41 protein-coding genes and 1 pseudogene are annotated in these 41093 nt (G+C 72.6%); 25 read left to right on the forward strand and 17 right to left on the reverse strand.

Annotation, left to right across the window (positions count from 1 at the left end; all coding sequences use genetic code 11):
• Positions 1–66: 66 nt before the first annotated feature.
• Positions 67–1431 carry an amidase family protein gene (locus MY520_RS05350; protein ID WP_436690828.1) on the reverse strand — a complete coding sequence of 455 codons (1365 nt, stop codon included), beginning with the start codon at positions 1429–1431 and terminating at the stop codon, positions 67–69.
• An 89-nt stretch (positions 1432–1520) separates the two neighbouring features.
• On the opposite strand from MY520_RS05350, the gene MY520_RS05355 reads away from it, so the two are divergent.
• A complete protein-coding gene (locus tag MY520_RS05355; RefSeq protein ID WP_436690830.1) occupies positions 1521–2279 on the forward strand; it encodes a FadR/GntR family transcriptional regulator in 759 nt (252 codons plus the stop codon).
• A 91-nt stretch (positions 2280–2370) separates the two neighbouring features.
• On the opposite strand, the gene MY520_RS05360 is transcribed toward MY520_RS05355, so the two are convergent.
• The 3 genes from MY520_RS05360 to MY520_RS05370 form a co-directional block, all read right to left on the reverse strand.
• A complete protein-coding gene (locus tag MY520_RS05360) occupies positions 2371–3141 on the reverse strand; it encodes a crotonase/enoyl-CoA hydratase family protein (RefSeq protein ID WP_436690832.1) in 771 nt (256 codons plus the stop codon).
• A gap of 70 nt (positions 3142–3211) precedes the next feature.
• The gene (locus MY520_RS05365) at positions 3212–3979 is read right to left on the reverse strand and encodes an SDR family NAD(P)-dependent oxidoreductase (protein ID WP_436690834.1); all 768 of its coding nucleotides are present in this window, start codon (positions 3977–3979) and stop codon (positions 3212–3214) included.
• A 2-nt stretch (positions 3980–3981) separates the two neighbouring features.
• A complete protein-coding gene (locus tag MY520_RS05370; RefSeq protein ID WP_436690836.1) occupies positions 3982–5166 on the reverse strand; it encodes a thiolase family protein in 1185 nt (394 codons plus the stop codon).
• Positions 5167–5309: 143 nt separating this feature from the next.
• On the opposite strand from MY520_RS05370, the gene MY520_RS05375 reads away from it, so the two are divergent.
• From MY520_RS05375 to MY520_RS05385, 3 genes are read left to right on the forward strand one after another with little or no spacing between them, the layout of a single operon-like run.
• Positions 5310–6443 carry an acyl-CoA dehydrogenase family protein gene (locus tag MY520_RS05375; protein ID WP_436690838.1) on the forward strand — a complete coding sequence of 378 codons (1134 nt, stop codon included), beginning with the start codon at positions 5310–5312 and terminating at the stop codon, positions 6441–6443.
• Between the two features lie 33 nt (positions 6444–6476).
• Positions 6477–7523, forward strand: coding sequence for an LLM class flavin-dependent oxidoreductase (locus MY520_RS05380; protein WP_436690840.1), 1047 nt, complete (start codon positions 6477–6479; stop codon positions 7521–7523).
• A gap of 28 nt (positions 7524–7551) precedes the next feature.
• Positions 7552–8379 (forward strand): mycofactocin-coupled SDR family oxidoreductase, encoded by an 828-nt coding sequence (locus MY520_RS05385; protein ID WP_436690842.1) that lies wholly within the window; start codon positions 7552–7554, stop codon positions 8377–8379.
• Between the two features lie 42 nt (positions 8380–8421).
• Here MY520_RS05385 and MY520_RS05390 read toward each other — a convergent pair whose 3' ends face one another.
• From MY520_RS05390 to MY520_RS05400, 3 genes are all read right to left on the reverse strand, one after another.
• On the reverse strand, positions 8422–10065 hold the full coding sequence (locus MY520_RS05390) for a flavin-containing monooxygenase (protein WP_436690844.1): 1644 nt from the start codon (positions 10063–10065) through the stop codon (positions 8422–8424).
• Positions 10066–10250: 185 nt separating this feature from the next.
• Entirely contained in the window at positions 10251–11912 is a 1662-nt protein-coding gene (locus MY520_RS05395; RefSeq protein ID WP_436690846.1) for a flavin-containing monooxygenase, read from the reverse strand.
• Positions 11913–11986: 74 nt separating this feature from the next.
• Complete coding sequence (locus MY520_RS05400; protein WP_436690848.1) at positions 11987–12928, reverse strand: alpha/beta hydrolase; 942 nt, start codon at positions 12926–12928, stop codon at positions 11987–11989.
• A gap of 352 nt (positions 12929–13280) precedes the next feature.
• Between MY520_RS05400 and MY520_RS05405 the strand changes: the two genes are divergently transcribed.
• The 17 genes from MY520_RS05405 to MY520_RS05485 all read left to right on the forward strand — a co-directional run bounded on the left by MY520_RS05405 (position 13281) and on the right by MY520_RS05485 (position 30754).
• On the forward strand, positions 13281–14402 hold the full coding sequence (locus MY520_RS05405) for an NDMA-dependent alcohol dehydrogenase (RefSeq protein ID WP_436690850.1): 1122 nt from the start codon (positions 13281–13283) through the stop codon (positions 14400–14402).
• 11 nt (positions 14403–14413) lie between these two features.
• A complete protein-coding gene (locus tag MY520_RS05410) occupies positions 14414–14857 on the forward strand; it encodes a nuclear transport factor 2 family protein (RefSeq protein WP_436690852.1) in 444 nt (147 codons plus the stop codon).
• A gap of 66 nt (positions 14858–14923) precedes the next feature.
• Entirely contained in the window at positions 14924–16384 is a 1461-nt protein-coding gene (locus MY520_RS05415; protein ID WP_436690855.1) for an aldehyde dehydrogenase, read from the forward strand.
• Positions 16385–16637: 253 nt separating this feature from the next.
• A complete protein-coding gene (locus tag MY520_RS05420) occupies positions 16638–17846 on the forward strand; it encodes an ABC transporter substrate-binding protein (RefSeq protein WP_436690858.1) in 1209 nt (402 codons plus the stop codon).
• A 64-nt stretch (positions 17847–17910) separates the two neighbouring features.
• Positions 17911–18801 carry a branched-chain amino acid ABC transporter permease gene (locus MY520_RS05425; protein WP_436690860.1) on the forward strand — a complete coding sequence of 297 codons (891 nt, stop codon included), beginning with the start codon at positions 17911–17913 and terminating at the stop codon, positions 18799–18801.
• On the forward strand, positions 18798–19751 hold the full coding sequence (locus tag MY520_RS05430) for a branched-chain amino acid ABC transporter permease (RefSeq protein ID WP_436690862.1): 954 nt from the start codon (positions 18798–18800) through the stop codon (positions 19749–19751). The genes MY520_RS05425 and MY520_RS05430 overlap by 4 nt, the downstream gene beginning before the upstream one ends.
• Complete coding sequence (locus MY520_RS05435; protein ID WP_436690864.1) at positions 19748–20554, forward strand: ABC transporter ATP-binding protein; 807 nt, start codon at positions 19748–19750, stop codon at positions 20552–20554. The genes MY520_RS05430 and MY520_RS05435 overlap by 4 nt, the downstream gene beginning before the upstream one ends.
• Positions 20538–21254 carry an ABC transporter ATP-binding protein gene (locus MY520_RS05440; RefSeq protein WP_436690866.1) on the forward strand — a complete coding sequence of 239 codons (717 nt, stop codon included), beginning with the start codon at positions 20538–20540 and terminating at the stop codon, positions 21252–21254. Before MY520_RS05435 ends, MY520_RS05440 begins: the two co-directional genes overlap by 17 nt.
• Positions 21255–21286: 32 nt before the next feature.
• Complete coding sequence (locus tag MY520_RS05445) at positions 21287–23005, forward strand: AMP-binding protein (RefSeq protein WP_436690868.1); 1719 nt, start codon at positions 21287–21289, stop codon at positions 23003–23005.
• Positions 23006–23016: 11 nt separating this feature from the next.
• Complete coding sequence (locus MY520_RS05450) at positions 23017–24183, forward strand: acyl-CoA dehydrogenase family protein (RefSeq protein WP_436690870.1); 1167 nt, start codon at positions 23017–23019, stop codon at positions 24181–24183.
• Between the two features lie 2 nt (positions 24184–24185).
• Complete coding sequence (locus tag MY520_RS05455) at positions 24186–25118, forward strand: HpcH/HpaI aldolase/citrate lyase family protein (protein ID WP_436690872.1); 933 nt, start codon at positions 24186–24188, stop codon at positions 25116–25118.
• A gap of 2 nt (positions 25119–25120) precedes the next feature.
• The gene (locus MY520_RS05460; RefSeq protein WP_436690873.1) at positions 25121–25651 is read left to right on the forward strand and encodes a MaoC family dehydratase; all 531 of its coding nucleotides are present in this window, start codon (positions 25121–25123) and stop codon (positions 25649–25651) included.
• Positions 25648–27120: an aldehyde dehydrogenase family protein gene (locus MY520_RS05465; protein ID WP_436690875.1), complete on the forward strand. Its 1473-nt coding sequence runs from the start codon at positions 25648–25650 to the stop codon at positions 27118–27120. The genes MY520_RS05460 and MY520_RS05465 overlap by 4 nt, the downstream gene beginning before the upstream one ends.
• A 17-nt stretch (positions 27121–27137) precedes the next feature.
• Positions 27138–28367, forward strand: coding sequence for a CaiB/BaiF CoA transferase family protein (locus tag MY520_RS05470; RefSeq protein WP_436690877.1), 1230 nt, complete (start codon positions 27138–27140; stop codon positions 28365–28367).
• Entirely contained in the window at positions 28364–29143 is a 780-nt protein-coding gene (locus MY520_RS05475) for an SDR family NAD(P)-dependent oxidoreductase (protein WP_436690878.1), read from the forward strand. The genes MY520_RS05470 and MY520_RS05475 overlap by 4 nt, the downstream gene beginning before the upstream one ends.
• The gene (locus MY520_RS05480) at positions 29140–29976 is read left to right on the forward strand and encodes an amidohydrolase family protein (RefSeq protein ID WP_436690880.1); all 837 of its coding nucleotides are present in this window, start codon (positions 29140–29142) and stop codon (positions 29974–29976) included. The genes MY520_RS05475 and MY520_RS05480 overlap by 4 nt, the downstream gene beginning before the upstream one ends.
• Positions 29969–30754: an enoyl-CoA hydratase/isomerase family protein gene (locus MY520_RS05485; RefSeq protein ID WP_436690882.1), complete on the forward strand. Its 786-nt coding sequence runs from the start codon at positions 29969–29971 to the stop codon at positions 30752–30754. The genes MY520_RS05480 and MY520_RS05485 overlap by 8 nt, the downstream gene beginning before the upstream one ends.
• 30 nt (positions 30755–30784) lie before the next feature.
• Here the strand turns inward: MY520_RS05485 and MY520_RS05490 are convergent, their stop codons facing one another.
• Positions 30785–31306: a pyridoxamine 5'-phosphate oxidase family protein gene (locus tag MY520_RS05490; protein ID WP_436690884.1), complete on the reverse strand. Its 522-nt coding sequence runs from the start codon at positions 31304–31306 to the stop codon at positions 30785–30787.
• A 95-nt stretch (positions 31307–31401) separates the two neighbouring features.
• Here MY520_RS05490 and MY520_RS05495 point away from each other — a divergent pair, with 95 nt between their 5' ends.
• From MY520_RS05495 to MY520_RS05510, 4 genes are read left to right on the forward strand one after another with little or no spacing between them, the layout of a single operon-like run.
• Complete coding sequence (locus MY520_RS05495) at positions 31402–32946, forward strand: AMP-binding protein (RefSeq protein WP_436690886.1); 1545 nt, start codon at positions 31402–31404, stop codon at positions 32944–32946.
• Positions 32946–33740, forward strand: a complete 795-nt coding sequence (locus MY520_RS05500) for an enoyl-CoA hydratase/isomerase family protein (RefSeq protein WP_436690888.1) — start codon at positions 32946–32948, stop codon at positions 33738–33740. Before MY520_RS05495 ends, MY520_RS05500 begins: the two co-directional genes overlap by 1 nt.
• Positions 33730–34149: a nuclear transport factor 2 family protein gene (locus tag MY520_RS05505; protein ID WP_436690890.1), complete on the forward strand. Its 420-nt coding sequence runs from the start codon at positions 33730–33732 to the stop codon at positions 34147–34149. The genes MY520_RS05500 and MY520_RS05505 overlap by 11 nt, the downstream gene beginning before the upstream one ends.
• Positions 34150–34197: 48 nt before the next feature.
• Complete coding sequence (locus tag MY520_RS05510) at positions 34198–35055, forward strand: mycofactocin-coupled SDR family oxidoreductase (RefSeq protein ID WP_436690892.1); 858 nt, start codon at positions 34198–34200, stop codon at positions 35053–35055.
• A gap of 39 nt (positions 35056–35094) precedes the next feature.
• On the opposite strand, the gene MY520_RS05515 is transcribed toward MY520_RS05510, so the two are convergent.
• From MY520_RS05515 to MY520_RS05555, 9 genes and pseudogenes are all read right to left on the reverse strand, one after another.
• Positions 35095–35403, reverse strand: a complete 309-nt coding sequence (locus tag MY520_RS05515) for an EthD family reductase (RefSeq protein WP_436690893.1) — start codon at positions 35401–35403, stop codon at positions 35095–35097.
• 38 nt (positions 35404–35441) lie between these two features.
• Positions 35442–36038: a nuclear transport factor 2 family protein gene (locus MY520_RS05520; RefSeq protein WP_436690895.1), complete on the reverse strand. Its 597-nt coding sequence runs from the start codon at positions 36036–36038 to the stop codon at positions 35442–35444.
• Complete coding sequence (locus MY520_RS05525; RefSeq protein ID WP_436690897.1) at positions 36035–36457, reverse strand: acyl-CoA thioesterase; 423 nt, start codon at positions 36455–36457, stop codon at positions 36035–36037. The genes MY520_RS05520 and MY520_RS05525 overlap by 4 nt, the downstream gene beginning before the upstream one ends.
• Positions 36454–36885 carry a MaoC family dehydratase gene (locus tag MY520_RS05530; protein WP_436690899.1) on the reverse strand — a complete coding sequence of 144 codons (432 nt, stop codon included), beginning with the start codon at positions 36883–36885 and terminating at the stop codon, positions 36454–36456. The genes MY520_RS05525 and MY520_RS05530 overlap by 4 nt, the downstream gene beginning before the upstream one ends.
• Complete coding sequence (locus MY520_RS05535) at positions 36882–37340, reverse strand: hypothetical protein (protein WP_436690901.1); 459 nt, start codon at positions 37338–37340, stop codon at positions 36882–36884. Before MY520_RS05535 ends, MY520_RS05530 begins: the two co-directional genes overlap by 4 nt.
• Positions 37341–38894, reverse strand: coding sequence for an AMP-binding protein (locus MY520_RS05540; RefSeq protein ID WP_436690903.1), 1554 nt, complete (start codon positions 38892–38894; stop codon positions 37341–37343). It lies immediately after the preceding gene.
• Between the two features lie 28 nt (positions 38895–38922).
• Complete coding sequence (locus MY520_RS05545) at positions 38923–39333, reverse strand: nuclear transport factor 2 family protein (RefSeq protein ID WP_436690905.1); 411 nt, start codon at positions 39331–39333, stop codon at positions 38923–38925.
• Positions 39334–39480: 147 nt separating this feature from the next.
• The gene (locus MY520_RS05550; protein WP_436690906.1) at positions 39481–40743 is read right to left on the reverse strand and encodes a cytochrome P450; all 1263 of its coding nucleotides are present in this window, start codon (positions 40741–40743) and stop codon (positions 39481–39483) included.
• A 149-nt stretch (positions 40744–40892) separates the two neighbouring features.
• Positions 40893–41093: pseudogene (locus MY520_RS05555) on the reverse strand (HNH endonuclease); the annotation flags it as partial.

Raw genomic sequence — 41093 nt, forward strand, 5'->3', positions numbered from 1 at the left:
GCCTCCTGGAACTCCGTGGTTCCGCCGCCTGCCCGGGGTCGGAGGAGCCGGTCCCGGGCGGCTGCCTCAACGGCCGGGTGCCCCGGCCAGGACCGCCTCGACGCGCCCGGCCGTCGCCAGCAGCGCCGCGTCGTCCCCCGGCAGCGCCTCGAGGGAGACGCCGATCGGCAGGCCGCCGGCGGTGGCCCCGGCCGGCAGCGAGATCGACGGCATGCCCGCGGTCGACCCCGGGCCGGTGTTGCGGATGGTCGTCAGGAAGACGGGGACCTGCCGGCCGTTGAGCTCGGTGGTCTCGTCGTCCCCGACCGGCGGCGCCGGTAGCGGCACCGTCGGGTAGACCAGCGCGTCCAGCCGTCCGCCGTCCGGGGCGCGCAGCGCGTCGGCGTAGGCGGCGCGCAGCCGGTCGCGGACGGCGAGCTGCTGCCGGTAGACCTCCTCGGTGATCCCGCCCGCCGCGGCGACCTCGAGCGCGGCACGGACGTCGGGGGAGGCGACCTGCGCCAGGACGTCGGCGAGGGTCAGCCGGTTCTCCGGTCCGGGCAGGGTGGCGAGGTAGGCGGGCAGCTCGCGGGCGATCTCGAAGAAGACGATCGGGAAGCCGCACTCGGCGTCCAGCTCGTGGGCGTCGGCCACGCGGACGTCGACCAGGTCGACGCCGGCGTCGGCGAGCCGGTCGAGCGAGCGCTGGGCGACAGCGGCGACCTCGGGGTGCAGGTCGTCGTAGAACCCGATCCGGGGGACGCCGAGCCGCAGGGCCCGGTCATGGCTGCCGGCGGCCGCCTGCCCGGTGACCAGTTCGTCGACGACGGCGACGTCGGCGACGCCGGTGGCCAGCACGCCGGCGGTGTCGCGGGTGCTCGAGATCGGCACCGTGCGCCCGGTGCCCCAGCGACCGACGGTCGGGCGCCAGCCGACCACTCCGCAGTGCGCGGCCGGCACCCGCACCGAGCCCCCGGTGTCGGTGCCCAGGGCGATCGGGACCACCCCCGTGGCGACGGCGACCGCCGAGCCGCCGGAGGAGCCGCCCGCCGACCGGGCGGGGTCGTGCGGGTTGCGGACCGGCCCGAAGGCGGCGTTGTTGCTGGTGATGCCCAGCGCCAGCTCGTGCAGGTTGGTCTTGCCGACGACGGCGACCCCGGCGGCGCGCAACCGCCCGACCGCGTGCTGGTCGCGGCCGGGCCGGGAGTTCCGGAGCGCGGGGGTCCCGCCGCTGGTGGGGAGGTCGGCGGTGTCGAGGTTGTCCTTCACCGCGAGCGGGACGCCGGCCAGCGGCCCCGCCCCGCCGGCCGGGCTGTCGGCGAGGCTGGTGAACGCGCCGAGCTCGGCGATCGCCCGGGCCCGCTCGAGCGCGGCCGCTCCGACCTCTCCGGGCGACGAGCCGTCGATGCGCTTCCGGACCGGGGTGATCCCCGTGGCCTGCAGGAACGTCATGTCCTCGCCTCTCGTCGGGCCGGAGTACCAGTCTCATCAATATCAGCGATTTTCCGGCCGGGAGCGGAACCGGCCACTACCCTGGGGCCATGACGGCGAGCATGCGTTCCCGCGCAGACGGGTCGGTTCCGCGGCCCATCAAGCGCGGCGCCAAGGTCGCCGAGGCCCTGGCCCAGGAGATCGTGCACGAGATCGTCTCCCGCAAGCTGGCGCCGGGCACCCTGTTGTCGTCCGAGGCGCAGATGCTCGAGGACTACGGCGTGGGCCGGGGGTCCCTGCGGGAGGCGCTGCGCATCCTCGAGGTGCACGGTCTGATCACGATGAAGCCCGGGCGCAACGGCGGTCCGATGGTCATCGAGGTCGGCACGCGTGACTACGGCCGTATGTCGACCCTGTTCTTCCACCTCGGCGGGATGACGTTCCAGCAGCTCATCGATGCCCGCCTGGTGCTCGAGCCGCTGATGGCCCGGATGGCCGCGGAGCGCCGGGGGCAGGAACTCGACGGGCAGCTCGCCGACCCGGAGACCACCCGCGTCGAGGACGACGCCACCTACTTCGACGCCACCAAGGACTTCCACCGCGGCGTCGCCTCCATGTCGGGCAACCCGGTGCTCAACCTGCTCTGCGTCTCGCTCGAGGACATCTTCCGCGACCAGGTCAGCGGCGCCCTCTCGCCCAAGGAGGAGCGCAAGCACGTGCTCGAGGTGCACACCGCGATCGCCGCGGCCGTCGCCGAGGGTGACGCCGAGCAGGCCGAGCGGCTGATGCGGGAGCACATGCAGCAGTACGCGGACTGGGTGAACGAGCGGCACCCGGACCTGATGCGCCAGGTCATCAACTGGCGCTGACGGACTTTCGACGCCGAAAGTCCGGGCTCGGTCCCGACTTTCCGCGCCGAAAGTCCGGGCTCGGTCCGGACTTTCCGCGCGGAAAGTCCACTCACCGACCGCGCCAGACCGGCTCCCGCTTCTCGGTGAACGCGCGGGCGCCCTCCTCGGCGTCCTCGGAGGCGCGCACCGGCGCGTAGATCTCCCACTGCCGGGCGAAGGCCTCGGCCGCGGGCCACTCGCTGCCCTCGGTGAGGATCCGCTTGGTGCCCTGGACGGCCAGCGGACCGTTGCCCGCGATCTGCCGCGCCAGCGCCAGCGCGGCCGGCAGCGCCTCGCCGGTGGGCACCAGCCGGTTGACCACCCCGGCGGCGTGGGCGTCCTGCGCGGGGATCCGGTCGCCGGTCAGCGCCCACTCGGTCGCCTTCGGCAGCCCCGCCTTGCGCGGCAGCCGGAGCAGCCCCCCGCCACCGGCGAGCAGGCCGCGCCGGACCTCGGGCAGCCCGAAGAACGCCCCCTCGCCGGCCACGATCAGGTCGCAGGCGAGCGCGATCTCGAACCCGCCGGCCAGCGCGAACCCCTCGACGGCGGCGATCAGCGGCTTCGCCGGCGGCCGCTCGACCAGCCCGGCGAAGCCGCGGCCGGGCACGTGCGGCTTCTCCCCGGCGAGGAAGGCCTTGAGGTCCATCCCCGCGCTGAACGTGCCTCCGGCACCGGTCACCACCCCGACGAACAGGCTGTCGTCGGAGTCGAGCTGGTCCATCGCCGCGCCGATGCCCTCGGCGGCGGCCTTGTTGATCGCGTTCTTCGCCTGCGGCCGGTTGACGGTGACGACGAGGACGGCGCCGTCCCGCTCGACGAGGACCTCCGGCTGCTCGCTCACGTCGTCACCCTGGCGCTCCGCGCCACGGTCGCTCCGCTCCTCGCTCGCCGGCGCTCGCTGCGATGCCCGCTCACTTGGGCTGCATCCGGATCGCGCCGTCCAGCCGGATCGTCTCGCCGTTGACCATCGGGTTGTCGATGATCGCCAGGGCCATCCGGGCGAACTCGTCGGGCCGGCCCAGCCGCCGCGGGTGCGGCGTCATCTGGCCGAGGGAGTCGCGGACGTTCTGCGGGAGCCGGGCCAGGATCGGGGTGTCGAAGGTGCCGGGCGCGATCGTGGCGACCCGGATCTGCCGGCTGGACAGGTCCCGGGCGGCGACCAGGGTGAGCCCGACGATGCCGGCCTTGGACGACGCGTAGGGGAGCTGGCCGATCTGCCCCTCCCAGGCGGCGACCGACGCGGTGAGCACGCAGACGCCGCGCTCCTCGCCGTCCACCGGGTCGTGCGCCGCCATCCGCGCCGCGGCCTGGCTGAGCACGTTGAACGTGCCGATCAGGTTGACCCGGACGATCGACTCGTAGAACTCCAGCGAGCCGGGGTTGCCCTCCTTGTCGACCACCCGCATCGCCCCGCCCCGGCCGGCGCAGTGCACGAGCGTGCGCAGCGGGGCCAGCTCGTCGGCGGCGGCCACCGCGGCGGCCACGGCGTCGGGCTCGGTGACGTCGGCGGCGACGAAGCGGGTCTTCCCGCCCAGCTCGGCGGCGACGTCGGCACCGGCGGAGGTGGGCAGGTCGACCAGGACGGTCGGTACCCCCTTCTCGACCAGACGGCGGGCGGTGGCCAGCCCGAGGCCGGAGGCCCCGCCGGTGACGACCGCGGACCCTGCTGTGACGTCCATGTTCAGCCCTTCGCGGAGAGGTTCTCGATCACCATGGCGTTGGCCATGCCGCCGGCCTCGCACATGGTCTGCAGGCCGTAGCGCTGCCCGGTGTCCTCGAGGAAGCCGAGCATCGTGGTGGCCAGCCGGACGCCGGAGGCGCCGAGCGGGTGGCCGAGGGCGATGGCGCCCCCGCGCGGGTTGAGCCGGGCGTCGTCCACCCCGAACTCGGCCTGCCAGGCCAGTGGGACCGAGGCGAAGGCCTCGTTCACCTCGACCGCCGCCATGTCGTCGATGGAGAACCCGGAGCGGGCCAGCAGCTTGTGGGTGGCCGGGATCGGCCCGGTGAGCATCAGCAGCGGGTCGTCACCGGTGACGGCGGTGGCCGCGACGCGGGCGCGCGGGGTCAGCCCCAGCGCGGCGGCCCGCTCCTCGCTCATGACCAGCAGCGCGGCCGCGCCGTCGGTGAGCTGGGAGGAGTTGCCAGCGGTGATCTTCCACTCGAGCTCGGGGAAGCGGACGGCGTTCGGGCTGCCGGCGAAGGCGGGCCTGAGCCCGGCGAGCTTCTCCGGGGTGGTGCCCGCGCGGATCGTCTCGTCGGCGGTCACCGTCCCGTCGGGGGTGGTGATCGGGGCCAGCTCGCGCTCGAACGCGCCCACCGCCTCGGCCGCGCGGGCGTGCGACCGGGCGGCGTAGGAGTCGAGCTGCTCGCGGGTCAGCCCCCACTTCTCCGCGACCAGCTCCGCGGAGATGCCCTGCGGCACCAGGCCGGGGGAGTAGCGGGCGAGGACCTGCGGGCCGTGCGGGTCGGCGGCGCCACGGGCCGAGCCCATCGGCACCCGGCTCATCGACTCCACCCCGGCGGCGACGACCACGTCGTAGGCGCCGGCGACGATCCCCTGGACGGCGAAGTCGAGGGCCTGCTGCCCCGAGCCGCACTTGCGCTCGATCGTCACCGAGGGCACCGTCTCCGGCCAGCCCGCGGCCAGCACCGCCTGCCGGCCGGGGGTGGCCGACTGCTCCCCGTTCTGGCCGACGCAGCCGACCAGCACGTCGTCGACGACGGCGGGGTCGAGGTCGTTGCGGCCGGCGAGGGCCTGCAGCACCTGGGCGAGGAGGTCGACCGGGTGGACGCCGGACAGGGCGCCCCCGGCCTTGCCGCGGCCCATGGGACTGCGGACGGCGTCGACGATCACGGCGGAGGGCATCAGGGGGCCGTCCTCTCGGCTGGCGAGTGTGGGCGTTGACACAATAACCATGAACACCAATAACATGGATAGGGCAGACGGCCCGGTCTCCGTGCCGGTCGATCCCCGAGCGACGGCGCCGGGGCGCACCCGGGAGGACCCCCATGACCTTCGAGCTGCCCGACGCCCACCGCGACCTGCTGCAGCAGGCCCGCGAGGTGGCCGGCAAGGTGCGCTGGCGGGCCACGGAGGCCGACGCCGCCACCGACGTCGACCCGGTGATGCGCGAGGCGCTGCAGGAGAGCGGACTGGCCGCGATCACCGTGCCCGCGGCGCACGGTGGCGCCACCGAGCAGGTCGACTCCCTGGCGGTGACCGTCGTCCGCGAGGCCTTCGGGGGTGTGTCGGCGCACCTGGACTCGCTGTTCGCGATGCAGGGCATCGGCAGCTATGCCCTGTCGGTCGCGGCCGCTCCGCGGGTGCAGCAGGAGTGGCTGCCGCGGGTGGTCGCGCTCGAGGCGATCGCCGCCCTGTGCCTCACCGAGCCCGCCGTCGGCTCCGACCTGCGCTCGATCACCACCACGGTCGTGGAGCGGGAGGGCGAGCTGGTGCTCGACGGGCACAAGTCGTTCATCACCAACGCGCCGGCGGCGGCCTTCTTCACCGTCCTGGCCAAGGAGGAGAGCGGCTTCTCGCTGGTGTTCGTGCCGGCCGACACCCCGGGCGTGCACGTGCAGTCCGGTCCCGACCTGATCGCGCCGCACATCATCGGCGACGTCCGCTTCGACGGCGTCCGCGTGCCGCTCGACTCGCGGGTCGGGCAGCCCGGGCAGGCCTTCCCCCTGGTGCTGCAGACCCTCGCCACCTTCCGGGTGTCCGTGGCCGGCTCCGCGGTGGGCGTCGCCCAGGCGGCGCTGGACGAGGCGGTCGCGCACACCATCTCCCGCGAGCAGTTCGGCAGCACGCTGGCCCGGCTCGGCCCCATCCCGCAGATGCTCGGCACCTGCTGGACGGAGATCGAGCAGGCCCGGCTGCTGACCTACTCCGCCGCCACCCGCGCCGCCGCCGACCCGCTCGGGGCGCTGCACTGGTCGTCGATGGCGAAGGTCGCGGCCACCGAGACCGCCGGCCGGGTCACCGACCGCTGCGTGCAGATGATGGGCCGCTTCGGCGTCGTCACCGGCTCCACGATCGAACGGCTGTACCGCAACGCCCGGCCCATGCGCATCTACGAGGGCGGCAACGAGGTGCTGCTCGGCCAGCTCGCCAAGACCCTGACCCGTCCGGCCCGCGGCTGATCCGCGGCTCCCCACCCGACAGAGAGGACCGCCATGGTCGCCGTCGGCATGCTGCTCTCCGACGTCCCCAGCTCGGTCAGCCCCGCCCAGCAGTTCGACGACGTGCGCCGCATCGTCGACGCCGCGCAGCGCAACGGGATGACCTACATCGCGATCGGCCAGCACTTCCTCTACGGGGAGCTGCGCTGGCTGCAGCCGGTGCCCCTGCTGGCGCGGCTGGCCGCCGACTGCGACCCGCAGACCCGGCTGGCCACCCAGATCATGATCGCGCCGCTGTACCACCCGGTGCTGCTGGCCGAGGAGCTGGCGACCCTCGACGTGGTCACCGAGGGCCGGCTGGTCTTCGGCGCCGGCATCGGGTACCGGCCCGAGGAGTTCGAGTACCTGGGGATCCCGTTCAAGGAACGGGCCGCCCGCACCGACGAGATCCTCGAGCTGCTGGTGAAGCTGTGGACGCAGGACGAGGTCACCCACTCCGGCCGCTTCTGGCAGCTCGAGGGCGTCCGCCCGCACCTCAAGCCGGTGCAGTCGCCGCACCCGCCGATCTGGGTCGGCGCGCAGAGCGTCGCCGGCGCCCGCCGGGCCGGCCGGCTCGGCGACGCCTTCCCGGTCACCCCGGAGGCCACCTTCGACGAGATCGAGGAGCGCTTCGCCGCCGTGCGGGAGGGGTTCGCCGCCCGGGGCAAGCCGTTCGGCCCGCAGCCGGTGCGCCGCAACGTGCTGGTCGCCGGCTCCCGGGAGGAGGCGATCGTCGAGTACGCCCGGGTCTCCAAGGGGAAGTACCTGAGCTACGCCCAGAAGGGCATGAGTCATGCCGGCAGCGCGGCCGACCTCGACGCCGACTTCATCGCCTCGGTCACCCAGCACGCCGTGCTCGGCACGGACGAGGAGGTCATCGCGCAGCTGACCGAGCTGTGCACCCGGTTCCCGGTCGACCCGCTGCTGCTGCGCCCGCAGTGGCCGTCGATGAGCGCCGCGGAGACCATCGCCGCGATCGAGCGGCTGGGCAAGGGGGTGGTCCCGGCGATCCGGGCCCTGCCCACCCCGCAACCCGAGCCCGTGCCCACCGGCGCGGTCTGAGCGCACGAGCGATCCGACAGGAGGAGACATGGGACGTTTCGAGGGCAAGGTCGCCTTCGTCACCGGAGGAGCCCGCGGTCAGGGCCGGTCGCACGCCGTGCGGCTGGCCGCCGAGGGCGCCGACGTCGCGGTCATCGACGTCACCCGCCAGTTCGACTCGGTGCAGTACGCGATGTCGACGCCGGAGGACCTGGCCGAGACCGAGAAGCTGGTGCGCGACCACGGCCGGGAGTTCCTCGGCATCACCGGCGACGTGCGCGACGAGGAACAGGTGAGCGCCGCCGTCGCCCAGGTCGAGGAGCGGTTCGGCGGCATCGACCTGGTGTGCGCCAACGCCGGCATCCTGCCCTCGACCGGCCCGCACGCCCAGCGCATGAGCGCCTGGCACGACACCATCGCCACCAACCTCTCCGGCGTCTTCTTCACCCTGCGCGCGGTGACCCCCGGCATGGTCGAGCGCGGGCGCGGCGGGGCCATCTGCATCACCGGGTCGACGTCGAGCTTCCGCGGCGTCGCCTACAAGCTGGAGATGCTCAACCCCGGCCACATGGCCTACGGCGCGGCCAAGTCCGGCGTGCTGGCCCTGATGCGCAACTACGCCATGGCCCTGGGCAAGTACGGGATCCGGGTCAACACCGTCGTCCCGGCCGGCGTGGACACCCCGATGATCAACAACGAGTTCTTCACCAAGGACCTGCAGGCCGACGCCCCACCCGGCTGGATGGCGAACGTGATGGAGCACGGGCTGGTGCAGCCCGGCGACATCTCCGACGCCGTCCTCTTCCTCCTGTCCGACCAGGCGAAGTTCGTCACCGGCACCGCGCTGCCGGTCGACATGGGGACGCTGCTGATCTGAGCGGCGGGTGGGGTGGGGTCCGGCCCCACCCCACCCGCCCGCTCAGCCGGCGAGGACGAACCCCTCGTAGTCCTTGGCGGCCACCTCGTCGCAGCGCTCCCGGTACGGGCCGACGCCACCGATGTAGGGCATGAACACCCGGGGCTTGCCCTCGACGTTGGAGCCCATGTACCAGGAGTTGGCGGTCGGGAACAGCGTCGAGTTGCCGACCTCGGCGTTGTGCTCGACCCAGCTCTCCTCGGCCTCGGGGGTGGCCTCGATGGTGCGTAGGTCGTGCTCCTGCACGTACTGGATGGCGTCAGAGACCCACTCCACGTGCTGCTCTATCGACACCATCATGTTCGACAGCACCGACGGGCTCTGCGGGCCGGTGATGATGAACATGTTGGGGAAGTTCGCGACCGCGATGCCCAGGTAACTGCGCGGTCCCTCGTCCCAGTGCTCCTTGAGCTGCAGGCCGGCGCGGCCCCGGATGTCCATCGACGTCAGGGCGCCGGTCTGCGCGTCGAAGCCGGTGGCCAGCACGAGCGCGTCGAACCGGAACTCCTGCTCGGTGGTCCGGACGCCGTCGCGCGTGATCTCGACCAGCGGGGTCTTCCGCAGGTCGACCAGGTGCACGTTGTCCCGGTTGTAGGTCTCGTAGTAGTCGGTGTGCACGCAGATCCGCTTGGTGCCGATCGGGTAGTCCTTGGGACACAGCGCCTCGGCGGTCTCGGGGTCCTTGACGATCTCCCGGATACGTTCCCGGACGAACTCCGCCGCGGTGTCGTTGGCCTCCTTGTCCGTGAGCATGTCGGTGTAGGCGGCCATCAGGTCGACCAGCGTGTTGTCCTTGTCGTGCCACGCCTTCTCGTACCGGCGGCGGCGGGCCTCGGGGTCGTCCTCCAGCGCGCCCTTCTCGGCCGGCGGGTGCGGGATGCCGAGCATCGAGGTCCTCGCGTCCTGCCGGAACTCCGGGTAGTGCGCCTTCATCTCCTCCTGGTAGCCGGGCGGGAACTCGTGGTTGTGCGCCGGGACGGCGAAGTTCGGTGTCCGCTGGAAGACGGTGAGGTCCGCGGCCTGGGCGGCGATCACTGGGATGCTCTGGATGGCCGAGGAGCCGGTGCCGATGATCCCCACCCGCTGCCCGGAGAAGTCCACGCCCTCCCGGGGCCAGCGGGCGGTGTGGTACCAGGGCCCGGAGAAGCTCTCCAGGCCCGGGATCTCCGGCGTCTTGTAGATCGACAGGCAGCCGGAGGCGTGCACGACGAACTTCGCCGACAGCACCTCACCGCGGTCGGTGCGCACCGTCCAGCGCTCCGCCTCGTCGTCCCAGACGGTCGACTCGACGCGGGTCTCGAACTGGATGTCCCGCCGCAGGTCGTAGCGGTCGGCCACGTGGTTGGCGTAGCGGAGGATCTCCGGCTGGGTCGGGTACTTCTCCGACCACTGCCACTCCTGCTCCAGGTCCGGGTCGAACGAGTAGGAGTACTCCATGCTCCGCACGTCGCAGCGGGCGCCGGGGTAGCGGTTCCAGTGCCACGTCCCGCCCACGCCGTCGGCGAGCTCGAACACCTGGACGGTCAGCCCCTGCTGGCGCAGCCGGTGCAGCATGTACATGCCGGAGAAGCCGGCACCGATCACGACCGCGTCGACGGTGCGTACAGCGGCACCGGTGGGCGAGGTCTCGGGGAGCGTCTGCGTCACGGGGAAGTCCTCCTCGGCGTGGTGGTCCCGGCGGGGGGAGAGCCGGCCACCGGGACCGAGGGTGAGCGAGCGGGGTGGTGCGCGGGCCGTGTGGCCCAGGTCACACAAGCTAGGAGGCAGGTCGGACGGGGGTCAAGACGCCGGGGTGGGGCGCCGCCGCGACGGCGCCCCACCCCGGCGGCCGCTCAGCCGGCGCCGACCGGCACCCGCGGGCCGGTGAGGACGAAGCCCTCGTAGCCCTTCGCGGCGACGTCGTCGCACTTCTGCCGGTAGTTGCCCACGCCGCCGATGTAGGGCATGAACACCCGCGGCTTGCCGGGCACGTTCGACCCCATGTACCAGGAGTCGGCGGTCGGGTAGAGCGTCATGTGCCCCACCTCGTCGACGTGCGCCGTCCAGGCGTCCTCGGCCTCCACGGTGGCCTCCATCGTCGCTATGCCCTTCTCCCGCATCGAGGCGATGGCGTCGGTGACCCACTCCACGTGCTGCTCGATCGAGGTGATCATGTTGGAGAGGACCGACGGGCTGCCCGGACCGGTGATGGTGAACAGGTTCGGGAACCCCGCGACCTGGATGCCCAGGTAGGTGCGCGGGCCGGCGTGCCACTTGTCGGCCAGCGCCACGTCGCCGCGACCGCGGATGTCGATCGCGGTCAGGGCGCCGGTCATCGCGTCGAACCCGGTGGCGAACACCAGGTCGTCGAACTCGAACTCCTCCTGGGTGGTGCGCAGCCCCCGGTGCGTGATCTCCACGATCGGCGTCTTCCGCACGTTGACCAGCCGCACGTGCGGCAGGTTGTACGTCTCGTAGTAGTTCGTCCCGAGGCAGGGCCGCTTGGTGCCGATCGGGTGGTCGTGCGGCTGGAGCGCCGCGGCGGTCTCCGGGTCCTGGACGATCTCGGCGATCCGGTCGCGCACGAACTGGGCGGCGGTGTCGTTGGCCGCCTTGTTCGTGATCATGTCGTTGTAGCTGACCATCAGGTCGACCAGGTTGTTGTCCTCGTCGTACCAGATGTCGTGGTACTTGGCCTCGCGCTCCTCCTCGGAGACCTCCAGGGCCGACTTCTCGGGCGTCGGGACGGCGATGCCGAACCCGGACTCCCGGGCGGCTTGGCGCACCTCGGCGTAGCGCGCCTTGACCGAGCGCTGGTGCTCGGGGTCGATCGCGTGGTTGCGCGCCGGGAGCACGAAGTTCGGCGTCCGCTGGAAGACCGTCAGCTGGCCGGCCTGCTCGGCGATGAGCGGGATGGCCTGGACGCCGGAGGAGCCGGTGCCGATGACGCCGACCCGCCGGCCGGTGAAGTCCACGCCCTCCTTCGGCCAGTGCCCGGTGTGGAACCAGCGGCCCCGGAAGAGGTCGAGCCCCGGCACCTCGGGCACCTTGGACGCCGACAGGCAGCCGGTCGCCATGATCACGAACTGGGCGGAGAGCTGGTCGCCCTGGTCGGTGCGCACGTGCCAGCGCTCGACGTCCTCGTCGAAGACGGCCTCGGTCACCTTCGTGTTGAGCGAGATGTCGCGGCGCAGGTCGAAGCGGTCGGCGACGTGGTTGATGTAGCGGAGCAGCTCGTCCTGCGGCGGGTACTTCTCCGTCCACTCCCACTCCTGCTCCAGCTCGGAGTCGAAGGAGAAGCTGTAGTCCATGCTCTTCACGTCGACGCGGGCGCCGGGGTAGCGGTTCCAGAACCACGTGCCGCCGACGCCGTCGCCCTTCTCGAAGACCCGGACCCGCAGGCCCTGGCCGCGCAGCTTGTGCAGCAGGTAGAGGCCGGACAGCCCCGCGCCGACGACGACGACGTCGACCTCGGGGAGGCCCGTCGGCGACGGCCGTTGTTGCGTCTCTGTCATGTGCTCTGGTTCCTCTCGGGGAGACCCCGTCGCGCGGCCCGGGCGGGCCTCGCGACGGGGGAGTGGGCGCGGGATCAGGCGGGCTGGGCGGTGAGCTGCCGGTCGACGGCCTCGGCGACGTACGCGATCCCGGTGGCGCTCCCGGGGAGGACGTTGACCATCGTGAAGAACCCGTGCATCTGCCCCTCGAGGACGCGGGTCTGCACGGGGACGCCGGCCGCGGCGAGGGCGTCGGCGTACTCCTCGCCCTCCTGGCGCAGCACGTCGTGCTCGGCGAGCAGCACGACCGCCGGCGGCAGACCGGAGAGGTCGGCGGCCTTCGAGGGGCAGGCGTCCGGGTTCTGCCGCATGGCGTGCTCGGGGGCGTAGAGGTCCCAGAACCACACCATCGACTCGCGGCTGAGCAGCAGCTGGTTGGCCGGGTCGCGGTAGGACTCGTTGTCGAGGTCGCAGTTGGTCACGGGGTAGACCAGCAGCTGCAGCGCCAGCTCGGGCCCGGCCGCGTCCCGCGCCTTCAGCGCCATGATCGCCGCGAGGTTCCCGCCGGCGCTGTCCCCGGCGACGACGAGCGGCACCCGCGCGCCGGCGATCTCCTGGAGGTGGGCGTCGACCCACTGCAGGGCCGCCCAGGAGTCGTCGGCGGCCGCGGGGTAGGGGTTCTCCGGCGCCATGCGGTAGTCGACGAGGACGACCGCGCACCCGGTGCGGTCGGCGAGCGTGCGGCCCAGCGTCTCGAACTCCGGCAGCGCGCCGATGACCCAGCCGCCGCCGTGGTAGTACACGATCACGCCGCGGGGCCGCTCGGTCGGTACGAGGACGTGCAGCGGGATCGCGTACCCGTCGGCCGCGGGCGCGCTGGTCATCTCGGCCCGGTGCATCTCGGGACCGGGGCCGTACATCTCGCCGAGCGCCGCGGTGAGCCCGCGCGCCTCCTCCGGGGTCATCTCGTGCAAGGGCTTGGTGCCGCTCTCGGCGAGCTGGGTGAGCAACGCCGTCGTCGCCTCGTCCAACGCCATGGGTCCGCCTTCCGCCGGGACGCCGAGCGGCTCCGCGGCCGCATCGGCTGTGATGTGGACCACAAACTAGGCGCACCATGCGCCTCTTACAAGGGGCCTCCGACACCGCTCCAGAGCGCGGGCGGGGTGGGGTGCCCCGCAGCCTGCACCCGCTCCGGCGCCCCGACAAGCCCCTCGGCCGGCGTCCGGGCACGTCGCAGAAACATGCGCAGGGACTCTGGATCCCTGCGCAGGATTGTGGCTAGGGTCACTCCTGTCCGGGCTCGCCGGCCGCCTCTCTCCTCCTCGCCGGCGCCCCGACCACGTCCCGGGCGCCTCGCCGCGCCCGTCCACCCGATACGAGGAGCCGCACGTGAAGACCGTGGGAGCACTGCTGTGGGAGCCGGGGACCAACTCCGGCTGGAGCGTCGAGGAGATCGAGCTGGACCCGCCGAAGCGGCGGGAGGTCATGGTCAAGCTGACCTCGTCGGGCATCTGTCACAGCGACGACCACCTGGACACCGGCGACATCCCGCTGCCCTGGGCCCCGATCCTCGGCGGCCACGAGGGCGCCGGGGTGGTCACCGAGGTCGGGCCCGAGGTGTCGGACCTGCAGGAGGGCGACCACGTCGTCCTGTCGTTCCTGCCCTCCTGCGGCAAGTGCCGCATGTGCGTCGCCGGCAAGGCCAACATGTGCGAGCTCGGCTCCGGGGTCCTGGCGGGCTTCGCCCCCGACGGCACGCACCGCATCCACGCCCGCGGCAAGGGCGTCGGCGCGATGAGCTACCTGGGCACCTTCGCCCCCTATGTCACCGTCCCCGTCGACGCGGTGGTCAAGATCGACCCCGAGATCCCGCTGATGCCGGCGTCCCTCATCGGCTGCGGCGTCCCGACCGGCTGGGGCTCGTCGGTCTACGCCGCCGACATGCAGCTGGGCGACACCGTCGTCGTCTTCGGCACCGGCGGCGTGGGCATGAACGCCGTCCAGGGGGCGGTCCACCGCGGGGCGAAGAACATCATCACCGTCGACCCCGTGCCCTTCAAGCGCGAGAAGGCCAAGGAGTTCGGCGCGACCCACCCCGTCGCGTCCTTCGAGGAGGCCGCGCAACTGGTCGAGCGCATGACCAACGGCCAGGGTGCCGACCGGGTGATCATCACCGTGGACGTCGCCCGCGGGGACATCGTCGAGCAGGCCAACCAGCTGACCCGCCGCGGCGGGGTCATCGTGCTGACGTCGGCGGCGCCGGTCATGCAGCGCGACATCCAGTTCGACCTGTTCAGCTTCGCGATGTCGGGCAAGCGGCTGCAGGGCTCGCTCTACGGCACGACCAACTCCCGGAACGACATCCCGCTCATCGCGGAGATGTACAAGAACGGGCAGTTCAAGCTCGACGAGCTGATCTCCAAGACCTACAAGCTCGAGGACATCAACGAGGCGTTCGCCGACCTCCGCGAGGGTCGCAACATCCGCGGCGTCATCGTCTACGACAACTGAGGACGGCGACCGTGACCCTGACCCACACCGACCGCACCGCCGACGTCCTCGAGATCCAGCGGGTGACCCACCTCTACGCCCGCGGGCTGGACCGCTTCGACCCGCAGGAGGCGTTGTCGGCCTTCACCGACGACGCCGTGTGGGACGCCAGCCCGGTGGGCCTCGAGCGGCTCGAGGGACGGGCGGCGATCCTCGGCTTCTTCGAGCGGGACGCCGCCGCGATCGCCGACCAGTTCCACATCATCACCAACCACGTCGTCGACCTCGACGCGGACGGGACGACGGCCCGCGGCACGAACTACGTGTTCTCCGAGGGCCACACCAAGTCCGGCGCCGCGTTCAAGGCGATCGCCCTGAACGAGGACGTCTACCGGCGCACCGCCGACGGCTGGCGGATCGCCGAGCGCCGGATCTCCGCACTCACCCCGCCCGAGCTGGAGGGCTTCGATGCCTGAGCCCACCACCCCGACCCCGAGGGCAGAAATGGCCATTTCTACCCGTCCGTCCCTGGGAGGACCGGCATGACCGCGGTACAGGAGCGCGCCGGCGTGCGCTCGTTCGACAAGCTGTTCATCGGCGGTCGCTGGGTGCCGCCGGCCACCGACGAGGTCATCGAGGTGGTCTCGCCGATCACCGAGGAGGTCGTGGCCACGGTGCCGGCGGCCGGGCCGGCCGACATGGACGCCGCCGTCGCGGCGGCCCGGAAGGCCTTCGACGAGGGGCCGTGGCCGCGGATGACGCCGGCCGAGCGGGCCGCGGCCCTCCGCCGGGTCGGCGAGGAGGTGGGCCGCCGCATCCCGGAGATGGAGGCGTCGTTCACCGCGGAGATCGGCGCCCCGGCGATGATCAGCACCGCGTTCCACGCCAACGCCTCGGCGATCTGGGACGACGCGGCCACCCTCGCCGGCACGATCACCCTGGAGGAGCGGCGGGACCTGCCCGGCGGCGGCACCGCCACGATCGTGCGCGAGCCGATCGGCGTGGCGGCGGTCATCATCCCGTGGAACGGCCCGGTCGCCACGGCGTCGCTGAAGATCGCACCGGCGCTCGCCGCGGGCTGCACGGTGGTGCTCAAGCCCGCACCCGAGGGCCCGGTCTCGGTGATGATCCTGGCCGAGGCGCTGGAGGCCGCGGGCCTGCCCGACGGCGTGGTCAGCGTGCTGCCCGGCGGCCGGGAGGTCGGCGAGTACCTCGTCAAGCACCCCGACGTCGACAAGGTGTCCTTCACCGGTTCGACGGCGGCCGGCCGGCGGGTCATGCAGCTGTGCGGCGAGCGGATCGCCCGGGTGACCCTGGAGCTCGGCGGCAAGTCGGCGGCCATCGTGCTGCCCGACGCCGACGTCGCCTCGGTGGTCCAGACGGTGACCTTCGCCGGCATCGGCAACTCCGGTCAGGTCTGCGCCGCGCTCACCCGGCTGGTCGTCCCGCGCGACCGGCAGGAGGAGGTCGTCGAGGGCGTCAAGGCGATCATGGAGTCGGTCAAGGTCGGGGACCCCCGCGAGGAGGGCACCGTGCTCGGCCCGCTGGCCGCCGAACGCCAGCGGGACCGGGTCGAGGGCTACATCCGGACCGGGCTCGAGGAGGGCGCGCGCCTGGTCACCGGCGGCGGCCGGCCCGAGGGCCTGGACACCGGCTGGTACGTGCAGCCCACGCTGTTCGCCGACGTCGACAACTCCATGCGGATCGCGCAGGAGGAGATCTTCGGCCCGGTCATCGTGGTGATCCCGTACGACACCGTCGACGACGCCGTCCGCATCGCCAACGACTCGCAGTACGGGCTGTCCGGAGCGGTGTTCAGCGCCGACCGGGAGCTCGGTGAGTCCGTCGCCCGGCGGGTCCGCACCGGCCAGATCTACGTCAACGACTGGGGCATGTGCGTCACCCAGCCCTTCGGCGGCTTCAAGCAGTCGGGCCTGGGCCGGGAGGGCGGTCCCGAGGGGATCAGCGCCTTCCTCGAGACGAAGATGATCCAGGGCATCTGAAGAAGGACCCCGTCCTCCCCGCCCTTCGCACGCTCAGGGCGGGACCCGGGACGGGGCCACGGTGAGCCTCTGGACGGGGCCGCCCCCTGATGAGTAGCGCGGCTCCGGCCCCCGCCAGGGGACCGGAGCCGCGGTGCGTCCGGGGCCGACTCCACCGCCGGGACGCCCGCGGGACGGGTCTGGACAGCTTTTGTGAGCGCCGTTACAGTCCGCCCAACCCTTCGCATCATTACAAGCCTTCGGGAGCTCATCCATGGACAGAGCCGTTCGGACCGGTCGGCGCCCGGTCCTGCGCGGGGCCGGAGCCCTGCTGCTGGCCGTCGGACTCGCCGCCTGCAGCTCGCCCGCCGACACCGCTCCCAGTGGCGGCGGCGGGGGCGAGGGGAGCGGCGGCGAGGGCCTGCCCGACACCGTGCGGATCATGTCGATCCGCGCGCTGACCGGCCCCGTCTCCTTCGCCGGACTCAACGCCCAGAAGGGCATCGACCTCGCGCTGGAGATGATCGAGGAGGACGGCCTGCTCGGGGAGACGACCATCGAGGTCGAGAGCCGCGACAGCGCCACCAGCCCGCAGGAGGCGGCCAGCTTCGCCAGCCAGGCGATCGCCGACCCCTCGTTCGTCGCGATCATCGGCCCCGAGGCCAGCGCCCAGGCGACGGCCGTCTCGCCGATCGTCGACCAGCAGGGCATGCCCACGGTCTACGTGCAGGCCGGCAGCGACGGCGTGGTCATCGGTGACTACACCTTCCGGATGACCCCGCCCGCCGCGTCCTACTTCGACCTGGCCGGGGAGTACGCCGAGCAGCAGGGCGTCGCGACCGCCTCGGTGCTGTTCAACAGCGGCAACCCGACGCTGGTGCAGCTCGGTGAGCAGACCATCCCGGAGCTGGCCGGCGAGCACGGCTTCGAGGTGGTGAGCACCGGCGGGGTGGAGGCCACGCAGCAGGACTTCACCACCCCGGCGTCGCAGATCGCGGGCGACGCCCCGGATGCGGCGTTCCTCATGGTCCAGGGCCCGCAGTACCCGGTGGCCATCACCCAGCTGCGGCAGGCCGGCTACGAGGGCGAGCTCATCGGGATGAGCGCCGCCGGCGCGGGCAACCTGGCCTCGGCCGGGCAGGAGGCCGCCGGCTTCGTCTGGCCGACGAACTTCACCGCCGACCAGGACGTCGAGAGCACCCAGGCCTTCGTCGAGGCCTACCAGGCGAAGTACGACGGCGAGGTGCCGAACAACTACGCCGCCGAGGCCTACGACGCGACGTGGTTCCTCGCCCGCGGCCTGGCCGAGGCCGACAGCGCCGACCGCACCGCGCTCCAGGAGGGGCTGGCGGCGGTGGCCCAGGAGGGCTTCGCCGGCGCCCAGGGCGAGATCACCTTCGAGGGCAACGACGCCCGCGTCCCCGGTGTCCTGGTCCGCTGGGACGGCTCGGCGGAGGTCCCGGTGGACAGCGCCGACTCCTGACCTGGCCGCCGGCCGGTGCCGGCGGGGGCGACCCGCCGGCACCGGCCTCCCGGAAGGACCTGACATGGCACAGGACGTGCTCAACGCGCTGACCCTCGGGTCGCTGTACCTGCTCTTCGCGCTCGGGATGAGCCTGGCGTGGGGGACCATCGGGATCCTCAACTTCGCCCACGGCTCGATCTTCATGTTCGCCGCCTTCACCGCCCACCTGGTGGTGCGCGAGGTTGCCCTGCCGATGCCGGTGATGCTCGCCGTCGGCGTCGTCGTGGGGGCCGTGCTCTCGCTGCTGGTGCAGGTGCTTGCCTTCGAGCCGATCCAGCGGCGCGCGACCGACCACCGCAAGGCCGAGATGCAGATCCTCGTCGGCGGCATCGGCATCGCGATCATCCCGCTGGCGGTCGCCCAGTACCTCACCCGCAGCGTTCCGTTCGGGTACCAGGCGGGCACGTTCCGGGTGACCACCTACGACCTGGGCTTCGTCCGGGTCAGCAACGTCCAGCTGGTCACCCTGGTCGCCGCGCTGGGACTGGCCGCGGTCATCGGCTGGTGGCTGCGGGCGGCCCGCCCCGGCCTGGCGCTGCGTGCCATCGGGGTCGACGCCGAGGTCGCGTCGATGATGGGCGTCGACCGGCGGCGGCTGGCCCTGCTCACCATGGCCGTCGCCGGCGGCCTGGCCGGGCTGGCCGGCGTGCTGCTCACCTACTACCTGGGCTCGATCGCGCCCGAGACCGGCGACGCGTTCCTGCTCAAGGCGTTCGCCGCGATCATCCTCGGCGGGGTCGGCAGCATCGCCGGCGTCGTCCTCGGGGCGATGGTCCTGGCCGGGATCGAGACGCTGGTCCTGGTGACGACGTCGGGCACCTGGGCGCCGGCCATCGCCTTCGGCGTCCTCTTCCTGATGCTGCTCGTCCGTCCCAACGGCCTGCTCGGCCGGCAGGAGGTCCGGCGCACATGAGTGCGTGGTACTTCTCCCACCTGGTCCTCATCCAGTCGACCTTCATCAGCCTGCTGCTGGCGCTGTCGATCCAGGTGCCGCTGCGGGCCGGGGTCTTCTCCTTCGCCGGCATCGGCAGCTACGCGATCGGCGCCTACGCCGCGGCGATCCTCACCATCCGGCTGCAGGTGGCCCCGATCCTCGCGATCGGCGCCGGCATGCTCATCGCCGCGGTCACCGGGTACCTGCTGGCGCTGCTCGTGGCCCGGCTGGCCGGCCTCTACCTCGGCATGGCCACCATCGCCTTCGCGCTGTTCCTCGCGGTGGTCGCGACCAACGGCGGCGAGCTCACCGGCGGCGCGACCGGCCTGTTCGGCGCGATCAGCACGCTGACCACCACCCACGTCGTCCTGGTCACCGTGGTGGTCATCCTGCTGCTGGCGGCCAGCGAGCGCGGGGCCATGGGCCGGCGGATCGACGCCGTCCGCGAGGACCCGCAGCTGGCGGTGTCCCTCGGCATCGACGTCAACCGCGTGCGCCGGCGGGTGTTCGTCGTCAGCGGCGCGCTCGGCGCCTGCGCGGGCGGCATGAACAGCCTGCTGCGGACCACCGTCTCGCCGGAGACCATCGGCTTCCACCTCGTGGTCACCGCCCTGACGATGATCATCGTCGGCGGGACGCTGTCCTGGGCGGGCGCGGCGATCGGCGCGGTGATCTTCACCTGGCTGCCCAGCGTCCTGCAGTTCGTCGGCGAGTGGCAGCTGGTCGTCTACGGCGTCCTCGTCGCCGCCGCCGCGGTCTACGTGCCCAACGGCCTGCTCGGGCTGCTGCAGAGCGGGTGGCGCCGGATGCGCACGCGGCACCGGCGGATACCGGCCGAGGGCGCGACGGCGCCGACGGAGCCGGCCACTGCGGACCCGGCCCAGCAGCTCGCCGCCCTCGGCGGCCCGGCGGCGGAGGTGCGGCCGTGACGGCGCTCGACGCACGGCCCGAGGGCCCGCGGCCCGGTGTGCCGGAGGCGGTGCTGCAGACCGAGGACGTCGCGGTGCACTACGGCGGCATCAAGGCCGTCGACGGCATCGACCTCACCCTCGAGACCGGCCGGATCCTCGGCATCCTCGGCCCCAACGGCTCGGGGAAGAGCACCCTGCTGGCGGCGATCACCCGGCTCGTCCCGCTCACCCGGGGACGGGTGCTCCTGGACGGCGAGGACTACAGCCGCACCCCCCCGGCCCGGCTGGCCCACCGCGGCATCGCCCGGACCTTCCAGACCGTCCGGCTGCTGCCCGACCTCACCGTGCTCGGCAACATCCAGCTCGGCGCGGACATCCGCCGGAGCCAGGGGGAGCGGGTACGCGAGGTGTTCCGGCGCAGCGTCCCGCCCGCGGTGCAGGAGGCGATCGAGCGGACCGGGCTCGGCGACCTGCTGGACCTGCGGCCCGGCGAGCTGTCCTACGGCACCGCCCGCCGGGTGGAGATCGCCCGGGCGCTGGCCTCCCAGCCGCGGGTGCTCATGCTCGACGAGCCCACGGCCGGCATGAACCAGCCCGAGCGGCTGGAGGTGGCCGGCCTGCTGCGCCGGCTGCGCGACGAGGGGCTGACCCAGCTGCTCGTCGAGCACGACGTGCAGATGATGGTCGACACCTGCGACCGGCTGCTGGCGATGAACCAGGGACTGCCGATCGCCGAGGGCAGCCCGCGCGACGTCGTCCGGGAGCCGGCCGTGCAGGAGGCCTACCTGGGGAAGAGGTGGCACCGTGCTGCAGATCAGTGACCTGCACGTCCGCTACGCGACGGCGGAGGCGGTCCGCGGCGTGGACCTCTCCGCGACGCCGGGGCGGGTGACCCTGGTCCTCGGGGCCAACGGCGCGGGGAAGACCAGCACGCTGCGGGCGGCAGCCGGCCTGGTGCGGGTGCACGCCGGCCGGGTGGAGCTCGACGGGCAGGACATCACCGGCCGGGCGCCGCACAAGGTGGTCCGGGCCGGCATGGTGCTCGTGCCGGAGGGGCGCCGGGTCTTCGCGCCGCTGACCGTGGAGGAGAATCTCGTGCTGGGCGGGTACACCGCCTCCCGCGAGCGCTCCCGCGAGGTGCTCGAGCAGGTGTACGGGATGTTCCCGATCCTGCGCGAGCGGCGCGGCGGCCCGGCCGGGCTGCTGTCGGGCGGCGAGCAGCAGATGCTGGCCTTCGGCCGGGCGCTGATGTCCTCGCCGCGGGTGATCATGCTCGACGAGCCCTCGATGGGGCTGGCGCCGACGATGGTCGAGTCGGTGCTCGGCGCGGTGCGCACCATGGCCGACACCGGCATCGCGGTGCTGCTCGTGGAGCAGAACGCCGACATGGGCCTGGAGATCGCCGACGACGTGGTCGCCATGGCCCGGGGCGAGGTCGTCTTCTCCGGGCCGGCGCAGCAGGCCCGGTCCAACAGCTCGGTGCTCCGGGCCTTCCTCGGCGAGGCCGCGCTCGTCGACTGAACGAGTCGCCCCTGGCGGCAAGAACCCTGATCATGATTAGCTATCCGGACCTCCAGCACGACGCGATCGGCAGGGGAGAGATGCGGACCTACACGGACCTCGTCCCGGTGTTCCCGGACCAGGACGACTGGACCCTCACGACGGTGTTGCGGCACCACGCCGCCCGCCGTCCCGACGCGGTCTTCCTGGACCTGCCCGAGGAGGAGCTGACCCTCACCTACGCCGAGTCTCTGGTCCAGGCCGAGTCGGTCGCCGACCGGCTGGCCGAGGCCGGCGCGGCGCCTGGCGACCGGGTGCTGGTGATGGCCGCCAACTCCTCGCAGTTCCTGCGGACCTGGCTCGGCACCGGCGTCGGCGGCACCGTCGAGGTGCCGATCAACACCGCCTACGAGGGCCTCTTCCTCGAGCACCAGATGGTCACCGCCGCCCCCCGCTGGGCGGTCGTCGACGACGTGCACGCCGCCAAGTTCGTCGCTGTCGCCGAGTCCGCGCGGGTCATCGAGAAGTTCTGGGTGATCGACTCGGGCAGCCGCGAGGAGGCGCTCCGGCTGCTGCGGGACGCCGGCTGGGCGGCCGAGCCGTGGGAGGAGCTCGCGCAGGGCGCCCGCGCCGGCGCGCAGTTCGGCACCCCGGCGCCGTCGGAGCTGGCGTCGATCTTCTTCACGTCGGGCACCACCGGCCCGTCCAAGGGCGTGGCGATGCCGCACGCGCAGATGTACTTCTTCGGTCAGGAGGTCGTCAGCCTGCAGCGGCTGACCCCCGACGACGTCTACTTCACCTGCACGCCGCTGTTCCACGGCAACGCCCAGTTCATGGCGGCCTACCCGGCGCTGATCGCCGGCGCCCGGCTGGTCTGCCGCCCGCGGTTCAGCGCCAGCCGGTGGGTCGAGCACCTGCGGGCCTCCGGCGTCACGGCCACCAACCTCATCGGCGTGATGATGGACTTCATCTGGAAGGCCCCGGCCCGCCCGGACGACACCGACAACGTGCTGCGCACCGTGTTCGCCGCACCCACCGCCACGTCGATCCTCGCGGAGTTCAAGGAGCGCTTCGCGATCGAGGCCTTCACCGAGGTCTTCGGGCTGACCGAGACCAGCGCGCCGATCCTGTCCCCGTACGGGGAGGACCGCCCCGCCGGGGCCGCCGGCCTGCAGGCGGCCGACTGGTTCGACGTGCGGCTGGTGGACCCGGAGACCGACCGGGAGGTGCCGGTCGGCGAGATCGGCGAGCTGGTGGTGCGGCCCCGGCACCCGTGGACCTGCTCGCTGGGCTACTACGGGATGCCGGAGAAGACCGTCGAGGCGTGGCGGAACCTGTGGTTCCACACCGGCGACGCGCTGCGCCGGGACGCCGACGGCTGGTTCTACTTCGTCGACCGCTACAAGGACGCGCTGCGCCGGCGCGGGGAGAACATCAGCTCCTACGAGGTCGAGCAGGGGCTGCTGTCGCACCCCCGCGTCCTCGAGGTCGCGGTCGTCGCGGTCGCCGCCGAGTCCGAGGCCGGCGAGGACGAGGTCATGGCCTGCGTCGTCCGCGACCCCGCGGCCGACCCGGTGGACGCCGCCGAGCTGTGGTCCTGGTGCGAGGGCCGCATCCCCGGCTTCGCCACCCCGCGCTTCATCCGCTTCGTCGACACCCTGCCCAAGACCCCGTCGGAGAAGGTGCAGAAGGCCCAGCTGCGGGCCGCCGGCATCACCCCCGACACCGCCGACCGGCTCGCCGCCGCCCCGGCCGGCGCCGGCGCCCGCTGAGGAGACCCCCCATGGACTACACCGAGGACCCGGTCCACCGGGACATCCGCGAGGCCGTCCGGGCGATGTGCAAGGAGTTCCCGGACGAGTACTGGATGGAGCACGACACCTCGCACGAGTTCCCCTGGGAGTTCTACGAGGCGGTCCGGAAGGCCGGCTGGCTCGGGCTGACCATCCCCGAGGAGTACGGCGGCGGGGGCCTCGGCGTGACCGAGGCGGCCATCGTGGAGCAGGAGATCTCCGCCTCCGGCGCGGGCATGGGCGGCTGCAGCGCCGTCCACATCGGGATCTTCGGGTTCCACCCGGTCATCGAGCACGGCTCGGAGTCGCTCAAGCGCCGCTTCCTGCCGCAGGCGGCCAGCGGCGACCTGCACGTCTCCTTCGCCGTCACCGAGCCCGACGCCGGCACCGACACGACGAACCTCTCGACGTTCGCGCGAAAGGTCGACGGCGGCTTCCTCGTCTCCGGCCAGAAGGTGTGGATCACCAAGGCGCAGGAGGCGCAGCGGATGCTGCTGCTCGCCCGCACCAGCCCCCGCGACCCGAACGGGAAGAAGACGGCGGGCCTGACCCTCTTCTTCGCCCCGATGGACCGCGAGCGGGTGCAGATCCGGCCGATCCCCAAGATGGGCCGCAACGCCGTCGACACCAACGAGCTGTTCATCGACGACCTCTTCGTCGCCGACGAGGACGTCGTCGGCGAGGTCGGCTCCGGCTTCCGGACCATCCTCGGCGGGCTCAACGCCGAGCGGGTGATCAGCGCCAACGCCGCGCTGGGCATCGGCAAGGCCGCGCTGCGCCGCGGCACCGAGTACGCCAAGCAGCGGGTCGTCTTCGGCCGGCCGATCGGGCAGAACCAGGGCATCGCGTTCCAGCTCGCCGACGCCGCCATCCGGCTCGACGCCGCCGAGATGGTGGTGCAGAAGGCCGCGTGGATGGTCGACCGCGGGCTGCCCTGCGGGCGGGAGGCCAACGCCGCGAAGTTCCTCTGCGCCGAGGCCGGCTTCCACGCCGCCGACGTCGCCCTCCAGGTGCACGGCGGCTTCGGCTACGGCAAGGAGTTCCACGTCGAGCGCTACTTCCGCGAGGCGCGGCTCATGCGGATCGCGCCGATCAGCCAGGAGATGGTGCTCAACTACACCGCCGAGCACGTGCTCGGCCTGCCGCGGAGCTACTGAGCATGGTCCCGTACCGCTCGATCCTCTTCGTCCCCGGCCACAAGCCGGCCTGGATCGACAAGGCCCTGGCCGCCGGCGCCGACTGCATCGTGCTGGACCTGGAGGACTCGGTCCCGGCGGACCTGAAGGCCGGCGCCCGGCAGACCGTCGCGGAGTCGATCCGGACGGTGCGGTCCCGCGACACCCGGGTCGGGCTGTTCGTCCGGGTCAACCCGCTGGACACGCGGCTGACCGGCGGCGACCTCGAGGCGGTCGTCGTCCAGGGGCTCACCGGGGTGTTCGCGCCGAAGATCAGCACGGCCACCGACGTGCTGCGCTACGACGCGCTGCTCGACCACTTCGAGGAGCGCAACGGGGTGCGCGGGCTGGAGTACATCGTGCCGGTCGAGATGATCGGCGCGATCCAGGCGGCCCGGGAGATCGCGCTGGCCTCGCCGCGGGTCGGCGCGATGATCGGTCCGACCGCCGAGCACGCCGACATCGCCCGCGCCGTCGGGTACCGGTGGACGCCGGAGGGCGAGGAGACCCTCTACCTGCGCAGCCGGATCCTGCTGGCCTGCCGGGAGGCGGGCATCCACCCGCTCACCGGCCTGTGGGAGCGGCTCGACGACCTCGCCGGGCTCAAGGCCTTCGCGGAGAAGGGCCGGCAGCTCGGCTTCCGCGGCATGATCGCGATCCACCCCTCGCACGTCGCCGTCGTCAACGAGGCGTTCTCCCCGACGGCCGAGGAGATCGAGTTCCACGAGGGCCTGGTCGGCGCCTACGAGCAGGCCGCGGCCGCCGGCTCCGGCGCCGTCCGCTACCGCGGCGTGCACATCGACAAGGCGCACGCCGACACCGCCCGGGAGTGGCTGGCGCACGCCCGCGCCACTCCCGGCGCGCGCCCCGCCCCGGGCGACGCCCTGGGCATCGACGCCCCGGAAGGAGGGCACTGACCGTGCGAGGTCTGTACTTCGAGGAGTTCGAGGTCGGCCGGGTCTACCGGCACCCGTTCACCCGGACGGTCACCGAGTCCGACAACGTGCTGTTCACGTCGCTGACGATGAACACCCAGCCGCTGCACCTGGACCACGAGTTCGCCAAGAAGACCATCCACGGGCGGCCGCTGTTCAACAGCCTCTTCACCCTGGCGCTGGTCGGCGGCTTCCACGTGCTGGAGCTGACGTTCGGCACGACCCTGGGCAACCTGGGCTACGACTCGGTCAAGTTCCCCCACCCGGTCTTCCACGGCGACACCCTCCGCGGCGAGACCACGATCCTCGACAAGCGGGAGAGCAAGAGCCGCACCGACAGCGGGATCGTGTGGTTCGAGCACCGCGGCTACAACCAGCACGACGAGCTGATCATGGTCTGCACCCGGGTCGGCCTCATGGCCAAGAGCCCCGAGCACGGGGGCTCCAACCCGGCGGTCACCGGCGAACGCCCGGACTCCGCCACCCCCACCCCCGGCGAGGAGCAGCGAGCATGACCAGCACCCAGACCGACCTGCGCACCTGGGTCCCGGCGACCCGGGAACTGCTCATCGACGGCCGGCTCGTGCCCGGTGCGGGGCCGACCATCGAGGCGGTCAACCCGGCCACCGAGCAGGTCACCGCGACCGTGCCGACGGCGACGCTCGAGCAGGTCGACCAGGCCGTCGCCGCGGCCCGGCGGGCCTTCCCGGCATGGGCGGCGACCAGCCCGCGTGAGCGCAGCGCCGCCATCCACCGGCTCGCCGACGTCTTCGAGAAGCACAGCGAGCGGCTCACCGCCTCGATCGTCAACGAGGTGGGCACGCCTGCGGCCTTCGCCGAGGTCATGCAGGTGAAGCTGGGCGTCACCCACCTGCGCTGGCAGGCCGAGGCGGCCCTGGTCGACCGCACCGTGCAGCTGGGGGAGTGGCACGACCCGGTGCTGACCCACTCCGAGGTGGCCTACCGGCCCGTCGGCGTCGTGGCCTGCATCACCGGCTACAACTACCCGATCAACCTGGCCGTCTTCAAGTTCGGGGCGGCGCTGGCCGCCGGCTGCACCGCCGTGCTGCTGCCCTCGCCGCGCACGCCGCTGACCACGCTGTGGATGGGCGAGCTGTTCGAGGAGGCCGGCATCCCCGCCGGCGTCCTCAACGTCGTCATCGGCGACGGCCCGTCGGTCGGCCAGCGCCTGACCACCCACCCGTGGGTCGACCGGGTCTCCTTCACCGGGTCCGACGCCGTCGGCGCCCGGATCATGGAGCAGGCCGCCCGCGACCTGAAGGGCGTCACCCTGGAGCTGGGTGGCAAGTCGCCGACCATCCTGCTGCCCGGCGTCGACGCCGCCGCCCTGGCCCGGGACGTCCACCTGCGGTGGGCCCGCAACGGCGGTCAGGGCTGCGCCGCACTGGCCCGGATGCTGGTGCACGAGAGCCTGGTCGACGAGTTCCTCGCCGCCTCCGGAGAGGCGTTCGGTGCGCTCCGGGTCGGCGACCCCTGGGACCGCGAGGTCAACATCGGCCCGATGATCCGCGAGGACCACCGCGCCCGCGTGCAGGGCTTCATCGACGGCGCGCTGGCCGACGGCGGCGAGATCGTCCTCTCGCTGGACACCCCGCTGCCGGAGAAGGGGTACTTCGTCAACCCCGTCGTCTTCGCCGGCCTGCCGCACGACAACCGGCTGGTGCAGCAGGAGGTGTTCGGCCCGGTCGGGGTGCTCGTGCCCTTCGCCACCGAGGACGAGGCGATCCGGCTGGCCAACGAGAGCGACTACGGCCTCGCGGCCAACATCTTCACCCCCGACGTGGAGCACGGCCGCCGGCTGGCCGCCCGGCTGCAGTCGGGGACGGTGTGGATCAACGGCGGCGGCAACATGCGGCCGGACGCGCCCTTCGGCGGCTTCAAGAAGTCCGGGGTCGGCCGGGAGATCGGCGAGTGGGGCATCCGGGAGTACCTCGAGGCGCAGCACGTGCAGTGGCGGCCGTGAACGGGCAGGGGGAGACCATGACGGGCACGACAGGAGGCACCCCGCCGCTGGCCGGGGTCACGGTGCTGGAGCTGGGCACCATGTACGCCGCGCCGACCGCGGGGCGCATGCTGCGCGACTTCGGCGCCCGGGTGGTCAAGGTCGAGGACCCGCGCACCGGCGACTTCGCGCGCCAGTGGACGCCGCAGCACGAGGGCATGTCCATCGGCTTCGCCCGGCTGAACTCCGGCAAGGAGTCCATCGGCATCGACCTGCGCCGGGACGAGGGACGGGACCTGGTCCGCCGGCTGGCCGCCCGCGTGGACGTCGTCATCGAGTCCTTCCGGCCGGGCCGCTTGGAGGAGTGGGGCCTGGGCTACGACGTGCTCTCGGCCGAGAACCCCGGCCTGGTGCTCACCCGGGTCTCCGGCTTCGGCCAGACCGGGCCCTACCGCGAGCGTCCCGGGTTCGGCACCGTGGCCGAGACGGCCAGCGGCTACGCGTTCGTCAACGGCTGGCCCGAGACGCCGCCGACGTCGCCGCCGTTCGGCTTCGCCGACTCGATCGCCGGGCTGTCCGCGGCCTTCGGGACGACGACCGCGCTGTTCAACCGGACCCGCACCGGCCGGGGGGACGTCGTGGACGTCGCCCTCTACGAGCCGCTCATGTTCATCCTGGGCGACCTGATCCTCAACTACACCGCCACCGGCTTCATCCAGGAGCGGGTGGGCAACGGCTCCGGGTCGGCGTCCCCCCGGGGCATCTACCAGGCCGGCGACGGGCAGTGGCTGTCGATCGCGGCGTCGAACCAGACGATCGCGATGCGGCTGTTCCAGGCGATGGGCCGGGAGGACTTCCGCGACGACCCGAAGTTCGCCACCAACGTCGCGCGGATGGCCAACAACGACGAGCTGCAGGAGCACGTCAAGGCGTGGGTGGCCGCGCGGCCGCGGGCCGAGGTGCTCGCCGACCTCGACGCGCACGAGGTCGTGGCCGCGGCGGTCAACGACGCGCGGGACATCGTCGAGGACCCGCACTTCCGGGAGCGGACCCTCGTCGAGCTCGCCGGCACCGCGCTGGGCACGGTGCTCGTCCCGGGTCCGGTGCTGCACATGGACAGCTACGCGGGGCCGACCTACGACGGGGTGCCGGGCATCGGTGAGCACACCCTGACCGGGCTGACCGGCCTGCTCGGGCTCTCCGCCGCCGAGATCGACGAACTGGGCCGCGCCGACGTCGTCGGGCCGACGCCGGTGCGCGCGGCGTGACCGAGGGCGGGCCGGCCGGCCGGCCCGGGCCGGCCGTCGACCTCACCGGGAAGACCGCCCTGGTCACGGGCGGGAGCCGCGGGCTGGGCCGGGAGATGGTGCTCGGCCTGGCCGCGGCCGGCGCCGACGTGGTCATCGCCAGCCGGGACCTCGACAGCTGCGAGAAGGCCGCGGCCGAGGTGCGCGAGCTGACCGGGCGCCGGGCGCTCCCGGTCGCGGCGCACGTCGGCCGGTGGGACGCCCTCGACGAGCTCGTCGAGACCGCCTACGGGGAGTTCGGCGCGGTCGACGTCCTGGTGAACAACGCCGGGATGTCGCCGCGCTACGACACCGTGGCCGATGTCAGCGAGCTGCTGTTCGACAAGGTGCTCGGGGTCAACCTCAAGGGGCCGTTCCGCCTCGCCGCGCTCGTCGGCACCCGGATGGCCGCCGGGAACGGCGGGTCGATCATCAACGTGTCCAGCACCGGCGCGGTGCGACCGCGGGCCGACATCGTGCCCTACGCCGCAGCCAAGGCCGGGCTCAACGCGGTCACCGTCGGGCTGGCGCACGCGTTCGGGCCGACGGTGCGGGTCAACGCGATCATGTGCGGCACCTTCCTCACCGACGTGAGCGCGGCCTGGGACATGGACGCCTTCGCCCGGCGCGCGGCGACGTTCGCGCTGGGCCGCGGCGGCCGGCCGGACGAGATCGTCGGGACGGCGCTGTACCTGGCCAGCGACTGGTCCTCGTTCACCACCGGTTCGGTTCTCACCGTCGACGGAGGTCAGCCGTGATCATCGACGTCCACTGCCACGCCTGGCCCGACGCCATCGCGGAGAAGGCGCTCGGGCCCCGGGTGCCGCAGCTGCCGCGGGTCGGCGACGGGAAGATCTCGACCCTGCCGGGGGTGCTCGAGTCCTCCGGCGTCGACCGCGGCGTCCTGCTCGGCATCGCCGACACCGCCAAGTACGTCGACGGGGTCAACCGCTTCGTGGCCCGCTCCCGCGGCGGTCGGCTGCTGGGGTTCGGCACCGTGCACCCCGACCTGCCGGTCGAGGAGAACCTGGCGTCGCTGCGCCGCAACGGCATCCCCGGGGTGAAGCTGCACTCGCTCTTCCAGGGCTTCGCCTACGACGACCGGCGGGTGTGGGACCTGCTCGAGGCGTTCGGCTCGGAGATCGCCGTCATCGCCCACGTCGGCGCCGGGGGCGACCAGGCGAGCAACGACCGGGCCACCCCCGGGATGGTCCGCGACATCGTCCGGCAGTTCCCCGACCTGCGGATGGTGGCCTGCCACTTCGGCGGCTACCACCGGCTGGAGGAGGCCGAGGCCGAGCTGCTCGGGGAGGACGTGTACCTGGAGACGTCCTGGCCCCCCACGATGGCCGAGCTGGCCCCGGAACGGGTGCGGGCGATCGTCGACCGGCACGGCGCGGACCGGATCGTCTTCGGCTCGGACTGGCCGATGGCCGACCCGGCGCGGGAGATCGCCGCGATCCGGGCGCTCGGGTACGGCGACGACACCACCGCGGGCATCCTCGGCGGCAACTTCGCCCGGCTCATGGGCATCGCCGAGGGCGAGCCGGCGCCGGGGCCGCTGGTCGCGGAGGAGACCCCGCGTGGCTGACCCCGGGGCCGGCGACAGCGTCCTGGTCGAGCAGCGCGGCGACGCCACCTGGATCACGCTCAACCGGCCGGACCGGCGCAACGCCTACGACCCGGACATGGCCGAGGCGGTGGTGGCGGCGCTCGACGCCAGCACCCGCAGCCGGGCGGTGGTCATCACCGGCGTGCCCGGCAGCTTCTGCGCCGGCGGCGCACTGGGCAACCTCTCGGAGCCCGACGTCACGACGATGCGCGGCCTCTACCGGGCCTCGCTGCGGCTGTTCGACGCGATCCGCACCCACCCCCGGCCGGTGATCGCCGCGGTCAACGGCCCGGCGGCCGGCGGGGGCAACGAGCTGGTCGTCGCCTGCGACCTGGCGATCGCGGGGGAGTCGGCGACCTTCGGCCAGACCGGCCCCCGGGTCGGCAGCGCCCCGGTCACCGGCGCCACCAACGTGCTCGGCGTGCAGATCGGGGAGAAGCGGGCCAAGGAGATGGCCTTCCTGTGCCGGCGCTACACCGCGGCCCAGGCGCTGGAGTTGGGGCTGGTCAACTCCGTCGTCCCCGACGACGAGCTCGTCGGCGCCGTCGACGCGCTGGTCGGGGAGCTGGCCGTGCTGTCCCCGCGCTACCTCGAGATCGCCAAGGTGAGCTCCAACATCTGGTGGAACGCCGCCCGCGACTCGTTCACCACCGGGCTGGGCATGCTGGTCCAGGCCATCGGGAGCCCGGACATGGCCGAGGGCGCGCAGGCCTTCCTGGAGAAGCGCCGTCCCCTCTTCCCCCCGCCGGACGCCTGACCGCGAGGGGCAGAAATGGCCATTTCTGCCCTAGGAGCGGGGGCCGCCGCGGCCGTCACCGGCGATCTTCCGGCTGTCGTGGCTGACCTGCCGCCCGGTCGGCGTCACCTCGAGCACGGCCCGCCGCGGGCTGTCCAGCAGCCGGACGAACGCGGCCGGGTCGTCGGCGGCCATCCGCTCCGCGAACGCCGGGTAGAACCAGTCCTTGGTCGCGCGGTCCTCGTGGACGACGACGGTGCCCTGGACGGCGACCATCCGGCGGCCGGGCAACCCCGTGCCGCGGTTGTCGACGACGATCGTCAGCCGCGGGTCTCCGCGCAGGGACTCCAGGTGGTCGCGACCGCCGACCGCGGTGAGCCAGAACCGGCCGTCCCGGCGCAGGAAGCTCATGACGACCGCGGCCGGCCACCCCTCCCGGGACAGGTAGGCCACGGTGCACTCGGTCTGTGCGGTGAACAGCTCGTCCCGGTCGTCGGCGGCGAGGTGCGTGCCGCGCAGGTCCTCGATGTCCCGGACACCCACCCGTGGGCGGTCGGGCTCGGATCCGATCACGGCGGCCTCCCGCAAACTCTTGTCATCCTGCGCATGTTCTGACTGGATGGTGGCACAGGTCACGTCCGCCGTCACCGGGTGCTGGGGAGGTTCGCATGTCGGGGACCCCGTCGATCGGCACGTGGCTGGCCGAGGCCGCCGGCCGCGCCGGCCCGGACGCGGGCGCGGTCGTGGCCGGGGAGCCGGTGACCTGGCGTGAGCTCGACGCCCGCGCCGACCGGGCGGCCGCCGGCTTCCGCGCCCTGGGGCTGCGGGCCGGCGACCCGGTCTGCGTGCTCATGCGCAGCAGCGTCGCCACCCTCGCGGTCTGGTTCGGCCTGGCCCGGGCCGGACTGGTCGAGGTGCCGCTCAACCCGGCGAGCGGCAGCACCCTGCTCCGCTATCTGCTCGAGCACTCGGGCGCCGCGGTGGTCGTCTGCGACGCCGAGTCCGAGGGCGCGGTGCGCGCCTGCGCGCCGGAGGGGGTGCGCCGCGTCGTGGTCCACGGCAGCGGGCAGGCCGCCGGGCCGGACCGCACCGACCTCGCCGACGTGCTCGCCGCGACGCCCGAGCCGATGCCGGAGGTCGACCCGACCGCGCCGGCCGTCGTCCTCTACACGTCGGGCACCACCGGGCCGCCGAAGGGCGCCGTCCTCTCCCACCGCGCCAACGTCAACCTCGCCCGGCACACGGTCGGGCTCATGGGCTACACGGCGGCCGACCGGCTCTACAGCGTCTTCCCGTTGTTCCACTCCAACGCCCGCTACTGCAGCGTGATGACCGCCGCCGAGGCCGGGGCGGGGCTCGTGCTCGACCGCACCTTCTCGGCCAGCCGGTTCTGGGACACCTGCCGGGCACACGGCATCACCGCGTTCAACTACCAGGGCGCGATGATGAGCATCCTGCACAAGCAGCCCCCGCGGCCGGACGACGCCGACAACCCGGTGCGGGTGGCCTTCGGCGCCCCCTGCCCGCCGGAGGTGTTCGAGTCCTTCGAGGCGCGCTTCGGCGTCCGGCTCACCGAGATCTACGGCAGCACCGAGGTCTCGATCGTCACCGACATGCCGCCGAGCGCCCGCCGCGTCGGCACCGCGGGGCGCGAGTCGGTCAACTACACGGTCGCGGTCGTCGACGAGCGGGACGACCCGGTGCCGCCCGGCACGCCCGGAGAGATCGTCGTCCGGCCGAAGAAGGCCGGCTGGATGTTCGACGGGTACGCCGGCAACGCCGAGGCGACCTCGGCCAGCTGGCGCAACCTGTGGTTCCACACCGGCGACCGCGGCGTCCTCGACGCCGACGGCTTCCTCACCTTCCTGGACCGGGTGAAGGACACCATCCGGCGCCGCGGGGAGAACGTCTCCTCCTGGGAGGTCGAGCGGGTCGTCTCCGAGCACCCGTCGGTCGGCCAGGTCGCCGCCTACGGCGTGCCGTCCGAGCTGTCGGAGGAGGACGTCGCGATCGCCGTCGTCCCGGCCGACGGTGCCACGGTCGACCCGGCCGACCTCGTCGCGCACTGCCGGGGTGCGCTGACCTCCTTCGCCGTGCCCCGCTACGTGCGCGTGCTCGACGCGCTGCCCCTGACCCCGAGCCAGCGGGTGGAGAAGTACAAGCTGCGCGCCGACGGCGTGCCGCCGGGCACGTTCGACCGGGAGGCGCCCTGATGCAGCGGTTCACCCGCACCGACCCCGAGCCGGGCGTCGCCGTCCTCACCATGAGCCGGCCGGAGAAGCTCAACGCGATGGACCAGCTGTGGTTCCGCGAGCTGCGCGAGCTCATGACCGGCCTCGGAGGAGACGACGGCGTGCGCGCGGTCGTGCTCACCGGGAGCGGGCGGGCCTTCTCCGCGGGCGGGGACATCGACATGTTCGCGGGCCTGGCCGGCGACGTGGCACGGGTCCGCCCGCACCTGCGGCTGGTCTACGACGCGTTCTGCTCGGTGGAGCGGTGCGCCGTCCCGGTGGTCGCCGCGGTCAACGGCCTGGCCTACGGCGGGGGCACCGAGCTCGCGCTGGCCTGCGACGTGGTCCTGGCCGCCGCCTCGGCGCGGTTCGCGTTCAAGGAGCCCACCGTCGGGCTGATGCCGGGCTACGGCGTGGTCCGCGGGCCGGAGGTGATGGGCCGGCACTGGACCCGCTACCTGGCCCTCACCGGCCGCGAGGTGGACGCCGCCCGCGCCGAGCGGGCCGGCCTCGTGCAGGAGGTCCACCCCGACGGTGAGCTGCTCCCGGCGGCGGTCGCGCTGGCCGCCGACATGGCCGCCCGCCCACCGATGGCCGTCCAGGTGGCCAAGGCGTTCGTCAACCGCGACGCCGTGGGCGGCTTCAGCGAGTCGGTCGAGGCCACCGCCCTGCTCTTCGGCACGCCCGAGCACCGGGCCGCCGTCGCCGCCTTCCGCGCCGCCCGCGGCCGGGCGGACACACCCACCCCACCGGAGGAGACCCCGCATGAGCAGTGACGCCGACCGCGCCGTCGTCGTGGCCTACCTGGACGCCGTCGGGCGCCTGGACCTGCCCGCGATCGAGGCCACCTTCGACGAGGACGTCGAACTCGTGCTGCCCTACGCGCCGCCCGGCTTCCCCAAGGTCTCCCGCGGCCGCAGCGAGGCGATGGCGGTGTACCCGGAGGGGGTCATGGAGCCCATGCGCTTCGCCGACTACCGGATCGACGCGCTGGAGGGCCGGCCGGGGGAGTGGGTCGCCGAGTACACCAGCGACACCACGGTCATCCCGACCGGCCGCCCGTACCGCAACACCTACATCTCCCGGTTCTCGATCCGGAACGGCCGGATCGTGCGCCTGGCGGAGTTCTTCGACCCGGTGGTGCTCGTCGTCGCCCTCGGCGGCGACGTCTCCATGCCGGCCTGACCACACGTCCGGGGACACGGCCTCGCGCCGTCGGGAGGAGGAGTCCAGGTGACACGTCTGGAGGGCAAGGTCGCGCTGGTGACGGGTGCGGCCCGGGGGCAGGGGAGGGCGCACGCGGTCACCCTGGCGCGCGAGGGGGCGGCGATCATCGCCGTCGACATCGACCGGCAGATCGACACGGTGCCCTACGGCACCGCGCGCGAGGAGGACCTGCGGGCGACGGTGGCCGAGGTGGAGCGGCTGGACCGCCGGATCGTCGCGCGCACCGCCGACGTGCGGTCCGCCGACGCCGTGGCCGCCGTCGTCGTGGAGGGGCTGGACACCTTCGGGCAGATCGACGTCCTGGTGGCCAACGCCGGCATCTTCTCCCAGGCGCCGTTCTGGGAGATGGACGAGCAGACGTGGGACGACGTCATGGACGTCAACCTCAAGGGCGTGTGGCGCACGATGTCGGCGGTCGCTCCGCACATGATCGAGCGCCGGGCCGGCTCGATCGTGCTCACCTCGTCGGTCAACGGGTTCCGCGGCAACGCCGGTGCGGCCCACTACGCGGCCAGCAAGCACGGCGTGCTCGGCCTCATGAAGAGCGCGGCGCTGGAGCTGGGGCCGCACCGGGTCCGGGTCAACGCCGTGTGTCCCGGTCTGATCGACACCCCCATGACCAACTGGCAGGGCATGTACGACCAGATGGTCGGCCACCCCGGTGGGGACCGGGCGGGCTACGACCAGGCGGCGCTGCACTTCGGCGTCCTCGGCGGCCAGGGTGCGCTGCCGCCGGAGACGGTCGCCGAGGCCGCCGCGTGGCTGGCCTCCGACGCCGCCGCCGCGGTCACCGGCCAGGCGATCGTGATCGACGCCGGCCACCTGACGCTGCCCGGGTTCAACCCGGCGCCGGTCCAGGCGTGAGACGCGGGGGCCCGGCGCAGGCCGGGCCCCCGCCGCAGCTCAGATCACCGTCTCCGACTCGTAGGACACCAGCGACGCGCCGGCCATCGCGAAGTTCGCCATGTCGGCGGTGGCCGCCTGGCCCTGGGGGGAGCCCAGGTCGGCCAGCGCGTCCTCCTTCGACGGCCAGTCGAGGACGGCGGTCACGAAGTACTCCGGCCGCGACCCGTCCGGGGTCTCGCAGGTGCCCCAGGTGTAGGACGCCACGTTGGACAGGTTCTTCGCCAGTGGTGCGTGGGTGGTGCGGTAGTGCTCGAGGAAGGCCTGCGGGTCCTCCGGGTGGTGGTAGTTGACGATCACTCGGTACACGGATCTCCTCCTCCTCCGGGGCCTCGGCGCCCCGGTGCTCAAGCCCGGTAGGTGTCCCAGGTGGGGGAGCTCTCCGGGTAGTCCGCGGCCTCGGGCGCGGTCCGCGGCCACCGCATCCGCTCGATCGAGCCGAAACCGGTGGCCATCTGGTCGGCCGGCACCGCGTACATGAACGTCAGCGAGCGCCGGGCGAACAGCCACCGCCCCTCGACGCAGCGGTACTCGTCCTCGTACCGGAAGGAGGCGAGGACCAGCGTGCTCCTCGTGGCCAGCTCGGCGTGGCCGTGCGACCAGCCCGACGCCGTCCCGTCGCCGTGCAACTGCGTGACGCCGGGGTGCGGGGTGTGCAGCATCGTCCGGTAGGTGTCGAAGCTGGCCACGTAGGCGGCGCGGATCCCGGCCGCACCGGTGGCGGCGACGCCGCGGCGCTCGAAGACCCCGTCGGGCGTGTACATCGCCACGACGGCGTCGACGTCGTGGTCGTCGACGGCGCGGGCGTACAGGACGCCGAGGTCGCGGATGGCCTGCAGGTCGGCCTGGGCGCGGACGGCGGCGGCCAGGGCGGTCCAGTCGCCCTCCGGGAGCTCGGCCACGGTGGTGAGATCCGCGGTGACCGCCGGCAGGTCCAGCCTCACGCCGGCACCTCCGCCGGGGCGGGCAGCGTGCGCAGCACCTCGAGCAGGCGCTCCGGGATCGCCGCCTTGCCGCCCTCCGGCGTCCGGCAGACGAAGGTCATCGCGCCGTGGGTGACGACCTCGCCGTCGCGGAGGAAGTCGAAGCCGATGGTGTAGGACGACGTCCCGACCCGGTCGAGGGTGAGTGCGATGGTGAGCTCGTCGAACACCCGGACCATCTGCTCGTAGGTGCACTCGGAGTGCACGCCCATGGTGACGACGCCGAGCTGGTCGACCAGCTCGCCGCTGCGCAGGCCGTGCGAGTACAGCCACAGCGTCTGCGCGCGCTCCATCCACGGGTAGTAGATGGCGAAGTAGGCGATGCCGACGGTGTCGCAGTCGCCGTACGCGAGCCGGAAGGACAGCGGCTGGTAGCTCACGCCAGCACCACCGTCGCGGTCCCGGACAGGACGCTGCCCCCGCTGTCCGCGTCGGCGGCCACGACCTCCAGCACGACGTCGCAGTCGGCCAGCCGTTCGCCGCCCTCGTCCCGGACGCCGGTCACCGTGGCCCGCACCCGCAGGTGGTGCCCGGCGAGCACGTTGCCGAGGAAGCGCACCCGCAGCCGGCGCAGTTTGTCGGGGCCACCGGCCCAGGTGGTCAGGGCGTTCATGACGTAGCCCATGTTCAGCGGGCCCTGGTTGATCGGCCGGTCGCCCATGCCGAGGGCCTGCAGCGTCGCGACGTCCCAGTGGATCGGCGTGGGGTCCGACAGCAGGGCGGCCATCGTCTTCATCTTCTCGGCGCTGACCTCGGGCACCTCGTAGGCCGGGAGTTCGGTGCCGACCTCGACGGTGGCGGCGCTCATGCGTCCCTCCGGGGGAAGACGATCGAGTTCCAGCAGGTGGCGACGTGCGCACCGGCGTCGTCGTGCAGGTCCATCGAGTAGCCCACGACGTCGAAGACGCCGGTGCGCCGGCCGACCTTGCGATCGGCGGAGTCGATGCCACCGCTCACCCGGTAGGTGGCCCCCACCAGCAGCGGCCGGTGCAGCGTCGTCTCGTGCTCGCCGAACACCGGGCCGTCGGCGGCCGAGGCCCCGAACCAGGAGAACAGCTCGTCCCAGGTGATGCCCATGGCGCCGGTCGCGGCCATCCACGCGAACAGCGGGTGGGCGACCTGCGGGTCGCCGTCCCGCAGCGAGGGCGGGTCGGCCAGCACGGTGTCGGCGAGCAGCCAGGCCCGCCACGGGGAGACGGTGTACCGGCCGCCGGGGAACCGGCGGCCCACCTGCTCCTGCAGTGCCGCCTCGTCCGAGGGCACTCACACCCCCCGGTCGCGGTCGGCCCAGTAGGGCTGGCGCAGCTCGCGCTTGAGGATCTTGCCGGTCGGCGCCTTGGGCAGCGCGCCGACGAAGTCGACCGAGCGGGGCTTCTGGTAGCTGGCCAGGTGCTTCTTGGCCTCGTCGATGATCTCCTGCTCGGTCGCCGACGTGCCCGGCTTGAGGACGACGACAGCCTTGACCGACTCGCCCCACTCGTCGTCGGGGACGCCGAACACCGCGCACTCGAGGACGGCGGGGTGCTGGTTGATGGCCTCCTCGACCTGCACCGAGTAGATGTTCTCGCCACCGGAGATGATCATGTCCTTGGCCCGGTCGACGATGAACACGTAGCGGTCCTCGTCCCAGGTGGCCATGTCGCCGGTCCACATCCAGCCGTCGCGGATCGTCTGCGCGGTGAGCTCGGGCTGGTTGAGGTAGCCGATCATGTTCTGCTCGCCGCGGACGACGATCTGGCCGGCGGTGCGGCCGTCCTGCGGCACGTCGCGACCGTGCTCGTCGACGACGCGCAACTGGGCGGTGAAGCCCTCCCGGCCGCACGAGCGCAGCCGCTCGGGGTGGTCCCCGTTCACGGCGCGGATGTGGTCCTCCTGGGACAGGAAGGTCATCCCCGCGCCCTCGGTCTGCCCGTAGCCCTGGATCATCGTGCAGGGGAAGTTGTCCATCGCCGCCCGGACCACGGAGGAGGGCATCGGGCCGCCGCCGTACTGGAAGTTCCGCAGGCTGGACAGGTCGTAACTGGCGAAGTTCGGGACCGCCATCATCCAGTTGATCATCGTGGTGATGCCGAGGAAGGCCGAGACCTTCTCCTCCTGGATGACCTCGAGCGCCTGCTGGGCCTCGAAGTTGACCAGCACGAGCGGGCAGCCGTGCCGGTTGTAGTTCATCGCCAGCACGATCGGGATGTGGTACATCTGCCCGGTCAGCATGTAGACGTCGCTGGGCACGATCCGCTCGGCCACGGTCTGCGCGAGCATCATCGCCCCCGCGCTGCGGTGGGTGTGCTGGGCGCCCTTGCTCTTCCCCGTGGTGCCGCCGGTGTAGAGGATGAAGAACGGGTCGTCGTCGCCGACCGAGGCCGACCAGATCGGCTCCTCGTCACTGGCCGCCTCGACGAACCGGGCGAAGCTGCCGTTGCTCTTGTCGCCGAACTCCAGCCAGTGCGAGATGTCGACGTCGCGCTGCAGCTGCTCGATCGTGTCGGACCACTCGTCGGCGCTGATCACGACCTTGGGCAGGGCGTCGCGGACGATGCTGGCCAGCTCCTGGCCGGCCAGCCGCCAGTTCAGCGGCTGCAGGACCAGGCCCGCCCGGCCGGCGGCGAAGTAGAGCGCCATGTACTCGGCGCAGTTGCGGGAGAGGACGGCGAACCGGTCGCCCTTCTCCAGGCCGAGCCCGCGAAGGCCGTTGGCCAGGCGACGGACGAGGCCGTCGAACTCGGTCCAGTTCATCCGCCGGCTGTTGGGTACGTCGACGATCGCCTCGCCGCGCGGCGTCAGCGCCGCCCACTTCGCCGGGATCAGGCCTTGGTTCACCGGTGTCCTCCTCGCTCGCGACGGTCGCTCAGTACGGCAGGTCGAGCTCGATGTGCCGCTTGGTGAAGCGCCAGGCGCCGTCGGCCTCGCGGTGCAGCTCGTCGTCGTAGCGGGCGGTGGAGAGCAGGGTGGCCGTGCCGTCCTTGACCGAGATGAGGGTCAGGTAGGAGCTGACCACGGCGCTGTCCTCGGTCTCCTTGCGGATGGCCATGTTGGTGGTGACGTGCCGGCGCTGGTCGGTCTGGCTGGCCAGGCTGTCGGTCATCAGCTTCATGACCGCCTCCTTGCCCTCGAACGGGCCGATGAGGTCGCCGCCGGCGATGCGCATGGTCAGGACGGCGTTGTCGCAGAAGGTGTCGGCCATCTCCGTCATGTCGTTGTCGTCGTAGGCGATGGAGTACCGGTTGAGCACGTTCTCGATGGCACCGCGAGCGGACATGGCGGATCTCCTGATCAGAGGCCGACGGCGGCGTCGGCGGGGATGGGAGTGTGACCGGGGTTACCCTATGCATGGTTCGCCTGTTTGCCTAGGGGTCGACGATCGACCTCGGCCGCGTGCCGACCTGGGCCGGTCGGGCGGCGGACCTCAGGCGGCGGGGATGTCGAACTCCACGAGCAGGCTGGGGACGCTGCGGGTGTAGAGGCCGGCCTCCTGCGGGGTGAAGCCGGGCTGGTAGCGCAGGTTCGGCAGCCGGTCCAGGACCAGGTTCAGCGCCACGGTCATCTCCTCGCGCGCCAGCAGCGACCCCACGCAGAAGTGCCGGCCGAGGATGAACTGCACGTGGTTGGCCGCGCCGCTGAAGGCCTTCGCGACGTCGAGGTCGGGGCGGTGAATGTCGAAGACGTCGGGGTTCGCGAAGTGCCGCTCGTCCCGGTTGGCGGCGGCCAGCATGAGGATGCAGGTGGCGCCGGCGGGGAGCGTGGTGTCCTCGATCCGGACCTCGGCCTCGGTCTGGCGCATGATCATGTGCACCGGCCCGGTGAAGCGGAGCGTCTCGGCGATGACGGCGTCCACCAGTGACCGGTCGGCCCGCACCTCGGCCATCTGGTCGGGGTTGTCCAGGAGGTTGCGCACCATGCTGGCGATGGCCTTGTCCGTCGTCTCGCCGCCGGCGACCAGCAGCAGGCTGACGAACGCCTTGATCTCCTCGTCGGTCATCTGCTCGCCGTCCACCTCGGCCCGGCAGAGGCGGGAGAGCAGGTCCTCGCCGTCCCCGCCGCGGCGCTCGCGGATGATCGGCAACATGTAGTCCCGCAGCTCCTCGCGGGTCTGGTCGGCCTGCGCGGTGATCGCCGGGTCGCCCGCCAGGTTGTTCAGGTGGGCCATGATCGAGTGGTACCAGCGGTGGAACCGCTCGTGGTCGCTCTTGGGCAGGCCGAGCATGTCGACCATGACGTTGATCGGGAACCACGTCGTGAAGTCGGCGACGAGGTCGGCCCGGCCCCGGCCGGCGATGCCGTCGATGAGGTCCCCGGCGGCCCGCTCGACGGTCGAGCCGATGAGCTGCGCGGCGTTCTGCGTGATGACCGGCAGGAAGGCCTCGAGGCCCTTGCCGCGGAAGAAGGGGTTGAGCAGCGACCGGTGGGTGGCGTGCTCCTTGCCCTCCATCTGCAGGATCGTCCGGCCGTGGATGGGCTCGAGCTGCCAGTCGTAGTTGCGGCTGGAGAACGCCGGGTCGCGGAACGCGTGCGCGACGTCGGCGTACCGGCTGATCAGCCAGCTCTGGGTGGCCTCGTGGTAGGTGGCCGGGTGGTGGTCGCGGAGCACCCGGTGGAACGGATACGGGTCGGCGACGAACTCTGGGGACAGGATGTCCGGCGCCGAAGGGACCACGGTGGGCTGGCTCATGGAAGCGCTCCCGGGGGTAGGCGGCTCTGCCTAACCATGCTCACGTTACGCAGAGAGTGGTCCAGATCACAACGGGCCGACTTGTCGGCTCGTCGGCTCGTCGGCACGTCGACGTGTCGACAGGTCGTCTCGTGGGGTCGGTACCGGCGTCAGAACGGTGGCGGGTCGTCGGCGGGGTCCGCCGAGGGCGGGGTCGTGGCCGCTGCCGGCGGGTCCGGTGGTCGGCGGTCGAGCCCCGGTGGTCGGGTGCTGCGCGTGACCCCCGACGGTGTGGTGACGTGCAGGGTGCCGTCGGCGTCCATGACGAACCGCCAGCCGCGGGCGTGGGTCTTGAGCCGGTGGTGGCTGCG

Source organism: Geodermatophilus sp. CPCC 205506, from assembly GCF_051383635.1.
Classification (GTDB): Bacteria; Actinomycetota; Actinomycetes; order Mycobacteriales; family Geodermatophilaceae; genus Geodermatophilus.

Excerpts from the sequence above, each read along its gene's own strand:
- MY520_RS05545 (WP_436690905.1), bottom strand. The coding sequence starts at position 39,333 with ATGTCCGCTCGCGGTGCCATCGAGAACGTGCTCAACCGGTACTCCATC.
- MY520_RS05400 (WP_436690848.1), bottom strand. The coding sequence starts at position 12,928 with ATGGCGTTGGACGAGGCGACGACGGCGTTGCTCACCCAGCTCGCCGAG.
- MY520_RS05385 (WP_436690842.1), top strand. The coding sequence starts at position 7,552 with ATGGGACGTTTCGAGGGCAAGGTCGCCTTCGTCACCGGAGGAGCCCGC.
- MY520_RS05465 (WP_436690875.1), top strand. The coding sequence starts at position 25,648 with ATGACCAGCACCCAGACCGACCTGCGCACCTGGGTCCCGGCGACCCGG.
- MY520_RS05455 (WP_436690872.1), top strand. The coding sequence starts at position 24,186 with ATGGTCCCGTACCGCTCGATCCTCTTCGTCCCCGGCCACAAGCCGGCC.
- MY520_RS05415 (WP_436690855.1), top strand. The coding sequence starts at position 14,924 with ATGACCGCGGTACAGGAGCGCGCCGGCGTGCGCTCGTTCGACAAGCTG.
- MY520_RS05500 (WP_436690888.1), top strand. The coding sequence starts at position 32,946 with ATGCAGCGGTTCACCCGCACCGACCCCGAGCCGGGCGTCGCCGTCCTC.
- MY520_RS05380 (WP_436690840.1), top strand. The coding sequence starts at position 6,477 with ATGGTCGCCGTCGGCATGCTGCTCTCCGACGTCCCCAGCTCGGTCAGC.
- MY520_RS05425 (WP_436690860.1), top strand. The coding sequence starts at position 17,911 with ATGGCACAGGACGTGCTCAACGCGCTGACCCTCGGGTCGCTGTACCTG.
- MY520_RS05445 (WP_436690868.1), top strand. The coding sequence starts at position 21,287 with ATGATTAGCTATCCGGACCTCCAGCACGACGCGATCGGCAGGGGAGAG.
- MY520_RS05470 (WP_436690877.1), top strand. The coding sequence starts at position 27,138 with ATGACGGGCACGACAGGAGGCACCCCGCCGCTGGCCGGGGTCACGGTG.
- MY520_RS05505 (WP_436690890.1), top strand. The coding sequence starts at position 33,730 with ATGAGCAGTGACGCCGACCGCGCCGTCGTCGTGGCCTACCTGGACGCC.
- MY520_RS05350 (WP_436690828.1), bottom strand. The coding sequence starts at position 1,431 with ATGACGTTCCTGCAGGCCACGGGGATCACCCCGGTCCGGAAGCGCATC.
- MY520_RS05530 (WP_436690899.1), bottom strand. The coding sequence starts at position 36,885 with ATGAGCGCCGCCACCGTCGAGGTCGGCACCGAACTCCCGGCCTACGAG.
- MY520_RS05365 (WP_436690834.1), bottom strand. The coding sequence starts at position 3,979 with ATGGACGTCACAGCAGGGTCCGCGGTCGTCACCGGCGGGGCCTCCGGC.
- MY520_RS05375 (WP_436690838.1), top strand. The coding sequence starts at position 5,310 with ATGACCTTCGAGCTGCCCGACGCCCACCGCGACCTGCTGCAGCAGGCC.
- MY520_RS05420 (WP_436690858.1), top strand. The coding sequence starts at position 16,638 with ATGGACAGAGCCGTTCGGACCGGTCGGCGCCCGGTCCTGCGCGGGGCC.
- MY520_RS05495 (WP_436690886.1), top strand. The coding sequence starts at position 31,402 with ATGTCGGGGACCCCGTCGATCGGCACGTGGCTGGCCGAGGCCGCCGGC.
- MY520_RS05430 (WP_436690862.1), top strand. The coding sequence starts at position 18,798 with ATGAGTGCGTGGTACTTCTCCCACCTGGTCCTCATCCAGTCGACCTTC.
- MY520_RS05395 (WP_436690846.1), bottom strand. The coding sequence starts at position 11,912 with ATGACAGAGACGCAACAACGGCCGTCGCCGACGGGCCTCCCCGAGGTC.
- MY520_RS05370 (WP_436690836.1), bottom strand. The coding sequence starts at position 5,166 with ATGCCCTCCGCCGTGATCGTCGACGCCGTCCGCAGTCCCATGGGCCGC.
- MY520_RS05355 (WP_436690830.1), top strand. The coding sequence starts at position 1,521 with ATGACGGCGAGCATGCGTTCCCGCGCAGACGGGTCGGTTCCGCGGCCC.
- MY520_RS05550 (WP_436690906.1), bottom strand. The coding sequence starts at position 40,743 with ATGAGCCAGCCCACCGTGGTCCCTTCGGCGCCGGACATCCTGTCCCCA.
- MY520_RS05450 (WP_436690870.1), top strand. The coding sequence starts at position 23,017 with ATGGACTACACCGAGGACCCGGTCCACCGGGACATCCGCGAGGCCGTC.